Annotated in this window: 54 protein-coding genes and 3 tRNA genes (2 of these 57 only partly in view); 31 read left to right on the forward strand and 26 right to left on the reverse strand. The window is 69.1% G+C overall.

The annotated features are described in order from the left end of the window. Positions 1–713 carry the 5' portion of a LysR family transcriptional regulator gene (locus tag ACLBW1_RS00875; RefSeq protein WP_447809514.1) on the reverse strand. 226 nt of this gene lie to the left of the window's left edge, so 713 of the gene's 939 nt are visible here — the first part of the coding sequence; the start codon lies at positions 711–713; its stop codon lies beyond the left edge, outside the window. 105 nt (positions 714–818) lie between these two features. Between ACLBW1_RS00875 and ACLBW1_RS00880 the strand changes: the two genes are divergently transcribed. The 6 genes from ACLBW1_RS00880 (at position 819) to ACLBW1_RS00905 (ending at position 8,313) form a co-directional block, all read left to right on the forward strand. Further along, positions 819–1,910, forward strand: a complete 1,092-nt coding sequence (locus ACLBW1_RS00880; RefSeq protein ID WP_447809515.1) for an SLAC1 family transporter — start codon at positions 819–821, stop codon at positions 1,908–1,910. An 88-nt stretch (positions 1,911–1,998) separates the two neighbouring features. Beyond that, entirely contained in the window at positions 1,999–3,081 is a 1,083-nt protein-coding gene (locus tag ACLBW1_RS00885; RefSeq protein ID WP_447809517.1) for a hypothetical protein, read from the forward strand. Positions 3,082–3,142: 61 nt separating this feature from the next. Continuing rightward, the gene (locus tag ACLBW1_RS00890; RefSeq protein WP_447809519.1) at positions 3,143–3,850 is read left to right on the forward strand and encodes an NADPH-dependent F420 reductase; all 708 of its coding nucleotides are present in this window, start codon (positions 3,143–3,145) and stop codon (positions 3,848–3,850) included. Between the two features lie 126 nt (positions 3,851–3,976). Continuing rightward, positions 3,977–5,218, forward strand: coding sequence for an ATP-grasp domain-containing protein (locus ACLBW1_RS00895; protein ID WP_447809520.1), 1,242 nt, complete (start codon positions 3,977–3,979; stop codon positions 5,216–5,218). Continuing rightward, positions 5,215–7,305: a hypothetical protein gene (locus tag ACLBW1_RS00900; protein ID WP_447809521.1), complete on the forward strand. Its 2,091-nt coding sequence runs from the start codon at positions 5,215–5,217 to the stop codon at positions 7,303–7,305. Before ACLBW1_RS00895 ends, ACLBW1_RS00900 begins: the two co-directional genes overlap by 4 nt. 75 nt (positions 7,306–7,380) lie before the next feature. After that, positions 7,381–8,313 carry an aldo/keto reductase gene (locus ACLBW1_RS00905; RefSeq protein WP_447809522.1) on the forward strand — a complete coding sequence of 311 codons (933 nt, stop codon included), beginning with the start codon at positions 7,381–7,383 and terminating at the stop codon, positions 8,311–8,313. Between the two features lie 126 nt (positions 8,314–8,439). Here the strand turns inward: ACLBW1_RS00905 and ACLBW1_RS00910 are convergent. Beyond that, positions 8,440–8,512: transfer RNA gene (locus ACLBW1_RS00910), tRNA-Arg, on the reverse strand. Positions 8,513–8,558: 46 nt separating this feature from the next. Then, positions 8,559–8,650 (reverse strand) — tRNA-Ser (locus ACLBW1_RS00915). Positions 8,651–8,751: 101 nt separating this feature from the next. On the opposite strand from ACLBW1_RS00915, the gene hisC reads away from it, so the two are divergent. Both hisC and ACLBW1_RS00925 read left to right on the forward strand, forming a co-directional pair. Next, positions 8,752–9,819 (forward strand): histidinol-phosphate transaminase, encoded by a 1,068-nt coding sequence (gene hisC, locus ACLBW1_RS00920; protein WP_447809524.1) that lies wholly within the window; start codon positions 8,752–8,754, stop codon positions 9,817–9,819. A gap of 43 nt (positions 9,820–9,862) precedes the next feature. Further along, complete coding sequence (locus ACLBW1_RS00925; protein ID WP_447809525.1) at positions 9,863–10,075, forward strand: PLD nuclease N-terminal domain-containing protein; 213 nt, start codon at positions 9,863–9,865, stop codon at positions 10,073–10,075. 41 nt (positions 10,076–10,116) lie between these two features. Here ACLBW1_RS00925 and ACLBW1_RS00930 read toward each other — a convergent pair whose 3' ends face one another. Then, the gene (locus ACLBW1_RS00930; RefSeq protein WP_447809527.1) at positions 10,117–11,133 is read right to left on the reverse strand and encodes an alpha/beta hydrolase; all 1,017 of its coding nucleotides are present in this window, start codon (positions 11,131–11,133) and stop codon (positions 10,117–10,119) included. 160 nt (positions 11,134–11,293) lie between these two features. Here ACLBW1_RS00930 and ACLBW1_RS00935 point away from each other — a divergent pair, with 160 nt between their 5' ends. Continuing rightward, a complete protein-coding gene (locus ACLBW1_RS00935) occupies positions 11,294–11,734 on the forward strand; it encodes an acyl-CoA thioesterase (protein WP_447809529.1) in 441 nt (146 codons plus the stop codon). A gap of 105 nt (positions 11,735–11,839) precedes the next feature. Beyond that, complete coding sequence (locus tag ACLBW1_RS00940; RefSeq protein ID WP_447809530.1) at positions 11,840–13,213, forward strand: alpha/beta hydrolase-fold protein; 1,374 nt, start codon at positions 11,840–11,842, stop codon at positions 13,211–13,213. Positions 13,214–13,231: 18 nt separating this feature from the next. Here the strand turns inward: ACLBW1_RS00940 and ACLBW1_RS00945 are convergent, their stop codons facing one another. The 3 genes from ACLBW1_RS00945 to ACLBW1_RS00955 all read right to left on the reverse strand — a co-directional run bounded on the left by ACLBW1_RS00945 (position 13,232) and on the right by ACLBW1_RS00955 (position 16,955). After that, entirely contained in the window at positions 13,232–14,404 is a 1,173-nt protein-coding gene (locus ACLBW1_RS00945) for a hypothetical protein (RefSeq protein WP_447811093.1), read from the reverse strand. Between the two features lie 68 nt (positions 14,405–14,472). Next, complete coding sequence (locus tag ACLBW1_RS00950; protein WP_447809532.1) at positions 14,473–15,570, reverse strand: acyltransferase family protein; 1,098 nt, start codon at positions 15,568–15,570, stop codon at positions 14,473–14,475. A gap of 53 nt (positions 15,571–15,623) precedes the next feature. Continuing rightward, entirely contained in the window at positions 15,624–16,955 is a 1,332-nt protein-coding gene (locus ACLBW1_RS00955; protein WP_447809534.1) for a UDP-N-acetylmuramoyl-tripeptide--D-alanyl-D-alanine ligase, read from the reverse strand. A gap of 102 nt (positions 16,956–17,057) precedes the next feature. Here ACLBW1_RS00955 and ACLBW1_RS00960 point away from each other — a divergent pair, with 102 nt between their 5' ends. The 5 genes from ACLBW1_RS00960 to ACLBW1_RS00980 all read left to right on the forward strand — a co-directional run bounded on the left by ACLBW1_RS00960 (position 17,058) and on the right by ACLBW1_RS00980 (position 22,184). Continuing rightward, positions 17,058–18,152 carry a D-alanine--D-alanine ligase family protein gene (locus tag ACLBW1_RS00960; RefSeq protein WP_447809535.1) on the forward strand — a complete coding sequence of 365 codons (1,095 nt, stop codon included), beginning with the start codon at positions 17,058–17,060 and terminating at the stop codon, positions 18,150–18,152. 11 nt (positions 18,153–18,163) lie between these two features. Then, positions 18,164–19,213 (forward strand): magnesium transporter CorA family protein, encoded by a 1,050-nt coding sequence (locus ACLBW1_RS00965; protein ID WP_447809537.1) that lies wholly within the window; start codon positions 18,164–18,166, stop codon positions 19,211–19,213. A gap of 95 nt (positions 19,214–19,308) precedes the next feature. Beyond that, a complete protein-coding gene (locus tag ACLBW1_RS00970; RefSeq protein WP_447809539.1) occupies positions 19,309–20,469 on the forward strand; it encodes an NAD(P)H-binding protein in 1,161 nt (386 codons plus the stop codon). A 4-nt stretch (positions 20,470–20,473) separates the two neighbouring features. Then, on the forward strand, positions 20,474–21,187 hold the full coding sequence (locus ACLBW1_RS00975; protein WP_447809540.1) for a CPBP family intramembrane glutamic endopeptidase: 714 nt from the start codon (positions 20,474–20,476) through the stop codon (positions 21,185–21,187). Positions 21,188–21,236: 49 nt separating this feature from the next. Beyond that, a complete protein-coding gene (locus ACLBW1_RS00980) occupies positions 21,237–22,184 on the forward strand; it encodes a glycosyltransferase (RefSeq protein WP_447809541.1) in 948 nt (315 codons plus the stop codon). On the opposite strand, the gene ACLBW1_RS00985 is transcribed toward ACLBW1_RS00980, so the two are convergent. After that, positions 22,141–22,230: transfer RNA gene (locus ACLBW1_RS00985), tRNA-Ser, on the reverse strand. The two genes, ACLBW1_RS00980 and ACLBW1_RS00985, sit on opposite strands and share 44 nt — an antisense overlap. Positions 22,231–22,314: 84 nt before the next feature. Between ACLBW1_RS00985 and ACLBW1_RS00990 the strand changes: the two genes are divergently transcribed. Next, on the forward strand, positions 22,315–23,280 hold the full coding sequence (locus tag ACLBW1_RS00990) for an alpha-1,2-fucosyltransferase (RefSeq protein ID WP_447809542.1): 966 nt from the start codon (positions 22,315–22,317) through the stop codon (positions 23,278–23,280). Positions 23,281–23,307: 27 nt separating this feature from the next. Here the strand turns inward: ACLBW1_RS00990 and ACLBW1_RS00995 are convergent, their stop codons facing one another. Continuing rightward, a complete protein-coding gene (locus ACLBW1_RS00995) occupies positions 23,308–23,877 on the reverse strand; it encodes a MarR family winged helix-turn-helix transcriptional regulator (protein ID WP_447809543.1) in 570 nt (189 codons plus the stop codon). 199 nt (positions 23,878–24,076) lie between these two features. On the opposite strand from ACLBW1_RS00995, the gene ACLBW1_RS01000 reads away from it, so the two are divergent. Continuing rightward, entirely contained in the window at positions 24,077–25,054 is a 978-nt protein-coding gene (locus ACLBW1_RS01000; protein ID WP_447811094.1) for an NAD(P)H-quinone oxidoreductase, read from the forward strand. Between the two features lie 90 nt (positions 25,055–25,144). Here ACLBW1_RS01000 and ACLBW1_RS01005 read toward each other — a convergent pair whose 3' ends face one another. Continuing rightward, the gene (locus ACLBW1_RS01005; protein WP_447809544.1) at positions 25,145–26,341 is read right to left on the reverse strand and encodes a cysteine desulfurase-like protein; all 1,197 of its coding nucleotides are present in this window, start codon (positions 26,339–26,341) and stop codon (positions 25,145–25,147) included. A gap of 103 nt (positions 26,342–26,444) precedes the next feature. Between ACLBW1_RS01005 and ACLBW1_RS01010 the strand changes: the two genes are divergently transcribed. The 4 genes from ACLBW1_RS01010 to glfT1 are packed head-to-tail and all read left to right on the forward strand — an operon-like array spanning position 26,445 to position 29,688. Continuing rightward, on the forward strand, positions 26,445–27,005 hold the full coding sequence (locus ACLBW1_RS01010) for a bacterial proteasome activator family protein (protein WP_447809546.1): 561 nt from the start codon (positions 26,445–26,447) through the stop codon (positions 27,003–27,005). Positions 27,006–27,054: 49 nt separating this feature from the next. Further along, positions 27,055–27,918 (forward strand): galactan export ABC transporter permease subunit Wzm/RfbD, encoded by an 864-nt coding sequence (wzm, locus tag ACLBW1_RS01015; RefSeq protein ID WP_447809547.1) that lies wholly within the window; start codon positions 27,055–27,057, stop codon positions 27,916–27,918. A 13-nt stretch (positions 27,919–27,931) separates the two neighbouring features. Then, positions 27,932–28,789, forward strand: coding sequence for a galactan export ABC transporter ATP-binding subunit Wzt/RfbE (gene wzt, locus ACLBW1_RS01020; protein WP_447809548.1), 858 nt, complete (start codon positions 27,932–27,934; stop codon positions 28,787–28,789). Then, a complete protein-coding gene (gene glfT1 / locus ACLBW1_RS01025; RefSeq protein WP_447809550.1) occupies positions 28,786–29,688 on the forward strand; it encodes a galactofuranosyltransferase GlfT1 in 903 nt (300 codons plus the stop codon). The genes wzt and glfT1 overlap by 4 nt, the downstream gene beginning before the upstream one ends. Before the next feature lie 43 nt (positions 29,689–29,731). Here glfT1 and ACLBW1_RS01030 read toward each other — a convergent pair whose 3' ends face one another. Further along, complete coding sequence (locus tag ACLBW1_RS01030; protein ID WP_447809552.1) at positions 29,732–30,310, reverse strand: hypothetical protein; 579 nt, start codon at positions 30,308–30,310, stop codon at positions 29,732–29,734. A gap of 208 nt (positions 30,311–30,518) precedes the next feature. Here ACLBW1_RS01030 and ACLBW1_RS01035 point away from each other — a divergent pair, with 208 nt between their 5' ends. The 4 genes from ACLBW1_RS01035 (at position 30,519) to ACLBW1_RS01050 (ending at position 37,130) form a co-directional block, all read left to right on the forward strand. Then, positions 30,519–31,151, forward strand: coding sequence for an ester cyclase (locus tag ACLBW1_RS01035; RefSeq protein ID WP_447809554.1), 633 nt, complete (start codon positions 30,519–30,521; stop codon positions 31,149–31,151). A 50-nt stretch (positions 31,152–31,201) separates the two neighbouring features. Beyond that, positions 31,202–32,080 carry an LLM class flavin-dependent oxidoreductase gene (locus ACLBW1_RS01040; RefSeq protein ID WP_447809555.1) on the forward strand — a complete coding sequence of 293 codons (879 nt, stop codon included), beginning with the start codon at positions 31,202–31,204 and terminating at the stop codon, positions 32,078–32,080. 79 nt (positions 32,081–32,159) lie between these two features. Further along, positions 32,160–35,612 carry a BTAD domain-containing putative transcriptional regulator gene (locus ACLBW1_RS01045; protein ID WP_447809556.1) on the forward strand — a complete coding sequence of 1,151 codons (3,453 nt, stop codon included), beginning with the start codon at positions 32,160–32,162 and terminating at the stop codon, positions 35,610–35,612. A gap of 105 nt (positions 35,613–35,717) precedes the next feature. Further along, positions 35,718–37,130, forward strand: a complete 1,413-nt coding sequence (locus ACLBW1_RS01050) for an FAD-binding oxidoreductase (protein WP_447809558.1) — start codon at positions 35,718–35,720, stop codon at positions 37,128–37,130. Between the two features lie 13 nt (positions 37,131–37,143). Here ACLBW1_RS01050 and ACLBW1_RS01055 read toward each other — a convergent pair whose 3' ends face one another. From ACLBW1_RS01055 to ACLBW1_RS01085, 7 genes are all read right to left on the reverse strand, one after another. Continuing rightward, positions 37,144–38,784 (reverse strand): acyl-CoA dehydrogenase family protein, encoded by a 1,641-nt coding sequence (locus ACLBW1_RS01055; protein ID WP_447809559.1) that lies wholly within the window; start codon positions 38,782–38,784, stop codon positions 37,144–37,146. Further along, entirely contained in the window at positions 38,723–39,409 is a 687-nt protein-coding gene (locus ACLBW1_RS01060; protein WP_447809561.1) for a TetR/AcrR family transcriptional regulator, read from the reverse strand. Before ACLBW1_RS01060 ends, ACLBW1_RS01055 begins: the two co-directional genes overlap by 62 nt. Beyond that, positions 39,366–40,010 carry a DUF2231 domain-containing protein gene (locus tag ACLBW1_RS01065; RefSeq protein ID WP_447809562.1) on the reverse strand — a complete coding sequence of 215 codons (645 nt, stop codon included), beginning with the start codon at positions 40,008–40,010 and terminating at the stop codon, positions 39,366–39,368. The genes ACLBW1_RS01060 and ACLBW1_RS01065 overlap by 44 nt, the downstream gene beginning before the upstream one ends. Positions 40,011–40,163: 153 nt before the next feature. Beyond that, entirely contained in the window at positions 40,164–41,363 is a 1,200-nt protein-coding gene (locus tag ACLBW1_RS01070; protein WP_447809563.1) for a cytochrome P450, read from the reverse strand. Further along, the gene (mhpA, locus tag ACLBW1_RS01075) at positions 41,360–42,952 is read right to left on the reverse strand and encodes a bifunctional 3-(3-hydroxy-phenyl)propionate/3-hydroxycinnamic acid hydroxylase MhpA (protein WP_447809565.1); all 1,593 of its coding nucleotides are present in this window, start codon (positions 42,950–42,952) and stop codon (positions 41,360–41,362) included. The genes ACLBW1_RS01070 and mhpA overlap by 4 nt, the downstream gene beginning before the upstream one ends. Then, positions 42,949–43,896 carry a fumarylacetoacetate hydrolase family protein gene (locus ACLBW1_RS01080; RefSeq protein ID WP_447809567.1) on the reverse strand — a complete coding sequence of 316 codons (948 nt, stop codon included), beginning with the start codon at positions 43,894–43,896 and terminating at the stop codon, positions 42,949–42,951. The genes mhpA and ACLBW1_RS01080 overlap by 4 nt, the downstream gene beginning before the upstream one ends. Beyond that, positions 43,893–45,032 (reverse strand): VOC family protein, encoded by a 1,140-nt coding sequence (locus ACLBW1_RS01085; protein WP_447809568.1) that lies wholly within the window; start codon positions 45,030–45,032, stop codon positions 43,893–43,895. The genes ACLBW1_RS01080 and ACLBW1_RS01085 overlap by 4 nt, the downstream gene beginning before the upstream one ends. 102 nt (positions 45,033–45,134) lie before the next feature. On the opposite strand from ACLBW1_RS01085, the gene ACLBW1_RS01090 reads away from it, so the two are divergent. Then, positions 45,135–45,785 carry a TetR/AcrR family transcriptional regulator gene (locus ACLBW1_RS01090; protein WP_447809569.1) on the forward strand — a complete coding sequence of 217 codons (651 nt, stop codon included), beginning with the start codon at positions 45,135–45,137 and terminating at the stop codon, positions 45,783–45,785. A gap of 15 nt (positions 45,786–45,800) precedes the next feature. Here ACLBW1_RS01090 and ACLBW1_RS01095 read toward each other — a convergent pair whose 3' ends face one another. Further along, the gene (locus ACLBW1_RS01095) at positions 45,801–46,622 is read right to left on the reverse strand and encodes an SDR family oxidoreductase (RefSeq protein WP_447809571.1); all 822 of its coding nucleotides are present in this window, start codon (positions 46,620–46,622) and stop codon (positions 45,801–45,803) included. Positions 46,623–46,635: 13 nt separating this feature from the next. Next, positions 46,636–47,067 (reverse strand): GtrA family protein, encoded by a 432-nt coding sequence (locus ACLBW1_RS01100; protein WP_447811095.1) that lies wholly within the window; start codon positions 47,065–47,067, stop codon positions 46,636–46,638. Positions 47,068–47,241: 174 nt separating this feature from the next. Here ACLBW1_RS01100 and ACLBW1_RS01105 point away from each other — a divergent pair, with 174 nt between their 5' ends. Both ACLBW1_RS01105 and ACLBW1_RS01110 read left to right on the forward strand, forming a co-directional pair. Further along, a complete protein-coding gene (locus tag ACLBW1_RS01105; RefSeq protein ID WP_447809572.1) occupies positions 47,242–48,447 on the forward strand; it encodes an alpha/beta hydrolase family protein in 1,206 nt (401 codons plus the stop codon). A gap of 153 nt (positions 48,448–48,600) precedes the next feature. Beyond that, positions 48,601–49,488 (forward strand): crotonase/enoyl-CoA hydratase family protein, encoded by an 888-nt coding sequence (locus tag ACLBW1_RS01110; protein ID WP_447809573.1) that lies wholly within the window; start codon positions 48,601–48,603, stop codon positions 49,486–49,488. Positions 49,489–49,612: 124 nt separating this feature from the next. Here the strand turns inward: ACLBW1_RS01110 and ACLBW1_RS01115 are convergent, their stop codons facing one another. Further along, positions 49,613–50,308, reverse strand: coding sequence for an SDR family oxidoreductase (locus ACLBW1_RS01115; protein ID WP_447809574.1), 696 nt, complete (start codon positions 50,306–50,308; stop codon positions 49,613–49,615). Between the two features lie 46 nt (positions 50,309–50,354). Beyond that, positions 50,355–50,780: a DoxX family protein gene (locus ACLBW1_RS01120; RefSeq protein ID WP_447809575.1), complete on the reverse strand. Its 426-nt coding sequence runs from the start codon at positions 50,778–50,780 to the stop codon at positions 50,355–50,357. 116 nt (positions 50,781–50,896) lie between these two features. Here ACLBW1_RS01120 and ACLBW1_RS01125 point away from each other — a divergent pair, with 116 nt between their 5' ends. Then, the gene (locus ACLBW1_RS01125) at positions 50,897–51,766 is read left to right on the forward strand and encodes an alpha/beta fold hydrolase (protein ID WP_447809576.1); all 870 of its coding nucleotides are present in this window, start codon (positions 50,897–50,899) and stop codon (positions 51,764–51,766) included. Positions 51,767–51,840: 74 nt separating this feature from the next. Further along, complete coding sequence (locus ACLBW1_RS01130; protein WP_447809578.1) at positions 51,841–52,320, forward strand: DUF2231 domain-containing protein; 480 nt, start codon at positions 51,841–51,843, stop codon at positions 52,318–52,320. Positions 52,321–52,427: 107 nt separating this feature from the next. Here the strand turns inward: ACLBW1_RS01130 and ACLBW1_RS01135 are convergent, their stop codons facing one another. Further along, positions 52,428–53,756, reverse strand: a complete 1,329-nt coding sequence (locus tag ACLBW1_RS01135; RefSeq protein WP_447809580.1) for an alpha-hydroxy-acid oxidizing protein — start codon at positions 53,754–53,756, stop codon at positions 52,428–52,430. After that, positions 53,753–54,349, reverse strand: a complete 597-nt coding sequence (locus ACLBW1_RS01140) for a DinB family protein (protein ID WP_447809581.1) — start codon at positions 54,347–54,349, stop codon at positions 53,753–53,755. Before ACLBW1_RS01140 ends, ACLBW1_RS01135 begins: the two co-directional genes overlap by 4 nt. Before the next feature lie 50 nt (positions 54,350–54,399). Between ACLBW1_RS01140 and ACLBW1_RS01145 the strand changes: the two genes are divergently transcribed. Further along, positions 54,400–55,062 (forward strand): YoaK family protein, encoded by a 663-nt coding sequence (locus ACLBW1_RS01145; RefSeq protein WP_447809582.1) that lies wholly within the window; start codon positions 54,400–54,402, stop codon positions 55,060–55,062. A gap of 250 nt (positions 55,063–55,312) precedes the next feature. On the opposite strand, the gene ACLBW1_RS01150 is transcribed toward ACLBW1_RS01145, so the two are convergent. Both ACLBW1_RS01150 and ACLBW1_RS01155 read right to left on the reverse strand, forming a co-directional pair. Beyond that, entirely contained in the window at positions 55,313–55,927 is a 615-nt protein-coding gene (locus tag ACLBW1_RS01150; RefSeq protein ID WP_447809583.1) for a response regulator, read from the reverse strand. Further along, positions 55,924–56,618, reverse strand: partial view of a sensor histidine kinase gene (locus ACLBW1_RS01155; protein WP_447809585.1) — the 3' portion only. Its footprint extends 547 nt past the window's final position; 695 of the gene's 1,242 nt are visible here — the last part of the coding sequence; its start codon lies beyond the right edge, outside the window — the gene reads right to left on this strand; its stop codon occupies positions 55,924–55,926. The genes ACLBW1_RS01150 and ACLBW1_RS01155 overlap by 4 nt, the downstream gene beginning before the upstream one ends.

The following is a 56,618-nucleotide window of genomic DNA, read 5'->3' on the forward strand; positions in this document are numbered from 1 at the left end:
GACACCGAGTTGAGTTCGAGCATCGGATCCTCGGGTACGTGTCCGGCCGCGGTCATCGCATCGGTGAACACGACCCGCGTCCCGGACCCGGATTCGCGCTGCACCAACGCCGTTCGGGCCACGGTCGCCGGGGTGACACGGCCTGCCCGCGCCCACCGATGGTCCGGCGGCACCACGAGGAGCAGCTCGTCGTGGTGCACGACCCGCGCCGTCACGCCGTCGGTGGGTCCGTGGCTCTCGGTCGCGCCGTCCTCCACGAAACCCACCGCACACTCCCCGGCCACCACCCGCGCACGCACCTCGGTGCTGTTCATGGGCCACACGCGAACCTTGACCTCGGGGTGCGAACCGCGCAGCGCCACCACCCATTCGGGCATGAGGTACTCGGCGATCGTCATCGACGACGCGACGGTCAGGGTCGCCGACCGCTGTCCCAACAGACTCCCGACACCGGCCGAGAACCGTTGCGCCTGTTCGAGGATCGCCGCCGCCCACTCGAGCATCACGACGCCCTCGGTGGTGGGTTCCACCCCGGTCGTCGAGCGGCGGAACACCGCCATCCCGATCTCGCGTTCGGCCGCGTGGACGCGGGCACTGACGGCCTGCTGACTCATGCCGAGGTCGCGGGCCGCCGCGTTCATGCTGCCGACACGGGCGACGGTGACGAGGACGTCGAGTGTCGCCAGCTCGGGGACGTGCGCGGGCACCACCATGTCCGCCGACGCTACAACCCACCCGACCTGGGTACAACCTGCGTTTGTATCCCTACAAGATCGCGCCGTCTACCTGCGGCCGGCGTACTCGGCGATCGTGGGGTCATGACCGCATCGCTGATCACGCACCCCGCCTCGTCGACAGCGCCCACATCGACCTCGACGCGGTTCGCACACATCACCCCCAACTGGTTCACGACCGTGATGGGGACCGGCATCGTCGCGGTGGCGGCCGCCGGGTTGCCCGTCGGCGACACCGCCCTCCGCCCCTTCGGCTCCACTGTGTGGCTGCTGTCGGTCGCGGTGTTCGTCGTGGTCTCGGCGGCTTTCGCACTGCACTGGCTCCGCCACCGAGACATCGCGCGCGCCTACGCCCGACACGCCACCATGGCGCACTTCTACGGGGCGCCGGCCATGGCGGCGATGACCGTCGGCGCGGGGACACTGCTGTACGCCCCGCCGGCCATCGGCACCACTGCCGCCGTCCTCACCGACGCCGTGCTGTGGTCGGCGGGGACCGCCGCGGGCGTGGTGACCCTCCTCGTCGTCGGTGTCGGTTCGCTGCGGCGTCCCGACCGCGGGGGACCGGCCGCGCCGACCCGGATGATGTCGGTGGTGGCGCCGATGGTGTCGGCCTCGACCGGCGCCCTGCTCGCCGAACACGTCTCGGACACTGCTCTCGCGCACCTCATCGTCGGGACGGCCTCGATCACGTTCGTCGCGGCCCTCGTCGCCGGTGGGGCCACCGCGGTCGCCGTGTTCGCTCGGATCCACACGGTCGGCGCGCCGGAACACGCCGCGGCACCGACCGTGTGGATCCCGCTCGGGATGTTGGGCCAGTCGATCACCGCCGCCCTCGCCCTCGGCGTGGCGAGCGGCAGCGCCGGCCTGCACACCCTCGGTATGGGTTTCGGATCGGTGGTCGCCGCACTGGCTGCCGTCACCATCGCCGTCGCGATCACGGTGACCACCCGCGCCGCACTGCGCGGACTGCCCTTCTCGATGACCTGGTGGAGCTTCACCTTCCCCATCGGGACGTGTGTCACGGGCGCGAGCGCACTCGGGAAGGCCACCGGGTCCGGCGCCCTCGACACCGTCGCCGTCGCCGGGTTCGTGATCCTCGTGGCGGCGTGGGCGGTGGTCGCGATCCGGACCGTGGCCGCGGTCTCCCGTGGCGAGCTGCCCGCCGCGCCCTGACGCCGCCCTGCACGTCACAGTCGGTCGACCGGGCTCATCTGCGAGGGTTCCCGCGCGCCGGATCCGCACGTGGCCATAGAGTCGCCACGTGCCGATCGCCGCGAGGAGTCCCCGTACCGCGGCGCGAGCGCTCACCCTGCTCGTCATCTGCGCCGCCGTCATCGGCCTGGCCGGCTGCGGCGACGACGACGCCGCACCGGATACCGCCGCGGCGAGCAGTTCGACGACCGCCCCGAGCAACCCCGCCGGTCTGAGCGGTGTCTACGAGGCGCTGCTGACCACGTATCGCATCAACGGTCGGCGTCCCGCGGCCGGCGAGCCCGAGTCTCAACCGACCACCCGCCGATGGATCGTGCAGACCAGATGCGACGGCCCGGGCGACGGCTGCGTCACCGTCGCGGCCGCCACCGCGCCCACGGCCAGCAACCTCAACCGCCGACGGATGGTGTTCGTCCACGAGGGCGACACGTGGACGCGCGTCACCGAGACCGTCACCCGTCCGTGCCGACCCACGGGCACCTCGTCGGCGGTGACCGAACCGTGGGTGGGTATGCAGCAGACCGAGTTCCGGGCGACGAATTCGGCCTCGACGGGCTCGTCACAGCCGCAGCAGATCACCGACCTCGACGGCGTCGTCGACACCTTCCAGGGCGGCAGCTGCGCGCAACTCGTCCGGTCGCGGTTACGCCTGCATCGCGTCGGCGACCTCCCCGCGGGCACCGCGCCGCTCACCCGGACGCCCGTCGTCGCGGCCCGCACCGACATACCCGGCGGCGGCCTGCGCGGCCGGTACGAGGTGGCGCAGACCACGGTCTCGGCGCGCCCGGCGAGCCTCGCCCCTAGATTCCCCGCGACCAGCGGTGAAGCCAGGCTCGCCCCCGTCTGCCTCCGTGACGGAAGCCGCTGCATCATCGCCCTCTACTCGACCGGGGGTCAGTACCTCTCTGCCCTCGCGTACCGCTCGCGGGGTTTCGAGCGCACCACCACCGGCGTACCGGTCACCTGTACCGACGGCGCCACCGGCGTCGCCCGCGCCACCGAACGCGTCGTCCCGCCCGCGAACGCACCCCAACCGTTCGCGTCGGCGAGCGGACCGGGCACCACCACCTACCTCACCGGATGCAGCGGATCGGTGTCCCGGCGCACCACGCTGACCCGCCTGGGCGACTGATCGCGACCCCTTGCCGGTGTCGGGCGCCGGAATATCGGAGGGGACGCGATGGCTGCACCGGGTGGCCCGGCGTGACGCCGAGCCTCGCAGACCGAGGAGAACACACATGAAGATCGGCATCATCGGCGCAGGTTTCATCGGCGGGACCCTGACGCGCCGCCTGCGTGAACTGGGCCATCAGGTCGCGGTGTCGAACTCCCGCGACCCGCACACACTCGCCGAGCTGGCGCAGGAGACCGGCGCTCACGCGGTGTGGGCGCGTGACGCCGCCGACGACGCCGACCTGGTGATCCTGTCGATCCCGCAGAAGAACGTGCCCGATCTCGCCGACGACCTGTTCTCGGCCCGCAAGCCGGGCGCGCCGATCATCGAGACCAACAACTACTACCCGCAGCAACGCGACGGTCTGATCGCCGCGATCGAGGACGGACAGCCTGAGAGCGCCTGGGTGTCCGAGCAGATCGGCGAGCCGGTGGTGAAGGTGTTCAACGGCATCTATTGGAAGCACCTGGGCTCGAAGGGTGTGCCGGCGGGCACCGAGGGCCGCATCGCCCTGCCGATCGCCGGTGACGACGCCGACGCGAAGAACGTCGTCTCGCAGCTGGTGGACGACCTCGGGTTCGATCCCGTCGATGCGGGCAGCATCGCCGATTCGTGGCGTCAGCAGCCCGGTCAGCCGGTCTACGGCAAGGATCTCGGCGCCGGCGACGCGCGCAAGGCACTCGCCGAGGCGAGCCCCGAGCGCACCGCCGAGTGGAAGGCCTCGTAATCGCTTCCTGCGCAGCGTGGTTGGTGACCGGGCCCCGCTCGACGAGGTGGGCCCGGTGGGCGGCTGATCGGCATCTGTACCGTTGACGACGATCATCCGACCGTCAGACGCGAAGGAAGGATCCCCATGACGCAGCCCGCAAAGCTGCCGAAAGACCCCGAGAAGGGGTACGTGGCACTCCTGGGATGGAGTCTCGCCGCAGTCGAAGCCCTCGAAGCATTCGATCGCCGCTACGTCGTCGTCGCCCCGGAGTGGGCGCAGGAGTACTGCACCACCCACGACATCCCGTTCCTGCCCTGGAACTTCGAGCGGCTCAACGACCGCTCGCTCGAGATCGCGGAGACGCTGCGCGACATGGGCGTCGATGTCGCGATCCCGCTCTACGAGGAGACCGTCGAGTGGGCCGGCGCCATCAATTCGGTTCTGCTGGACAACCCTCGCCTGTTCGGTCAGGCAATGCTGTTGCGCGACAAGGCGTTGATGAAGCGCCGCGCGCAGCTCGGCGGCATCCGTGTCGGCATCTTCGAGGAGGCCCACGACCGTGAGGACGTGATCCGCTTCCTCCGCCGCGTGAACCAGACCCTGCTCAAGCTCGACGGCGACCCGAACGACCCGATCCACCTCAAGGCGTTCGACAAGGCCGGATGCCTGGGGCACCGCGTGATCCGCACCCCCGACGAGGTCGACTCCATCCCCGAGGAGGAGTTCCCGGTGCTGATGGAATCCCACCTCGACGGCTGGGAGTTCGCGGTCGAGGCGTGGATCCACAACGGCAAGATCAAGTTCCTCAACATCTCCGAGTACGTCACGCTCGGCTACTCGGTGTTCGTGCCGGCCACGCCGGAGTTGGAGAAGTACCGGCCCGCGATCACCGCGCAGATCGAGAAGCTCATCAAGACCTTCGACATCGAGTTCGGGTTCATCCACCCGGAGTACTTCGTCACCAGCGACGGCGAGATGTACTTCGGCGAGGTCGCGTACCGGCCGCCGGGCTTCAAGGTGTTCGAGTTGCTCGAACGGGCCTACGGCTTCAACGCCTATCAGGGCTTGGCTCTCGCGTTCGACCCGAAGACCACCGAGGAGGAGATCGACGCGTTCTTCCCGAAGGAGGTCGTCGACGCGAGCGGTGTCGCGGGGTGTTTCGGTGTGTACCCGCGCCGTCGCGTGGTCAGCAACCTGCAGATCCCCGAGGTGACCGCCGAGGACGACTACTACGAGACCAACGATCTCGCGCCGCCCCTGGAGGAGACCGTCACCAAACGCACCGCGTTCGGGACGCACTGGGGTCTGCTGTACTTCTTCGGCGAGGACCCGTATCGGATGCGGGACCTGCTCAAACAACAGGAAGAACTGGACTTCTACGTGTGAGGCAGGAACTCGGGAACGACCGCAGCGGACCGACACAGTCTTTGGACCCCCATCCCGACGCCTCCGGTGAGGGATCGGGGTCCGACGGCGGTGCGGCGCAGACGGTCGATCCGGCCCTGACGTCGCGGCTCGCGCAACTCGACCACGCGACCGCCGCCCTGCGCGACGCCCCGGAGTTCAGCAAGAACACCAAGGTCCGTCGCGTGCTCGACGCGGTGCACCGGGTACTCGGACAAAAGGGCGGCTGCGCGGCCGTCCGGGAGCGCGCGGGCGCACTCGACGAGGCCGGGTTGTTCGCCGGCACCGACTGGGCGCACCCCGACATCCTGGTACCGGGGTTCGTCGGCACCAGTCTGCGCAGCGGTCAGGCCGACACCGTCACCCTCGAGGCGGCGAGCGAGCTGCGGCTCGTCGCGATCGCCGCCGGCGAGTACACCCATCCCGCCGCCGACGCCGACGACGCCAGACGGTTCCTGTCGCAGGTTCTGGCGATGAACCTCGAGGTGCTGTTCACGCCGCCGTCGGAGGCCGAGCGGGTCCGTCTGGGCAAGACGGCCTATCTGATCCGCGACCTGTTCGGCTACGTCGCCGAGCAGATCGGCTACGACAGCGTGCTCGACGAACTCGTCGACGAGATCTGGCGGATCCTGCGACAACGACCCATCCAGGTCGACCAGGTGAAGGCGATGGTGACCCGGATCGCCATCTACCGCGACGACCCGACGGTCGATCTCGGGGCGTCGGGGCAGGGACTCGACCGGTTGATCACCGCACTGTTCGGCACCACCGACGCGTGTCGCGAGGACCCCGGCGTCGAGGTGTATCGCTCGCGCCTGGAGGTGATGGACGCAGGCGGATTGCAGTTCGAGGCAGGCGGTTTCGCACGCGCCATGCACGACACCGGGTTGGTGTCGCCGTACCACGCCACCCTCGTACGCCACCTCACCGAGCACAACGCCCACCTCCTCCCGGAAGCGCTGGGGTTGTCGGAGGTGGGTCGCACGTCGCTGCAGCGGTACCCGGAACTGGTGTCGCGGTTGATCATCGAGGCCGTGCACCCGGAGACCGCGCAGTGCCTCTACGGACTGGCGTTGATGCTCGACCGCGGCATCCTGCACCAGCCGCCGATCGTGCCGTCACTGTGGCGTCAGCTGGCACTCACGTTGTCGGACAAGGCCTCTGAACGTCTGCATGCGGCATTCGGATCCAGCCCGACCCCGGAGTCGCGGCTGCTGGGCGGGCTGCTGTCGATGTTGGGGCAACCGCTCGGCGTCGGACAGGGCGACAACCCGACCTGCCAATCAGCGCGCGCGCTGTCGATGTGGGCCTACAACGATCCCGACTACCTGCTGCAGATGGTGGTGTGGGCCGCCCGCGACGACGAGATCGTGATGCACTTCGAGGGCAAGGCCCTGTCGTCGACCGACAGCGTCAGCGGTGTCGCCACCAGCGACCCGATCGACCTCGACCCCGTGTCGTTGCTACTGGTGCCCTACCTCGACCGCATCTACGCCGAGATGGTCCGGCAGTGCGCGGGGCGTCCGGGCGACCCGCACCGCTGGGTGAACCCGGAGTTCCACGGCTGGTGGTCGGCACGCGATTTCCACATCGACGTCGACGTCGAGACCGGCAAGCTCGTCGACCTCGACGGGTTCCTGCGCCAGTTCCACGCCTCCTACCATCCGGCCTACAACGGCGATCAGCCGTTGATCCACCCGCAGCCCGCGGGTGTCGCGGTGACCGACAGCGCCGCACGGTATGTCGGCTGGCACGCGATCACCATCCTGCGTGTCGCCGCCGACCCGGACGGCGTGATGCGGGTGTACTTCTTCAACCCCAACAACGACAGCGGGCAGGACTGGGGTGACGGTGTCGTGGTGGGCACCGCGGGCAACGGCGAGCGCCACGGCGAAGGATCGCTCCCGTTCGACCAGTTCGCCTCGCGGCTCTACATCTTCCACGCCGACCCGCTGGAGAACGGCGAGCCGCAGAACGTCCCCGCCGAGGACATCGACCGCATCATCGGCTTCATCGAGCGCAGCTGGGGCGCCGACCGCATGCCCGCCGATCTGCCGTCGTCCCCCTGACCCGCCAGGTGGGCACGTGACGACCGCGGTTGGGCACCTGCCAGTCGCGCGCGGCCGAGCGGGCATCCTGGGCGCATGAGGTACGTCGACATCGCCACCGTTCCCCAACCCGCGTCGAGCATCGTCCTGGGCCTGATGCGCATCGAATCGCTCGAGGACGAACAGATCCGCACCCTCGTCGCGACGGCACTCGACGAGGGTGTGACGGTCTTCGACCACGCCGACATCTACGGGAGCGAGCGGCACGCCTGCGAGCGTCGTTTCGGTGCAGCGGTGTCGTTCACGGCCGCACAGCGCGAACGGGTGCTGCTGCAGAGCAAGGTCGGCATCCGCGACGGGTTCTACGACTTCTCGACTCGCCACATCCTCGACACCGTCGACGAGTCGCTCGACGCGCTGCGCACCGACCATCTCGATCTGTTGCTCCTGCACCGTCCCGACACCCTCGTGGAGCCCGACGAGGTCGCCGCCGCCTTCGACGCACTGCAATCGGCGGGCAAGGTGCGCGCGTTCGGGGTCTCCAACCACACGCCGGGCCAGATCGAGCTCCTGAAGACGTCGGTGACGCAACCCCTCGTGGTGAACCAGGTGCAGCTGAGCGTCACCCACGCGCCACTGATCGCCTCCGGCGTCGCCGCCAACATCGGCGGGCTCGATCAATCGGTGAGCCGCGACAACGGGCTGCTCGACCACGCGCGCGTCCACGGCATCACGGTGCAGGCGTGGTCGCCGTTCCAGTCCGGTGTCGCCGGTCGCGGGGTGTTCGTCGGCGACCGTCAGAACCACCCGGAACTCAACGACGTCTTCGACGACCTCGCGTCCGAGTACGGCGTGACCCCGACGGGCATCGCGACAGCCTGGATCACCCGGCATCCGGCGAACATCCAGGTGGTGCTCGGCACCACCACACCGTCTCGGGTGCGCGAGGCCGCGGCCGGCGCGGACGTACGTCTCACCCGCGAGCAGTGGTACCGCCTCTTCCGCGCGGCCGGACACACGCTGCCCTGACCGAACGCGCGCCGCCCGGTCACACGCGCGGCCACAACGGCGCGCGTTCGAACGGTGGACGCGCGGGGGCCGTACAACGAACGAACCCGCCGACGCACAGGTGCGTCGGCGGGTTCGTCGAGAGAGTGCGCCCGAAGGGATTCGAACCCCTAACCTCTTGATCCGTAGTCAAGTGCTCTATCCGTTGAGCTACGGGCGCGTGCTTTTCAGTTGTGGCGATCCGACCCCGCGAGGGGCCGATGCCGTGGCGGAGGCGAGAGGATTTGAACCTCCGGTCCCGTTTTAGCGGGACAATTCATTAGCAGTGAATCCCATTCGGCCGCTCTGGCACGCCTCCAGCGAGTCCTTGCGAACTGCCGAACGCAAAGGTTACACACGGGTTGACTTGCGGAGCAAACCGGTTGGTGACGTGGCGATATGCCGCCTAGATTTGAGCACGTGACACCACGCATCCGTCCCGATCTGGCCACCGTGCCCGCCTACGTGCCGGGCAAGACGTTCCCCGGATCGGTGAAGCTCGCCAGCAACGAGGTCACCTTCGGACCGCTGCCCAGCGTCGCCGCGGCGATCGCCGACGCCGCCGCCTCGCTCAACCGCTACCCCGACAACGGGATGGTGGAGCTCACCGAGACCCTCGCCAAGAAGCTCGGTGTGACGCCCGACAACATCCAGACCGGCTGCGGCTCGGTAAGCCTGTGCCAGAACCTGATCACCATCACCACGACACCCGGCGACGAGGTGCTGTTCGGCTGGCGGTCGTTCGAGACCTACCCGCTCGCGACCCGGGTGGCCGGCGCGACACCGGTCCAGATCCCGCTCACCGGTGACCACACCTACGACCTGGCCGCGATGGCCGAGGCGATCACCGACCGCACGCGCCTGATCTTCGTCTGCAACCCCAACAACCCGACCGGCACCGTGGTCACCGCCGACGAACTCGTCGATTTCCTCGACCGTGTGCCGCCGGAGATCGTCGTCGCACTCGACGAGGCCTACATCGAGTACCTACGGCCGTCGGAGGCGCAGCGTTACGACTCGATCGAACTGCACCGCCGCTACCCGAATCTGGTCGTGCTGCGGACGTTCTCGAAGGCCTACGGGCTGGCCGGCCTGCGCGTCGGCTACGCCATCGCCGATCCCACGGTGATCGACGGCCTGCGTCGCGCGCACGTGCCGTTCAGCGTCAACACCCTCGCCCAGGCCGCAGCGGTCGCCTGCCTGGCCGCCGACGACGAGTTGCTCGCCCGGACCGAGGCCGTCGTCGCCGAACGCGACCGTGTGACCGTTCGTCTGCGCGAACTCGGCTATCGCGTCGCCGATTCGCAGGCCAACTTCGTGTGGATCGATCTCGGCGACGAGTCTCTCGACTTCGCCGCGGCGAGCATCTCGAACGGTGTGGTGATCCGGCCGTTCGCCGGCGACGGTGTGCGGGTCACGGTCACCGAACCGGCCGAGACCGATGTGTTCCTCGCGTTCGCCGAGAACTGGGCAACAAGCCATCGCTGACGGCCTGGGTTTCGCCCAATGCGCGCGGACCCGCGGGTGCAACATGTTCCCGCACTACCTCGAGGTGGCGGGCTGGCTGGCCCTGGCGGCTTTGGCGTTCGCCTGGGTGGCGATGGCCGTCTACGTCACGGTCGATCTCGCGAGGCGCGAAGCGGCGCACCGATCACGTTGGCGGTGGATCGCCGCGATCTGGTTCGTGCCGATCGTCGGGGTGTCGGTCTACCTGATGGCCACCCGTCGCGGCACCATCACGTGACAGCGGGCCTGACGACCGTGTGACGCTGAAGAACCGCCGGGTCACAGCCCTCGGGCGATGGTGGGCCACAGTTCGGGCAGGTCACGCGACCAGTACGCCCACGAGTGGGTACCGATGAGGGGGAAGCTCTCCGTGGCCGGCACGTTGTTGGCGCGCAACGTGACCGCGAACTCCAACGAGCACCGGTAAGCGCCGCTCTCGAGGCCCGACGCGGCGAACAACTGCTGCTGACGCGACATCCCCGGATCGAGTGGCGCGGTGAAGTCGAGCGGCCCGATGGCGCCCGACCCGGCCGAGATGTACAGGTTCTTCCCGCGCAGCTTGTCCAGGTGCAGGCTCGGATCGTGTGCCGCCCAGCCGGCGCTCTGGATCGGACCCCACATGTTGGTGGCGTCGCCGCCGTCCCGCGCGACGGTGGCACGGACGTAGGCCTCGTTGAGCAGGCCACTGACCGGCGGGCATCCGCTGAGCGACGCGGCACCGGTGTAGAGGTTCGGGTGGCGGAAGGTGAGCGCTAGCGCGGCCTGCCCGCCCATCGACAGACCCACGATCGCGTTGCGGCCGTTGCCGTTGTAGTACTTGTCGATCAGCGGGGGCAGTTCCTCGGTCAGGAACGTCTCCCACATCGGCTGACCGACGACGGGGTCCTTCTTCTGCCAGTCGGTGTAGAACGAGCCCTTGCCACCCGACGGCAGCACCACGTTGACGTTCTTGTCCTCGAAGAACTTCACCGCGTCGCCCTTGGTGATCCAGTCGCTGGTCGCGCCCGTCGCGCCGGCACCGTCGAGCATGTAGACCGTCGAGCGCGAGACCGAGGTGTCGCGGGGCAGCAGAACCGAGACGCTGACCTTGCCGCGCATGGCCGGTGAGTCGACGGTGAGGTCGAGGTGCCGGGGCGTGACCTTGGTGACGGTGTCGAGGGTCGCCACGGCGGGCGCGGCCGACGCGATCGGTGCGACGAGCCCTCCTGACCCGGCGACGACTCCGGCTGCCACCAGGATCGGGGCCGCGGCACGGAGCAGCCCCCGAGCACGCACACCCACACCTCGTCGTGACATCTCAGAACCCCTCACGGCAGATCAGCTCCCCCAACGCGACCTGGAGCCGCACCTCATGACAGCGAGAGTACCGAGCGATCCGAGGCGCATCGGCGATCTATCGTGGATCGGCACACTTCGGGTCGGTCACGATTGGGCCACCACTACGCAACGGGAGGCAGTGACCGTGCTCGAACCCGAGGCGTTCGCCTTCGAGGCCACCGTGGGGGTCCGGTGGTCCGACGCCGACAGCACCGGATGGATCAATGACGCCCGACTGGTCACCCTGATGGAGGAGGCGCGGGTGGCGTGGCTGCTCAGCGCGGGCGCGCAGTACCGGCCGCTCATCACCAGCGCGATGATCGTGACCGTCGGCGTCGTGTTCCACCGTCGCCTCACCCATCGCGACGGACCGTTGCGCATCGGGATGTGGATAGACCGGTACCGCTCGGTCGACTTCGTGATCGGCTACGAGGTCCGCGCGGGCAGCGATCCCGCGGGCTCGGCGCCGGCGTGCACCTGTTCGACGCAGATGGCCGTCGTCGACATCGAGAACCACACCCTGCGCCGCCTCACCTCCGAGGAGAAGGGGCACCTGTCGGCTTGGTCGAGGCCTGCCTGACGGCGCCCGACACTCGCCGCTTCGCCCGATTTCGACCGGTCCGTCCGCTTTCGTTCGCAGGAAACTCACAGTCCCACAACCATTTACGAGGGCACAATCGGTGTCGTGCCTGTGTCGCCACACCAGGGCGTGTCCCTGCTCGACGGGTGGTTCCCGCTCTCCCTGCAGATCGTCGCCGCCGTCGTCCTCATCCTCGCCATCGGATGGCGGACCCGCCGCTGGCGGCTCTTCTGGTTCCCGATCGCGGTCGTCGTGGCGGTGGCCGGCGCGTGGGCGGTCCACCTCTACTTCGACTCGGAGGGACTCGCGACCGACCCCGCCCCCTGGCAGTTGTGGTTGTGGGTGGGCCTGAGCATCGGCGCGCTCGCTGTTCTCATCCTCGGCTTCACCACGGCGCGGTGGTGGCGACGGGGCGTGACGGTGATGGCGGTGCTGCTCACGGTGCTCACCACGTCGGTCATCCTCAACCAATGGGTGGGCTACTACCCGACGCTGTCCGCGGCGTGGGGTGCCATCACCGCCGGTCCACTGCCCGATCAGGTCTCGGCATCAACACTGCCCTCGATGCGCGACACCACACGCACGAAGGGTGCGGTCGTCCCGATGACGACGCCCGACTCGATCAGCCACTTCGCGCACCGCACCGAGTACGTCTATCTCCCGCCCGCGTGGTTCCGGGGATCGACGCCACCCGCGTTGCCGGTGGTGATGATGATCGCGGGCGAGTTCAACACCCCGTCCGACTGGATCCGCACCGGAAACGCCATCTCGATCGCCGACGCGTACGCCGCAGCACACGGCGGCCAGGCGCCGGTCCTCGCGTTCGTCGACGCCGGTGGCTCGTTCAACAACGACACCGAATGTGTCAACGGTCCGCGCGGCGATGTCGCCACGCACCTCACCGACGAGATCCGTCCCGCCGTGATCTCGCGGTTCCACACCGCATCCACGGCGGCGCAGTGGGGAATCGTCGGGTGGTCGATGGGCGGGACGTGTTCGGTCGACCTGACCGTGATGCACCCCGACCTGTTCTCGAGCTACGTCGACATCGCGGGCGACGCCGCCCCCGTGGCGGGCACCGCGGCCCAGAGCGTGCAGCGACTGTTCGGCGGGAACGCCTCGGCGGCAGCCTCCTTCGACCCGGCGACGGTGATGAAGCGCCACGGACCCTACGTCGGGGTCTCGGCGCGGTACGAAGAGGCTGACCAGAAACGGACGCCACGATGGCGCGGTCACGGGCATGCGTCTCGCGGCGGAGGGCAGGGCAGCAGTGCAGGCGCCGGTCTCGGCGGGCGCGGCGACGGCGGGACGAACGACCAGTCACAGGCCGCGGTCTCGCTGTGCGCCGACAACCGCGCGGTCGACATCAGCTGCACCATCGACTCCCGACCCGGCAGGCATTCGTGGCAGTTCGCCTCGGGCGCGCTGCAGGACACCCTGCCGTGGCTTTCGCACCAGATCGGTGTCGCGGGCTCCTGAACCGTGTCGTCGGGGACGTCAGCGGGGCTTGGGTCCGTCGGTCGACGACAACCGGAGGATGTTGCCCTGCAACACGTCCCGGTAGATACGCAGCTGCTCCTCACCGGAACGCACCTGCTCGGTGAGGCGCTTGGTGTTGTCGGCGGAGATCTCGCGATCACCGGAGCGGGCGACGAGCCGGTCGATACGGTCGTCGATGGTGGCGGTGTGCGCGAACTCGGCGAGCACCCGCAGTTCCACCGCAGCCGATTCGACGACCTCGGCCACCGACGCCAGCGCGGCGACGCGCTCGACGAGTTCGCCCCACACCGGCCGCAGCGCACCCTCGCGTCCGTCGATGTGCGAGGTGAAGTCGGCGTCGAAGCCCGCCGCACGGCGGCTGGAGTCCAGATCGATACGGATGGCGCGCAGCGCGATCACGTCAGCCGCGATGTCGGCGAGCTCCGCATGGAGATCGACCGCGGTGCGCTGGATCTCGAAGTGCTCGGAATGCCAAGCAGGGCAACGCATCACCCTGTCGTAGAACGAGCCCGCCGCGAACAGGATAGTCTCGTACCCGTCGACGAAGCGCGAGTCCTCGGAGGCGGCGAAGCCGTCGGTGTCGCCGACGAGCTCGGCGACCCATCGGTGGCCGCGCTCGAGTCCCGCTCTCGCGGCGGCCGATCCGACCATCCCGGCGACGCGGTCGATCGCCGCGGTCCCCGCGCGACGCACGTAACCGCCGGAGTCCACGTTGGGTGTGGGCGTGTAGGTGAGTCCGACGAACAGGCGCTCGCGGTCGGCGAGTTCGAGGTGCACACCCTCGCGGCGTTCGCGGCGGATCCCGCGGATGCTGGTCGAGAAGATGCCCTTGCCGCTGACGAGCGACTTGCGGGCGTCGTCGAGCCGACGCACGAACGTGTTGCGACGACTCCGCAGCACGGGCGCGACCATGCCCGGGATCATCGGGTTGTCGAGTTGGGCCTCGATGGCGTTGATGGTGCGGTGCATCCGGCGCAGTTCACCGAACCCGCCGCGGTCGCCACCGAGAACGGTGTTCGCCGTCGGGATCGGAAGCCCCGACGACATGCGTCGGATCACGATCGCGCGTGCGGGCTCGGTGAGGTGACCGGACGCGATCACGACGGCGGCGTCGTCGGACAGTTCGGGGTGCGGGCCCGGGATGGTCGACCGCTCGCACCAGAGACGGATCGCCGCAGCGTCGACGGAGTCTGCACCGGTGGCGTCAGGCCGGTCCGGGTTGGCGCGATCGGGGCTGGTCACACCGTCGATGGTACGGATCGGACGCGCTCGCGACCGCTCGGGCGCCGCCAGATGACCGAGGTCACGCGATGCAGCGCCCACGCGATCGGGGCGGTGATGACCGTCGTCACCACGAAGACGCCGACGGTCGACCCGGTGAAGGTGCGGTAGTCGAGGACGTCCATCACGATCTCGAGCACAAGGAGGTGGGTGAGGAAGAACTCGTAGGAGATCTCACCGAGCCAGACGATCATCGGCCGCGACAGCAGGCGGTCGAACCACGATCCCGGTGGGCCGAGGACGAGTGCGCCGACGAGACACATCGCCGCACCCAGATAGAGCATCAGCTTGATGACGGTCGCCGACATCGCCGTCGGGGTGATGGTCGGTTCGCCGGCGAACCCGGCGCAGCTGAGCTGGAAGAGCAGGACGGCGATCAACACCAGCAGCGTCGGGTTCGCCCGCACCGAGAGCTGGACCGCGACGGCCAGGATCATCCCGCCGACGAACCAGCTGAGGAAGGCCGGCGGCCAGAGCCGCGCGGTCGGATCGACACCGTCGCCGGTGTGCGTCACCAGCGCCCAGACCGGCGAGACCGCCAGCAGTGCGACCAGGCTGATCAGCACGAGGTCGGGCCGCCACCGCCGGCGGCAGACCACGGCGGTGATCACCCAGCCGATCGCGGGCAGCGCCAGGTAGAACACGACCTCGACCGCGAGGCTCCACATCTGGGTGAGTGCGGTGTGCAGGTGGCCGAAGCCGTAGATCTGGGTGAGCGTGAGGTTGCGGAGCAGTCCGTCGACGCCGCGGCCGAACTCCGAGTCGTCGGTGCGCAGCCACGCGTAGACGGCGTAGACCACCAGCACCGTCACCCAGTAGGCGGGCAGGATGCGTCGCACCCGGTGGTCGGCGTACCGCCGCAGCGACGGTGATCCCGTGCCGTGGGCGAGACCCGAGACCCACGGGCGGAACAGCAGGAACCCCGACAGCGTGAAGAAGATCGGCACACCGATCTCGAGGCGCGCGAGGATCCGTCCCGGCAGGTCGTCGGTGTAGTGGCCGGTCCAGAAGGCCGCGTGCGAGGCGCACACCAGGAGCGCCGCGACGCCGCGCACACCGGTCAGCGACGCCGAGAGGCGCAGTGGCGGTGGCGCGTTCGTCGACTCGATCAGTGCGCGCCCGTGGTCGTGAGCAGCGCCTGGGCCACCCGCTCGAGTGCGGCGACCCGACTGCCCTTCACCAGCACCGCGTCGCCGTCGGCGAGATCGCCCAGCGCCAACACGGCGGCGTCGATGTCGGCGACGTGGGTGGCCCGGGGTCCGTAATCCGGGGCGTCGACCGCGATCACGTCGATTCCCAGTTCGGCGGCGCGGTCGCTGATCGCGAGATGTTCGGCTCGTGCGGTGCCGCCGAGCTCGGCCATCACGCCCACCACGGCGAGCTTGCGGTTTCCGGTGAGTCCGGCGAGCGCCTCCAGCGCCGCGACCATCGAGGTGGGGTTGGCGTTGTAGGAGTCGTTGAGGATCTGCACGCCGGTGTCGGTGCGCGACAGCTCCATTCGCAGACCGGAGATCGCCGCACCCGACAACCCCTCGGCGATGCGGTCGACACCGAGCCCGATCCCGCCGGCCACCGACGCCGCGGCGAGCGCGTTGTGGACCTGGTGGCGACCCCGTGCCTGCATCGACACCTCGATCGACCCCCACGGCGTGTGCAGCACGAAGGTGGGGCGCAGTTCGGCGTCGATGCGGATGTCGGTGGCGCGGACGTCGGCGGTGGGAGCCGACCCGTAGGCGATGACGCGCGCCGAGGTGCGTGCCGCCATCGACACCACCTCCGCCTGATCGGCGTTGAGCACGGCGAGACCGTCGTCGGGAAGCGATGCGATGAGCTCACCCTTGGCCTGCACGATGGAGGCGATGTCGCCGAACAGTTCGAGGTGCACACCGTCGACGCGGGTCACGACACCGATCGTCGGATGGGCGATCTCGCACAGCGTCGCGATGTGCCCCACCCCGCGCGCACCCATCTCCACCACCACGGCCTCGGTGTCGTCGGGCGCGTTGAACAGGGTGATCGGGAGACCCAGTTCGTTGTTGAACGACCGCTCGTTGGCCGCGGTGCGCAGGCTGGTCGCGAGGACCTGGGCCAGCAGATCCTTCGTCGAGGTCTTGCCGACCGATCCGGTGACGCCGATGACCGGGCCGGTGACGCGGGCCCGGGCCGCCGTGCCGAGGCGCGCGAGTGCCGTGGCGGTGTCGTCGACCTCGACGACGGTCACGCCCGCATCGGGGACCGCTGTCGAGGCGAGCGTCGCCACCGCTCCCGCGGCCACCGCCGTCGGGATGAACTCGTGGCCGTCGCGCGCGGCGACGATCGGCACGAACAGCTGCCCGGTGCTGATGGTGCGCGAGTCGATGCCGACCCCCGACACCGTCGTGTCGGCGCCGATCAACCGGCCACCGGTCGCCGCGGCCACCTCCGTTGCTGTGAATTGCACGCATCGAAACTACTCTGCGACGGCGATGCTCCCCGCCGAACCCGTTCGGCGGTGCCGGGCACGTCTCGCGCGACCGACAGGGCGCAACCGTATGGTGTGGGCATGCTGACCCCCGCCACCTCCGGCGGATCGCCTGATCGTCACCGCCTGGTGGTCCTGTTCGGCGGAGTCTCGGCCGAACACGACGTGTCGTGTGTCACCGCCGCGCACGTCCTCGCCGCCGCCGATCGCGACCGCTACGACATCGTCCCCGTCGGGATCACCCGCGAGGGGGTTTGGACCCGCAACGACGCCGCCATCGCCGCACTGGCGCAGCAGCGCGCGCTACCGGAGAGCCTCGAGCCGGTCGGCACCGCGGTGGCGCCACTGGCGGCCGTCACCGATGGTGATCTCCCCGTCGTGGTGCTCCCCCTGTTGCACGGGCCGCACGGCGAGGACGGGACCGTGCAGGGCATGTTGGAACTCGCCGGCGTCCCGTACGTGGGCAGCGGGGTGCTGTCGTCGGCGGTGTGCATGGACAAGGCGATGGCCAAGGTGGTGACCGCGCAGGCGGGCATCCCGCAGTGCCGCTGGCTGGAATACCGCGACGGCATCGGCGACCGCGCCGAGCTCGAGGCCCGCGCGATCGCCGAACTCGGTGTACCGCTGTTCGTCAAACCCGCCAATCTCGGCTCGTCCGTGGGGATCTCGAAGGCACACGACGCCGACGAGCTGACCGCGGCGATCGACCTCGCCCTGACCTACGACGAGGTGATCGTCCTCGAGGAGGCGGTCACCGGTCGGGAGATCGAGGTCGCGGTGCTCGGCAACGAATCACCCGAGGCGTCGCTCCCCGGCGAGGTGCTGCCCGGCGCGGAGTTCTACGACTACGCCGACAAGTACCTCAACGGCACCGCGGGACTGCAGATCCCGGCGAAGCTGACCGACGACGAGATCGCGACCGTCCGCGGGCTGGCCGTCTCGGCGTTCAGCGCGATGCGCTGTTCGGGGATGGCTCGCGCCGACTTCTTCTACGAGGAGGACGGTCGGGGCTGGCTTCTCAACGAGGTCAACACCATTCCCGGCTTCACGCCGTCGTCGATGTACCCGAAGATGTGGGAGGCCACCGACCTGCCGTACCGCGACCTCATCGACCGACTCGTCGACCTGGCGCTGGCGCGGCACCGCCGTAGGTCCGGCTTCTCGACCTCGCACTGACACGAGACACCGTGGACGACAACAAGGTACGCGGACAGATCTGGCGCGACGGGAAGCCTGTCGACGGTTTCGAGCTCGAGAAGGTGTCGGACTGCATCGACGACCCCTCCACCATGATCTGGGCCGACCTCGTCGACCCCTCCCACGAGACGCTGAGCAGGCTCGCCGGCGAACTCGACCTCAACCGCTGGGCGGTCGAGGATGCGCTGGCGGCATCGGAACGGGTGAAGGCGACCGGCTACGCACACCACACCTTCATCACCGTGTACGCGGTGGCGTTCGACCGGACGGCCGCCACGCCGGACTCCGGCCTCGACGTCGAGTTCGCCGAGAACGCGCTGAAGCTGCAGCGCATCTCGATGTTCCTCGTCGGCAACGCGCTCATCACCGTCCGCCTCACGACAGGGCGCGACGCGTCCGACGACCGGTCGGAGGTGTTCGACATGGACGACGTGGTCGCACGGTGGGGCGAGATCGGCGGGCTCGAACGCGGGGTCGGTTCCCTGCTGCACGGCCTCCTCGACGTCGTCGTCGACGGGCACTTCGAGGCCGTGCAGGAACTCGACGACGCGATCGAGGACCTCGAGAGCATGTTGTTCGACGACTCGACGGGTTCGCGGTCGCTGCAACGCCGGACCTACCTGCTGCGCAAGAACCTGGTGGCACTGCGACGGGTGGTGCTGCCGATGCGCGAGGTGGTGTCGCTGATCCAGCGCCGACGCGACGCCCTCGGCTCGTCCGACCGCCTCGACCCCGAGTTCACCGACCTCTACGACCACGTGCTGCGCGCGACGGAATGGACCGAGTCGTTGCGCGACATGGTGACCACCGTGTTCGAGACGAACCTGTCGCTGCAGGATGCGCGGCTGAACACGGTGATGAAGAAGCTCACCGGGTGGGCGGCGATCATCGCCGTGCCCACGGCCATCACGGGGTTCTACGGCCAGAACGTGCCGTTCCCCGGGTTCGACCACACCGCCGGTTTCGTCACCAGCGTGGTGCTGTTGCTGACCGCGATGGTGGTCCTCTACGTGTTGTTCAAGCGCCGCGACTGGCTCTGAGCAGCGCCACCACCACACCTCACCGCAGACATTCCGCTCGCGGCGGAGCGGTATCTCACACTGAACACCGACGTACCGGTCCGTACCGTAGGGGTATGCGAGTACTGGTCACCGGTGCAACCGGCTACGTGGGGTCACGACTGATCACCGAACTGCTCTCCGCAGGACACGAGGTGGTCGCCGCGTCTCGCAAGCCCGACGGTCTCGCCGCCTTCGGTTGGTACGACGACGTGCTGCCCGTCGCCCTCGACGCGACCGACCGCACCGCCGCGGCCACCGCGTTCGGCGCCATCGGTCACGTCGACGTCGTGTACTACCTCGTCCACGCGATCGGTCAGGCCGGCTTCCGCAGCACCGACAACGCCTCGGCCCGCAACGTCGCCGAGGCGGCTCGCGACGCTGGCGTATTGCGCATCGTCTATCTCGGCGGCTTCGTCCCCGAGGGCGAGAAGCTGTCGGAACACCTGGAGAGTCGGGCCGAGGTCGCCGATCACCTCCGCGTCGACGGCGGCCCCGAACTGGTGTGGCTCCGCGCAGCGGTCGTGGTCGGCGCGGGATCTACCTCCTTCGAGCTCGTCCGCTACCTCGCCGACCGCCTGCCCGTGATCCCGCTACCGGCCTGGGCCGACAACAAGATGGACCCGATCTCGGTCCGCGACATCTGCTACTACCTCGTGGCCGCAGCCGATCCCGACACCCTGCCCGCGGGAGACTACGACGTTGCCGGCGCCAACAAGTCGAGCTACCGCGAACTGCTGTTCTCCTACCTCGCCGCGGCGCACCGCCGCCGTATCCCGTTGCCGCTGCGGGGTTTCGGCACCGGCTTGGCGTCGCTGGTGAGCAGCTCGCTGGTGCCCGTGCCGAGCGGGCTGACCGCCGATCTCGTCGCGTCGCTCGACTACCCGATGTACGCCTCGGAGGACCGCATCCGGTCGATCGTCCCCGATCCGCCGGGCGGTCTGCTCACCGTTGGGGAGGCGGTGTCGCGCTCGCTGGAGAGCGGTCCGGCGCTGCCGGTCAACCAGCTCACCGACATCCATCACCTGGCCGACTCCGACCCCGTATGGGCCGGCGGCGACCTGCTGCGAGTGCGTCGGGTCGCCTCGAGCGTGTTCACCCCGGGCGGGTGGGATCACGTCGAGAAGCTCGGTGCGGGCCTCGTGTTGGCCAACGGGACGGCGGCCGGGGCGGTCCGCACCGGTGTCGACCTCGCCGTGTCGTCCTTCAACAAGATCGCACCGCGCGCGGGTCGGTGACACGATGACGACGATGGTCACTCAGGGTTGGGACGAGTTGCGCGGAGCTGTGCTGCACCGCGAACCCAGTCACCCCGGCGAAGATCCGAAGGTGATCCGTCGGCGACGCATCGTGGTCGTGGTGTTCCTGCTGATCGGGAGCGTGTTCCTGGCGCTGTCGCTCTCGACCGAGCCCGGCGCCTCGATCTTCTACGTCTACACGCTCCTGCTGGCCTCCACCTGGATCATTGGCGCGGCGTTGTCTCGCCCGCTGCACCTCGGACGGATCACCTGGCGCGGACACCGGCGACGTCCGGTGCTCACCGGGATCGGAGTCGGTCTCGGACTCGGCCTGTTCTTCGTGCTGGGTGGACTCGTGGTGCGGTTCATCCCACCGATCCACGACCTCATCGCAGGCGTCTTCGAGCACGCCACGAAGGGGAACCTGGCCGTCGTCGTGGTGATCGCGATGGTCAACGGCCTCGCCGAGGAGATGTTCTTCCGCGGCGCGCTGTACTCGGCCCTCGGCAGGCACTACCCGGTCATCTTCTCGACGCTGATCTACATCGTGGTCACCCTGGCCAGCGGCAACCCGATGCTCGGTTTCGCCGCGATCCTGCTCGGACTCGTCGCCGCCATCGAGCGTCGCGCCACCGACGGCATCCTCGCGCCGATGCTCACCCACGTCGCCTGGACCGCGGTCGTCCTGCTCGCGCTGCCACCCATGTTCGGGGTCTGACCGCCCGCTCGCCGCGAAAATCCGACCAATCGGTCGTATCTTTGTCCATATGCACGCTTCTGCGTCGGTGAACCGCTCCATCTCGGTGGTCATCGCCGCCAAGAACGCCGAGATGCTCATCGGTGCCTGCCTGACGTCGGTGCTGCCCCAGCTGCATGACGGCGACGAACTGGTGGTGGTCGACGATCACTCGACCGACGCCACCACCGACATCTGCGCCGCGATGGGCGTGCGTGTGGTGGCCAACACCCACGCGTCTGGGCCCTACGGCGCACGCAACCTCGGCGCCGAGATCGCCACCGGCGATGCCCTCGTCTTCTTCGACACACGGTGTCGTGCCCGCGACGGCTGGCTGCAGAGCCACCGCACAGCGCTCTTCGACGCCGATCGGCCCGTGATCTCCTACTCCGATGTCACCGTCGCCGAGATCGATGCGCCGGCCGCGCAGGTGGCACGACACCTCAATCCGTTCAGCGCGGGAACCTACGCGAAGGTCGGCTTCTACCCCGCCTGCAACCTCGGGATGCGTCGCGAACTCTTTACAGCGGCAGGAGGTTTCGAGGAGATCCGCGGAGGGGCCGATGTCGGGCTGTGTTCCCGCGCGACCGCACTGGGCGCCGCGTATGTGGTGGACCCGGCCACCCGAGTGGTGTGGCACCCGCGGGAGAGGTTCCGCGAACTGCAGGAACAATATCGGCGATACGGGACATCGAGCTTCCGCCAGCGTGACCGCCGCGCACCCGTGCTGGTGCTCGACACCGCCGCGTTCCTGGGCGTGCGAGCACTCGGCACCTTCATCGGCGCACCCTCGTCACGGTCATCGCTGCGGGCACGCCTCGGCGCGAGTGTCGTCCAGACGACCTTCGAATCAGCGATCCTGCGTGCCGCTCTCGCGGATGCGACCGACGCGGTGCGACGCTCGTCGCCTCTGCGACTCACCCGTCGACCGACTGTGGCGGAAGTGGAGGGATTTGAACCCCCGGTCAGGGTTAACTGACGCTCGCTTTCAAGGCGAGTGCATTCGGCCGCTCTGCCACACTTCCTTCGCCGAGAAGGGTACGTCAGCCCCGCATCTGACTCGTCGAGGGTGATGGGCCGGGCAGCGGCCGGCCGTTAGTGTCGTACGCGTGAACGCGAGCGGTGACCGAGCCCCCACGGTGGTCGGTCCTGCGTCGGCGGCCCCGCACGTCACCGCCCTCGACATCGCCGACGGCATCTGTGTGCACCAGATCGGCGGGGGTCTCGGCAACCAACTCTTCGAGTACGCAGCGGGTTTCGCACAGTCACGGCGACTGGGCTGCCCGCTCTACATCGATGTGTCGGCGTTCTGCAGCTACGCGCAGCGGCCGTTCGAACTCGGCACGCTCGGACTCCCCGGCACCCTGGTCAACCTCGACTACCCGCGCCACGCCGCCGACGGATCGGTGGGCCTGCGACACCGGATCGCGGCGGCGATGCCCCCGCTGACACGACTGCACCTGGCGCGCGCCCCGGTCTTCCGACCCGCCGGCCGCGACGCCGATCCGGCGATCGACTCCGTCGAACCGGGAACAACCCTGTCGGGCTATTTCCAGAGTCCCCGGTACTTCGAGGATGCGGCCGACGAGCTGTCCGAGATCCTCGAGTCGGCACTCGCCCGCGCACGCCGCGACGGTCCACCGCTGCCACACGACTTCCTCACCGTGCACATCCGGCGCGGCGACTACCTGCAGGCGCAGAACATGGGGATCCACGGTCTCGCCGGGCCGGGATATTTCCGCGCCGCGTTCCGACGGTTGGTCGACGCGCCACCGACAGCGGTCGTGTTCACCGACAGCCCCGACCTGCTGACACCCGATTTCGATTTCCTCGCCGACGCCGAGATCTACGACCCCGTTCTCGCGATGGGACCGGTCACCACGCTCGGCGCGATGGCGGCCGGTCGCGGCATGATCCTGAGCAACTCGTCGTACAGCTGGTGGGCGGCGTGGTTGATGAGCCGTCGCGATCCGGACTGCCCGGTGATCGCGCCGCGACCCTGGTACACCAACGGTGATCCCGCAGCCGATCTCCTTCTCGGGCAGTGGCTCACCCTCGATCGGCGACTCCGATGAGACCGATAATCATCGACCTGGTGGTGACTAGTCGGGTTCGAGACCCTCGCGCACGCGGGTGAAGATGCTGCCGAGCTCGTCGAGCTGATCGGAGCTGATGTGGGCGAGCAGGTGTTTGCGCACCCGCCGTGAATGATCGACCTCGGCCGTGCGGAGGTGATCGCGGCCGCGGTCGGTGATGCTGACCAGTCGGTTGCGGGCGTCGCTGGAATCGGGCAGCCGGGCGATGTCGCCGATCCCCACCAGCCGCGACACCTGCCGCGAGATGGTGCTGCGTGACCCGAGACCACTGCTCGACAGGTCCGACATACGCATCGCGTCGGTCTCCGACAGCGCCGTCAGCAGCAGGAACTCGCCCAGCGCGAGGTCGGCGTCGCAGACGAGCGCCTTGTCGAGGGTGACGAGCAGCGCATGCGTTCCGTCGACGAAGGCGCGCCACGCACGCTGCTCCTCCTGCGACATCGACTCGTCGCCGTCCGACTCCTCCGGACGCTCGGGGCTGACCGAGTGCAGGGGCGAGGGCGCAGGAGAGCTCGACCAGGCGTCGGAGTCGACCCCACCCGGGGCCGCGTCCGTCTGCTGACCGATGCTGAACATGTGACCCCCGAGTCGACGGTGTCGTGCGACAAAACAGTTCGCGACGTCATCGAACGATACGACTCACCGACGCGGAACACAGTCGCGCGAACGCGCTACTTTGCACCGCTAACTCTGTGTCGCGATGCCCGTGGACCCGTCGGGTGCAGGGTCATGTGTGCGCGTCGACGGCACGGGGTAGAGATGACGGGTGACCTCCATGCGCACGATCGCCGTCCGCGGCGACGGATCCGACGCCGTCCTCGAACCCACCACCGCACCGAGACCCTCCGCCGGACCCGGTGAGGTCCTCATCGCCGTCTCCGCGGCCGGGGTCAACCGTGCCGACCTCATGCAGCGACAGGGGCTCTACCCGCCGCCACCCGGCGCCAGCGAGATCCTCGGCCTCGAGGTGTCGGGCACGATCGCCGAGCTCGGTGCCGGGGTGAGCGAACTCGCCGTCGGCGACGAGGTGTGCGCGTTGCTCGCCGGCGGTGGTTACGCCGAGTTCGTCGCGGTGCCGGCCGGTCAGGTGCTCCCCAAGCCGGGGTCGCTCGATCTCGTGTCGGCGGCGGCGCTGCCCGAGGTCGCCGCCACGGTGTGGTCCAACCTGTCGATGACCGCAGGCCTCACCGCCGACGAACTCCTGCTGATCCAGGGCGGCGCCAGCGGCATCGGCACCCACGCGATCCAGTTCGCCCGCGCACTCGGTGCCCGTGTCGCGGTGACCGCGGGGTCGCAGCGCAAGCTCGACTTCTGCGCCGATCTCGGTGCCACCACCCTCATCGACTACCATGACGACGACTTCGTGCAGGTCGTGTCGGACCTCGGTGGCGCGAACGTCATCCTCGACATCATCGGCGCGAAGTATCTGCAGCAGAACATCTCCGCCCTGGCCGACAGCGGCCGCCTCGTGATCATCGGTCTCCAGGGCGGCGCGACCGCGGAGGTGAACCTCGGCGCGATGCTCACCAAGCGCGCCACCGTCGCCGCGACGAACCTACGCGGGCGTCCCGCCGACGGCCCGACCGGCAAGATCGCCGTGATGAACGGGGTACGCGAGACCACGTGGCCGAAGGTGGCCGACGGCTCGATCCGGCCGATCATCGACCGCACCTTCGCCCTCGACGACGCCGACGCCGCGCACCGGTACCTCGACGGTGGCGACGCCATCGGCAAGGTGCTGCTCACCCTCTGATCGCCGGCACGCTCGGCGGCGACTTTCGGCACGCTCGGCGGGAACCTTCGGCACGCTCGGCGGCGACTTTCGGCACGCTCGGCGGAGGAGTCAGGCGAGGGAACCGAGGCAGCGGACGAGCTGGTCGACCTCGTAGGGCGTCGAGTACTGGCCGAGGCCCAGGGTCACCGCGCCACCGACGTCACCGGCGCCGATGCCGTCGAGCGCGCGGCTGGGCTGGTCGGCGAGCGCGCAGATGCCGTTGTCGGCGAGGCGCCGCACCACCTTGTCGGCCGACACCCCGCTGAAGGTGAAGCTCACCGTCGGCACCCGCGGATCGCTGGTGCCGACCAGCCGGACGGTGTTGAGCTGTTCGAGCGAGTTCACGAGGTAGGCGAGCAATCGCTGCAGGTACCCCGACAGGCTCGTCATCGAGGTGACGAGCCGCTCGCGGCGGGTGCCGGTCGCGGCCTCGTCGAGATTCGCCAGGTGCTCGATCGACGCGACGAGTCCGGCCAGCATGGCGTGCTGATGGCCGTCGACCTCCAGCCGCTCCGGACCGACCGCGCGCGGCGACAGGCTGGCTGCCCGCAATCGCTCGAGCTGACCGGGGTCGCGGAACACCATGGCCGCCGCCTGCGGACCGCCCCACCGTTCGGCGGAGACCACGAGGACGTCGGCCTGCAGTTCGGTGATGTCGAGCGGCATGTAGGGCGCCGCGCTGGTGGCGTCGACGACGAGCATCGCCCCCACCGACTGCGCCACCGCGGCGACCGAACGGACGTCGGTGACGGTGCCGATGGTCGACGATGCGGCCGTCATCGCGATGACACTGGTCGACTCACCGGCGAGGTCGCGGTACTGCCAGGGAGGCAGCGCCCCGTTCTCGATGTCGACCTCGGCCCATGACACCTTCGCGCCGAACCGATCTGCGGTGCGGATCCAGGGGGCGAGGTTGGCCTCGTCGTCGAGGCGGCTGACGATCACCGTCGACCCCAGCCAGACACTGGGGTTCATCGCCTCGGCGAGGGTGTTGAGCAGGGCGCCGCGACTCGGTCCGAGGACCACTCCGCGCGGCTGCCCACCGACGAGGTCGGCGACCGCGCTGCGGGCCGCGTCGATGATCGCGCGCGACTGCAGGGCGGCGGGGTAGACACCGCCGGGCGCGGAGACCAGCGCCCGGAACGCCTTCGACACCGTGGATGCGACTGAGTCGGGGATCTGCATGCCGACCTGCGGATCGAGGTGGATCCACCCGTCGCCGAGTGACGGGAACAGCCCGCGCACCCGAGCGACGTCGTAGGTCATGGCAGACACGATAGACCGTTCGCTTAGGTGAGCCATACCAGCTCGTCACCGCAGGTGGGGGCGGTGCCCACATGCCGTGACACGCATATCGCACAATGGGTACATGACATCCCCAGTCTTCGGTTCAGGGTCGGGCTCCACGGGGTCCGACGACCGCATCGTGGTGGTCGGTCCAGGTGGCGCGGAGGGCACTGGCGGCGCCGGTCGTTCCGGCGACGACCAGGAGGGTTCGGGTGGCCTCACCGACATGGTGGAGCAGCCGGCCAAGGTGATGCGGATCGGCACGATGATCAAGCAGCTGCTCGAGGAGGTCCGCGCGGCTCCTCTCGACGACGCCAGCCGCACCCGCCTCAAGGAGATCCACCAGTCGTCGATCCGCGAACTCGAGGACGGGTTGGCTCCCGAGCTGCGCGAAGAACTCGAGCGGTTGGCGTTACCGTTCACCGACGAGTCGACACCGTCGGACGCCGAACTGCGTATCGCCCAGGCCCAGCTCGTCGGCTGGCTCGAGGGACTGTTCCACGGGATCCAGACGGCACTGTTCGCGCAGCAGATGGCCGCCCGCGCGCAGCTCGAGCAGATGCGTCAGGGCCAGCTCCCCGGGCCGGGCGGTGGCCCCATCACCGGCGGACACGGCGTGACCGGCACCGGCCAGTACCTCTGACCTGCCGCGAGACCGTCGACGATCGGTTCGGCCGGTAGGCTCGTGCACCGTGTCCACTGTTCTGCACGATGACGACGTCTCACCGGCCGCGCCGGTCACATCGGACTCGAGGACGTTCCGACGCGCCTGGGAGGACCTGCGCACGGGCTTCGCCCAGCGCGAACTGTGGGCCCTGCTCGGGTGGCAGGACATCAAGCAGCGCTACCGCCGATCACTGCTCGGCCCCCTGTGGATCACCGTCGCGACCGGAGTCACCGCCGTCGCGATGGGCCTTCTCTACGGCGAGCTGTTCGGCATCGACATCAAGACGTTCCTGCCGCACGTCACCCTCGGTCTGATCTTCTGGAACTTCATCTCCCAGTCGATCCTTGAGGGGTCGGTGGTGTTCTCCACCAACGAGGGGCTCCTCAAGCAGATCCCGTCGGCGCTCAGCGTGCACGTCTACCGCCTGGTGTGGCGACAGTCGATCATCTTCGCCCACAACATCGTCATCTACGCCGTGGTGATGGCGGTGTTCCCGCAGCCGGTGAACTGGACGATCCTGCTCATCATCCCGGCGCTGTTCCTGTTCGCCCTCAACGCGATCTGGGTGACGATCGTGTTCGGGATCCTCTCGACGCGGTTCCGCGACATCGGCCAGTTGCTCGCCACGGTGGTGCAATTGGTGTTCTTCATGACGCCGATCATCTGGACGACCGACAACCTCGGCCAGAACGCCCAGAACTCCAGCCGACTCAAGCTGGTCGAACTGAACCCGATGTTCCACTACCTCGAGATCTCCCGCGGTCCGCTGGTCGGCGAGCACGTGCAGGCCTACCACTGGTTCATCGTGATCGGCTGCACGGCGCTGGGCTGGGCGGCGGCACTGCTGGTCCTGCGCAACTACCGGGCCCGCGTGGCCTACTGGGTCTGAGAGGGCATCTGCCATGAGCACAGTGCGACTGGACACCTGGGGTGCGTGCGTCGACTTCCCCATCTTCGACGCGAAGACACGGTCGTTCAAGAAGTCGGTCCTCGGCCGCGCCGGCGGTGTGATCGGCTCCAACGAGTCGAACGTCGTGGTGGTCGAGGCGCTCAAGAACATCGACCTGCATCTCTCCCACGGCGACCGGATCGGTCTCGTCGGGCACAACGGTGCCGGCAAGTCGACGCTGCTGCGGCTGCTGTCGGGCATCTACGAGCCGACCCGCGGCGCCTGCAAGATCCAAGGTCGCGTGGCGCCGGTGTTCGATCTCGGCGTCGGTATGGACCCGGAGATCTCCGGCTACGAGAACATCATCATCCGCGGCATGTTCCTGGGCATGAGCCGTCGCGAGATGCTGAAGAAGACCGACGAGATCGCCGAGTTCACCGAACTCGGCGACTACCTGAAGATGCCACTCCGCACCTACTCCACCGGTATGCGTGTCCGCGTCTCGCTGGGCGTCGTCACCAGCATCGACCCCGAGATCCTCATCCTCGACGAGGGCATCGGCGCGGTCGACGCGGACTTCATGCGCAAAGCCCGTGTGCGCCTGCAGGATCTGGTGAAGCGTTCGGGAATCCTGGTGTTCGCCAGCCATTCCAACGAGTTCCTCGCCCAGCTGTGCGACCGTGCCCTGTGGATCGATCACGGCGAGGTCCGCATGGACGGCGGCATCGAAGAGGTGGTCGGCGCCTACGAGGGTCCCGACGCCGCGCGTCACGTGCGTGACGTGATCGCCGATGTCGCACGCGACGACCAGGCACGTGATGACCAGGCCCGCAACGATGCGGCGCGCGCCGGGTCGGCCGATCCGGCGTGACCGAGCGCGTCGTCGCGGTGGTGGTCACCCACCGCCGCGTGGAGTTGCTGCGTCAGTCGCTAGCGGTGCTCGCCGGGCAGAGCCGACCCATCGACCACCTCGTGGTGGTGGACAACGGTGACGAGGCCGCGGTCGCCGACCTCGTGAACGCGCTCGACGTGCCGACCACCTACATCGGGTCGGCCCACAACCTGGGCGGCGCAGGCGGTTTCGCGCTCGGCATGCTGCACGCCCTGGCCCTGGGCGCCGACTGGGTGTGGTGCGCCGACGACGACGGACGCCCCGAGGGGCCCGACGTGCTCGCCACACTGCTGCGGTGTGCCACCGAGGGTGGTTACGACGAGCTGTCGCCGGTCGTGTGCAACATCGATGACCCCGACACCCTCGCCTTCCCCCTCCGACGCGGTGTCGTGTGGCGTCGCAAGCGATCCGAGCTGTTCGCCGGACCCGAGGAGACCGAGGAGGTCCTCGACGGGATCGCCTCGTTGATGAACGGTGCGCTGTTCTCCGCGCGCGCCATCGACGCCGTCGGCGTACCCGACCTTCGGCTGTTCGTCCGCGGCGACGAAGTCGAGATGCATCGCCGACTCGTGCGATCGGGGCTGCGGTTCGGCACCTGCCTCATCACCGCCTATCTGCATCCCGACGGCACCGCGGAATTCCGACCGATCCTGGGCGGACGCATGCACACCCAGTACCCCGACGACGCCACGAAGCGGTTCTTCACCTACCGCAACCGTGGGTATCTGCTGCACCAGCCGGGTCTGCGCAAGCTGATCCCGCAGGAGTACGCACGGTTCGGCTGGTACTTCCTCGTGCAGAAACGCGATGTCGCAGGCTTCCGCGAGTGGGTCCGCCTGCGCGGTGCGGGCCGTCGCGAACACTTCACACGCCCCTGACGCCGACCGAGTCGGCGTCAGAGGCGAGGCGCGCTGCTGCCCGTCAGGCGGCGTAGGCGACCGCCATGCCCGGCTCGACATCATCGCTGTGGCGGGCCCGCACTGCGGCCACGTAGCGCTTCGTGAACACGATCGGGATGACGAACGCGCACACGGTCGTGATCCCCCGCACCATCGGCGACTGCTCGACGAGGACCACGGACAGGATCGCGGAAACGGTGAACGACGCCGCCCACACCGCGGTGATCACCACGTTGAGGCGTCGGAACGCCGGCAGGTCCCACACCTCCCTCGGCGCCTCCTGCTTCGCGATCCCCATCGTGAACGGTGCACCCAGTGCGATACCTGCCCACGCGACCACCGCGAGCCAACCATCCGCCATCGCACCGCTGTAGGCCGACAGCGCGCCGTGCGGGTCGATGAAGGCGATCGGGGTGAGGACGGCGAAGAAGGCCAGCGCCCCGAGGGCGAGGATCTGGCAGTCCCAGGTGGCCCCCGACCGCCGGTCGACCGAGAGCGTCGCACCGGCGAGGACGGCGGCGGCAAGTGCACCCCACTGCCACCCGACCTGCGAGAACACGAGGAAGCCGATCCAGGGGAGGAAGCTCTTGACGTAGGACATCGCGTTCTCCTTCTCGGGGGCTGCAACCGTGCGTTGCCGATGCCTCAACGCTACGAATCGGGGCTCTCGACGTCGTGGTCCCACGGGTCTGGTCCGGGTGGAGATCGTTCTCCACCCGACGGCCCAGATCGTCGACCCCGTGGCGATCTGCGCTGTTCACGACGGGTTTCGTTGTAGATACCGGTATGTTTTCCATACCGTCGCCGGCATGACCACACCGCACCTCACCCGCCGACAGCGTGCCTTCGGGCCACTGCTGACCTTCGCCCTCATCGCACTGCTGACCGTCACCTCGGCGGCGTGCGCCGATCATCGAGAGGACTCGTCGCCGGCGAGACCGGAATCCGCTGTCGACCACACACCCGGTCTCGTCGTGCCCGAGGCCGTCCATCTGGCGTCGGCACCCACCGAACGCGATCGCCGGGTCGTCGCGGTCGCACAGAAGCTCTACACGTTCTGGAACAGCGGCGACACCGCCTTCCTCGACGCCGCATTCGCGCCGGGGTTTCGCGACAACACCTTGCCTGCCGGCCGTCCCCAGGGGCCTGCCGGACCCGCCGCAGCGTCGGCGACATTCCGGAAGGCCATCCCCGATCTCTCCTGTCGCCTGGCCGATCTGTACGTCACCGGCGACACCTTCACCGCGCGACTGGTGTTCGCCGGGCACTTCACCGGCGAGTACGAGGGCGCGCGCGGCGCCGGTCAACCCATCGAGTTCGGCGCCATCGACATCCAGCACACCGGTCCTGCCTCGACGATCGTCGAGGACTGGCACCTCGAGGACAACCTGTCGTTCCTGCAGCAGGCCGGCCTGGTCCGAGTTGGGCCTGGCGCAAACTAGAACATGTTCTAATCGAGGTCGGTGTTGATGTTCGAGTGAGGAGACCGACGATGCGGTTCACGTTCGCCGAGGCGATGACGGATCCACGCTTCTATCCCGACCTCGCGGTCGCCGCCGAGGAGGCGGGCTACGAGGGGTTCACCATCCCCGACTCGCTCGCCTACCCCGAGGTCTCCGACTCCACCTACCCGTACACCGAGGACGGGAGCCGCGAGTTCCTCGACGGCAAAGCGTTCATCGAGACGTTCATCCAGGCGATGGCGATGGGGGCGGTCACGAAGTCCATCCGCTTCAACCCGTTCGTGCTGAAGCTCCCGGTGCGCCCGCCGGTGCTGGTGGCCAAGCAGGCGATGTCGGTGGCGTTCATGACGGACAACCGACTCGCGCTGGGCGTCGGCACCAGCCCGTGGCCCGAGGACTACGACATCATGGGCGTCGACTACGCGCGGCGCGGCAAACGGATGAACGAGTGCATGGACATCATCCGCGGCCTCTCGACCGGCGAGTACTTCGAGTTCCACGGCGAGTTCTACGACTTCGACCGCATCAAGATGAGTCCCGCACCCACCCAGCCGATCCCGCTGCTGGTGGGTGGTCACGCCGATCTCGCACTCAAGCGCGCCGTGGTGCGCGGTGACGGCTGGATGCACGGCGGTGGACAACCCGAGGAGCTCGACGCCCTGCTCGCCAAGCTCCACGACATCCGCAAGGGCGAGGGAAAACTCGACGAACCCTTCGAGATCCACGTGATCTCGCTCGACGCCTACACCCCCGACGGGTGCAGACGGCTCGAGGACAAGGGCATCACCGACGTGATCGTCGGGTTCCGTATCCCCTACATCACCGGCCCGGACACCGAGCCGCTGCAGAACAAGATCGACAACCTGCGGATGTTCGCCGACAACGTGATCGCGAAGGTGAACGGCTGACCGGTCCGGTCAGACCCCCACGAAGGCCCCGGCGATGAGTTAGAACTGTCGCAGTGTCCATCGGGGGCGGGGGAAGATCATGCGGTACCGGCTGCTGGGGCCGCTCGCGGTCACGCGCGACGACGCGATCTGCGAGCTGGGGTCACCGAAACAACGCTCGGTGCTGGCCCTGCTGCTTCTCGAGCGTGGTCGCGTCGTGTCCACCGATCGACTCTGCGCGGCGATCTGGGGGGACGACCAGCCATCCACGGCCATGGCCGGGCTGCACGCCTACATCTCCCATCTCCGCAGAGCGCTGCGCGATCCCGACTCCGGCACCTCACCGATCGTCCGTCAACCGCCCGGATACGTTCTCGACGTCCCCGTCGGCGAGGTCGACCTCGCCGAGTTCCGGTCGCTGGTCGCGCATGCCCGAGCCGATCTCGACGCTCGTCGCCACCATGACGCGCTGGCCGCCACCGCCCGCGCGCTGGCCCTGCACCGGGGGCCGCTGCTCGCCGATCTCGCCGATCGCGACTGGGTCGCCGCCCACGAGGTCGGGGTCACCGAACTCGACGTCGAGTGCCGCGAGACACGGATCATCGCGCTGTTGGCGACCGGACAGATCGCGCCTGCGGTGGAGGAGTCGGTGGAGTTGCGACTCCGCGCACCGCTGCGGGATCGGTCGTGGTGGCTGTCGATGCTCGCCCTCTATCGAGCCGGACGATCCGCGGACGCACTCGAATTGCTGCGGCGCCACACCGCCCGCCTCGACGAGGAACTGGGGCTCGAACCCGGCCCGGAGATCCGGGAACTGCAGGGCGCCATCCTGCGCCATGACCCGTCGCTCGCCTCGTGGCCCGATCGACCCGACGCCCTCGGGTCGAGCCGGCCGCAGGCCCCCACCCCTGTCGTCGCACGCTCCGAACCGGTGGCCTCGGTGTCACCGACCGCACTCGTCGGGCGTGTACGCGAGATCGACATCGTCGACAGCATCGTGAACGGATCGGCGGCGGGCGCGAGCAGATGGCTCGTCCTGCTCGGCCCACCGGGCATCGGGAAGACCCGGCTCGCCCAGTACGCGGGGGCCCGGACCACGCAACGCGGAGGCCGCGTGGTGTGGTCACGCAACCCCGAGGAGACGGCCCCGACGTGGTGGACGCTGCGCCAGATCGCACGCGGACTCGACGCCGATCCCGACGACCTGCTGACGGTCCCCGACGGCGCCGACGCCGACACCGCGCGCTTCACCATCTACGAGCGTGTGCAGTCGGTCATCGACACAGCCTCCCGCGCAGCACCTCTCACCGTGATCGTCGACGACGTCGGGTGGGCCGACCCGGCGTCGGTGGGCTGCCTCACGTTCCTCGCGGGAGCGCTCGTCGACGCCCCGGTCACCGTGGTGCTCACCCTGCGCGACGAGGCGTTGCGGGGTGCGGTGCCGCGACTGTTGGCCGCGATCGCCCGCGACGGGGCCAACCGCCAGGTGGTGGTGCCCGCCCTCGGCCACGACGACGTCGCGATCCTGGCCGACCAGGTCGCCGAGGAGTCTCTGACCGATCGTGAGCGAAGCCATCTCGCCGACCGCACCGGCGGCAACCCCCTGTTCGTCTCGGAGTACGCGCGACTGTCACGGGCCGAGCGGGCGTCGGGCGAGATCCCCGTCGCCGTGCGATCGGTCCTCGACCGACGGCTCGCGGCGTTGAGCGAACCGGCGCGCGAGGTGTTGCGCGTCGCGTCGGTGATCGGCGATGCCCTCGACCTGCGGATCCTCACGCCCGTGTGCGACCTCGACCCGCAGGATGTCGTCCTTCTGCTCGACGAGGCCGCCGATCACCGGATCATCACCACCACATCCGATTCGGGTACATACGTGTTCGCACACGGATTGCTGCGCGACGAGGTTCTCGGTTCGATGCAACCGTCCGTCCGGCGACGGATCCATCTGCGGGTCGCCGACCGGCTCGGCGAGATGCGGCCCGACGTCGATGTCGTCGCGCAGCGCGCCCGGCATGTGGTCGCCGCCGGGCCGCTCGCCGACCCGCTGACCGTGGTGCAGGCGTGCGCGGCGGCGGCCGACGATGCTGCGGCCAGGTGGAGTTCGGACACCGCCGCCCGATGGTGGCGCGAGGCGATCGCCGCACACGACCGTCTCCCCGCAGACCGGCAGGACACGGGGTTGCGCGACGACCTGATCATGTCGCTGCTCCGCGCCGAGGCCCGCGCCGGCCGCGGACAGACCGTCCTCGACACCGCGGCAGATCATCTGACCGAGGCCATCGACGCCGGGCGCGTGGCCGCCATGGGCACCTTGGCGGCCGCGGTCCTGCGTTCGGGTGGCAGCTGGCCGTGGATGATCCCCGCCGAGGATCCCGGACCACTGATGGACATCCTCGAACGCGCTCGGGAACTCACCGTCGCCGACGCGGCCGCCCAGTCGTCGGTGCTGGCGGCGCTGGCGGTGGGGCACTGCTATCACCCCGACCCGACCGTTCCCGCGGGATTCCTGGACCGGGCACGGCACCTGGCCGATGAACTCGGCGATCCCGGTGTGCGTGCCGACGTCGACGCCGCGTTCCTGCTCACCTATTGCGCTGTGCCCGAACGCAGTCGGGAGATTCTCGCCCTGGTCGGGACACCGGTCGATTCCGCCACCCGATCATCTGCCCGGTCACGCGTCGACTCGGTGATCGGTCATTCCATCGCCTCGATCGCCGCCCTGCATCTCGGTGACACAGCACTGGCCGAGCATCATCTGAGGGTCGGCATCGACGGCAGCGAGAAGCTGCGTCTGCCGGTGGTCCGCGCACAACTGCGATGGATGGAATCGACCCTCGCGCTGTGGCGAGGGGACCTGACCCGGGCCCAGCGGCACCACGAGATCGCCCGCGAGGTACACGAGCAGACCGAGCTCTACGCCGCGGGCAGCGGGATGATCGCGCTGATGTCGCACGGATGGGAACGGGGCGAACTCGTCGACCTGGGTGTGGGGTCCGACGACCCGATCCGCTGGCTGCGCGCCGTGGTCGCCGCACGCGAGGACGTCGGCATGGTGGGCGTCGCGGCCGCCGGTGTCGCCGCGACCGCGGGCGACCGTGTCGACCGGGCCACCGCCGAGCGGCTCGTCGACCAGTGGTGGCACAGCCGCGTCCCGCACATGTGGACCACCCTGGGCACCGACGCACTGCTGGCGCATGTGGTGGCCGACCACGGACTCGTCGGTCATGTCGACCGCTTCGTCGCGGCGTTGATGCCCTTCGCCGACGGGGTGGCGGTCATCGGCCACGTCGGGTGCGCCGGTCCGGTGGCGCTGGCTCTGGCTCGACTGCACCTGACCGCGGGCCGGGTCGACGAGGCGCGCGACCGGGCCCGACAGGCCGTCGAGATCGGTGAACGAACCGGTGGCACGCCGTCGGTCCTGCGCGGTCGGTTGCTCCTCGCAGCAACCGACACCGACCCCGGATCGCGCGCCCGCGCAATGGCCGCGATCGCCGCGGCTGCCGCGGACGCCGGAATGCACGGACTCGTCGCCGCAGCTCAGGGTGCCTCCTGACCGCGTTCGACAGCCGGATCCAAGTTCTCTTCAAGTGCCTTCACACACTCTGGGACGCGACACGATCGCAGCCCGGCTCCCCGGGCACCACGAGGTAGGAACCCGATGACCACAGTGCAGTCCCCCGCCCCCAGAACCGATGCCACCGATCCGATCGCCGAGTTGCGTGCCGCCGTCACCGGGGTGGTGGCTGGTCCCGACGACGCCGAGTACCGGCGCGCCACGCCCTGGAACGTGGCGGTGCCCGTGACACCGCGCGCGGTGGTCGTCGCGGAGAGTGCCGACGACGTGGCCGCCACCATCCGGATCGCCGCCGAGCACGGACTCTCCGTGGTGGTCACCTCCACCGGCCACGGTGCGTTCGCCACCGCGGAGTCCTCCATCCTGGTCCACACCGGTGGGCTCACCGAGTGCACGGTCAACGCCGCCGCCCGCACCGCGCGGATCGGCGCCGGCGTCCTGTGGCAGACGGTGATGGACGCCGCGGCCCCACACGGGCTGGCTCCGCTGGTCGGTTCGACACCCGCACTCGGTGTGGTGGGGTTCCTCACCGGCGGCGGCATCGGTCCGATGGTCCGCACGTTCGGGGCCTCGTCGGATCACGTCCGTGCGTTCGACGTCGTCACCGGCAACGGTGAACAGCTGCGTGCCACGCCGACGGAGAACCCGGATCTGTTCTGGGGTCTGCGCGGCGGCAAGGGCACGCTCGGCGTCGTCACCGCGGTCGAGATCGACCTCCTCCCGATCACCCAGTTCTTCGGCGGCGCTGTGTACTTCGCGGCCGACGATGCACCCGCGGTCCTACGGACGTGGCAGCAGTGGAGTGCCGACCTGCCCGAGACCGCCAACACCTCCATCGCCTTCCTGCAGCTGCCGCCGCTGCCCGACGTGCCACCGCCGCTCGCCGGCGCGTTCACCGTCGCGGTGCGGTACACCTCGATCGCCGATCCCGAGCAGGCCGCCGAGGTGCTGGCACCGATGCGTGCGGTCGCCGAACCGATCATCGACATGATCGGGGTCATGCCGTACTCCGCGATCGGTGCGGTGCACTCCGATCCGGTCGATCCGATGCCCGCGTACCAGGATCACGCGTTGCTCGCGTCGTTGCCCATCGAGGCCGTCGAGGCCCTGCTCGCCGTCGCCGGTCCCGACTCCGGGTCACCGCAGACGATCGTCGAACTCCGCCGCCTCGGTGGCGCATTGGCGCGGCCGGCCATCGATCCGAGTGCCTTCTGCCATCGGGGGGCCGAGTACACGGTGATGGTGATCGGGGTCCTGGTGCCCGAGATCGCCGCGGTGATCCCGGTGCACGCGAACGCGGTCGTCGCCGCCATGTCGCCGTGGTCGACCGGCGGTGAGCTGCCCAACTTCGCGCACTCCTGCGAGCCTACGCAACTCGCCCGCCGCTACGACGAGAAGACCCTGCACCGACTGGCCGATCTCGCCGAACGCCACGACCCGGCGAAGGTTCTCGCCGTCGGCCACGCGATCCGCCACATGGAGCCGTTCACCCTCTGAACCGGGTGGCCGACTACTGCGACCCGACCTTCGGGGTCGCGCGGTCGATGATGGCGGCGGTGTCGATGCCGGTGGGCAGTGTGCCGAACACCGAACCCCAGTCGCCACCGAATCGGCTGACGCAGAACGCATCCGACACCGCGGGGTGACCGTGGCGGATCAACAGCGACCCCTGTAGCGCGAGCGCCATGTCGCCGACGACGCGGCGCGCCCTGTGCTGCATCGTGTCGAAGTCGGTGAACTGCGCCTTCAATCGGGCGACGGCCGCGTCGTAGTGGTCGTCGGCGCCGGTCGCGGTGCCGAGTTCGTCGAGGAACACCTCGAGGGTCTCGGGCTGCTTCACCATGGCGCGCAGGGTGTCGAGGGCGGCGACGTTGCCCGAGCCCTCCCACACCGACAGCAGCGGGGCCTCGCGGTACATGCGCGGCATCCGTGACTCCTCGACGTATCCGTTGCCGCCCAGGCATTCCAGGGCCTCGGCGGCGAAGATCGGGCCGCGCTTGCACACGAAGTACTTGCTGACCGCGAGCGAGATGCGCCGCAGGGCGATCGACCGCTCGTCGCCGGCGGTGGCGCGGTCGGTGAGCGCGGCGAGCCACATGGCGACGGTGGTCGACGCCTCGGACTCCACCGCGAGGTCGGCGAGGACGTTACGCATCAACGGCTGGTCGACGAGGGCCGCACCGAAGGCGCTGCGGTGCACGGCGTGATGTGTCGCCTGGTGCAGCGCGGCACGCATCCCGGTCGACGACCCGATGGTGCAGTCGAGTCGCGTCATGTTGACCATCTCGACGATGGTGGGGACGCCGCGGCCCTCGTCGCCGACCAGCCATGCGGTGGCCTCGTCGTACTCGATCTCACTGCTGGCGTTGGAGTGGTTGCCGAGCTTGTCCTTGAGGCGCTGCAGGAACATCCGGTTGTGGGTGCCGTCGGGCAGCACGCGCGGGAGGAAGAAGCACGAGAGTCCGCCCGGCGCCTGGGCGAGCACCAGGAACACGTCCGACATGGGTGCCGAGGTGAACCACTTGTGCCCGGTGAGCAGGTAGCTGCCGTCGGCCTGCGGGACCGCGCGGGTGGTGCCCGACCGGACGTCGGACCCGCCCTGCTTCTCGGTCATCGACATACCGGCGATCAGACCCTGTTTGCTCAGCGGCGGCGCGAGTTTCGGGTCGTAGACGCGTGCGGCGAGCAGCGGCTCGTACTGCGCGGCGAGCTCGGCGTTGTGCCGGAGGGCGGGCACCATCGCGTACGTCATCGAGATGGGGCACTGGTGCCCGGCATCGGTCTGACCCCACACGTTCAGCTTCGCTGCGCGGTTGAGGTGGGCGTGCGGATCGGGGTCGGCCCACGGCGCGCCGTGCAGGCCGAGTTCGACGGCCGTGGTCATCAGGTGGTGGTACGCGGGGTCGTAACGCACCTCGTCGACGCGATGGCCGTAACGGTCGTGGGTGTGCAGCACCGGCGGGTGTTCCTCGGCGAGGTCTCCCCATTCGATGGCCTCGGCGCTGCCGGCCCGCCGACCGACCTCGTGGATGGTCTCCAGCGCCGAGTCGGCACCCTCGCGGCTCAGCGCCTCGAGGATCGGCGGGTACTCAGCCGCGTCGTAATCCACCAGCGGCGGAACCTGATTGGTGACCTCGTGTGTGCTGTGCATCGGTGCTCCCCAGTGCTCGAAGGGTGAAGGTGGTGATGAAAGTGGTGAGGGTCGTCGGATCGGGTGTCTCGTGGACTTCCGCGCTGCGCGCCAGTGGAGTCACCAACGCCTCGCCGATGGCGCCGACGATGCAGGCCGCGGTGAACTCACTGTTCTGGTGCGGGATCTCCCCCGCGTCCGCGGCGGCGTCGATCGCCACGGCCAGGTTGTCGCGGAACGCTTTCCGGAACGCGAGGCGTTCGGTGTCGATGGTCTGATCGACCGGCTCCACGAGCAGGGCGTGGGCCAGGGTCGGCGTGCGCAGCGCGCGATCGGCGAACGCGCACACCGAGGCCACGACGGCGTCGACCGCTCGGCCGTCGGTGGCGCGGGCCATCTCGCCGATGTCGATCATGGCCTGCACCTCACGGCCACAGACGATGCGGAACACCTCGGCGAACAGGTCGCTCTTGCCCTCGAAGTGGCGGTACACCGTCCCGGTGCCAACGCCGGCGGCCGCGGCGACCGACGCCACCGAGCAGCCGGCGTACCCGTGTTCGGCCACCTGCGCGATGGCCGCGTCGATCAGCCGCGCCCGGAGTTCATCCAGACGCCGCTGCACGGCGGGGGTGCGTCGGTAGGCCATACCGAAGGAGTGAACACCGATTCCGTTCTTGAGTCAACGGCTCGCGGGATGCCGACGGGCGCCGCGAAAAAAGCAACGCCCGTCGGGATCCACCCGGCAGCGTGTCGACGCCGGGGACCGCCGGCATGGCCTCGCGCTGCACGCCGGCGGCCTGCACATAGGACAGATGACCACCGAGCGCGCCGGAGATCCCTGTCACCGAGAGACCTGTCAGGGTCAAGGCGACCGCCTGACCTCGCCGTCCCGCGCGTCGCGCCACCATCGACGCGACCAGTGCGGTCATCGCGACGGTGTTGCTGCCCGCGTGCACCAGTGCGACACGGCGCTGCGGGACGTCCATGGTCGTGTACTCCGCGAGCCCGGCCACGGCCGCAGGAACCGCGGCGGCGAGCCCCACGGCGATGAGCGTCTGCGCCGCCTCGGGCTGATCGGTGAGGTCGAGGACCGGCGCCGCGGTCCACGCGCCGATCGGCACGGTGACCAGCACCGGGTGGATCGGGTGGCCCAGCCACGATCCGCGCAACACGTTGCCCAGGCCGCCGCTCAACGCCGGCCCCAGGGTGCGGGCGATCATCGCGGCGACGCCGTCGAGGGCCGACACGTTCTCGACGGCCTCAAGTGCGCGCCGGACGGGTGAGCGGGTATCGCTGGACGCGCTGTGATGGGCCATGGCCCAGACGTACCCGTCCCCACCGGAGTGAAACCTCGCTGATGTCGGCCCTCGCCCGACGTCGCCAGGCGGCGGAACACGCCGTCAGTCGAACGACGCGCGAAAAGAGGCGAAGCCCTGCAGGCAGTTGTTGGTCAACGGCGTCGGATCGGACACCTCGATGGAGGTGACACGCGCGATCATCACCTCGAGGAGGGTCGCCATCTCCAGTTTCGACAACTGCATGCCGACGCAGGTGTGCATGCCGTGTCCCCAGCCGAGGTTGCTCCCCCTGCGATGCAGCGAGAAGGTCTCGGGGCGGTCGAAGTGCCGTTCATCGGAATTCGCCGACGCGTAGAGCAGGACAACGCGTTCGCCTGCGGGCAGCCGCACGCCACCGATCTCGGCGTCGCGCGCCACCGTCCGGGTGAACCCGCGGATCGGCGACGCCATGCGCACGGCCTCCACCACCGCGGTCGGGATCAGCTCCGGTTCGGCGCGCAGGTGCGCGTAGAGCTGCGGGTCACGACCCAGGCTCCACAGCAGCTGCCCGGTCGCGAGGATGGTGGTGTCGAGGCTGGGCGCGACGAAGTCGATCACCATGGTGCGCGCCTCGGACCGGGTGAGCTCCCCGCGATCGGCGGCGTCGAACACCGTCGCCGCCCATCCGTCGGGCGTGACCCTCGAGCGACGTAGACGCATCGAATAGAGGTACAGCCCCAGTGCCGTCGCGGTCGCGTCGAGAGACCGTCGGTTCAGCGGACCGAGGATGTCGAAGGTGCTCGCACCCCACGTGAGGAGCTGATCGTGGCCGACCCGCACACCGACGAGGTCGGCCACGGCGGAGATCGGCAGTCGCGAGGCGAAATCGGCGATGCCGTCGAACGACTCACGCTCGAGCAGCCGGTCCACGGTGGCCTCGGCCTCGTCGCGCAGCACCGGGAGCGACGGCCGGATCGCACGGGACATCAACGACTGCATGAGGATTCGGCGTCGTGTCGAGTGGGTCGCGCCGTCGCTCGAGAGCACGGTCTTACGGCCGAGGAGGTTGGCGACCGGGTTCGCGGCGACACCGCGTCCACTGCGGAACGTGGCGTCGTCGCGCAGCGCGCTGCGCACGTCGTCGAAGCGTCCCATGGCCCACACGCGGTGGCGCGGCAGCCAGACCACCGGGCCGGCATCGCGGATCCGTCGATACACCGGATGCGGGTCGATCAATGCCGACCGACCGTACAGATCGACGTCGACCGACGGTGCGGTGCGTCGCGCGGCACGACGCGACACCGTGGCCACGGCGGCGGTCACGCGAGCGCCCCGATGCGCTGCAGTGACCCAGACCGCATGGCGCACAGGGTGTCGAGGAGGTCGTCGACGCCGCCGGGGTCGGTGGCGGTCGCGGCGACCACGCGGTCCGGGCGCACCAACACCGCGATCGCGTGATGCCGACGCAGCCATCGCGCCGGTGACGCGACACCCGCGGGATGTGTTGCGAGACGATCGGTGTCGACGTGCACCGCACCGACTCCCGCGACGCGATCGGCGAGGGCCTCGGGTACGCTCCCTCGGGTCACCAGGGCCCACCGTGATCCGATCACGTCGTCCAGTCGCTGTGCGCCGGAGGCGAATCCGACACTCGGCTGGGGTAGTGCCGAGCCGTTCAACCGGCGTCGCAACACCCGCCGCAGCAGCGGTGTGCGCGCCACCAGCGGTCCCGGGCGAAGCGGCGGCACCCCCACGGCCGGCATCGCCGCCGCGAGCCCCGGCACCCGACACACCGCGGCCATACCGAGGCGACGCACCCCGGCGAAGCGGTCCTGTCCGCCGGTCAGCGCCATGCCCACCGCCAACGCCATCCGGATCACCGCGATCGAGTGCGGCCGCCGCTCCATCTCGTAGGTGTCGAGCAGGTCGCCCCGTGCGGTTCCGTCGAGCACGTCGGCGAGCTTCCAGGTCAGGTTGGCCACGTCGCGCAGCCCCGAACCGAGACCCTGACCCACGAAGGGCGGGGTCTGGTGCGCGGCGTCGCCGGCGAGGAAGACGCCGCCGGAACGCCACCGGTCGGCAACGCGCGCGCGGAAGGTGTAGAAAGCCTGCCGCAGGATCTCCGATTCATCGATCTGGTTCTCCGACATCCACGGCGACAGCAGCCGTTTCATCCCGTCGACCGAGACGAGGGCGTCGAGGTCGTCGGTGTCGTGGACCCGGAACTCCCAGCGGTACCGGTTCCCGGTGACCGGCATGAACGTCGCGGCCCGTGCCGGATCGCAGATCTGGTGCACGCCGTCCCAGACGTTCAGCGGGCGTGGGGTGTTCACGTCGATCACGAGCCACTTCTCGGCGAATCGCAGGTCGGTCGAGGTGATCCCCAACGCGGTGCGGACCAGACTGTTCGCGCCGTCGCAGGCGATGACGGCCGCACCGGCAACCGTCGTCTCGACCCCGTCGGCGTCGGAGTACCGCACCGCCGGCGACGGCCCCTCGACCACATCGACCACCTCGCACCCGCGACGCATGTCGATGAGCGGTTCCCGGCCCGCCGCATCGTGCAGGATCTGCTCGAGGTCGGGTTGGTCGAACATGCTGTCCGGTGGGAAGCCCTGGGGACCGTCGGCGGTGTCACGGGCGAACTCCGCCATCACACGACCACGACCGTCGACGAGTCGCATCCCGGGCATCGGCCTGCTCACGGTGCGGAACTCCTCGTCGACCCCCGCGGCCTGCAGTATCCGGAACACGTCGTCGTCGAGGTGTACCGCGCGCGGCAGCGCGTACGGCGCGGGATGGCGTTCGAGGACGACGGTCGCCACACCTCTGCGGGCCAGCAGCAACGCCGCGGTCACCCCCACCGGACCGGCACCGACGACGACCACCGTCGGCGTCCGCCGGCCCGTCATGCGTACCGCACCGTGCACCGCTGCCTGCCCAGGTCGATCGACCCGTCGTCGGTGGCGATCCGCACCTCGACCACGTCACCGTCGCGCAGATACTTCGGGTTCGACGCCTGGCGGGAGAAGAACTGCTTCCACTTCACGTGCGGGGGCAGCAGGGCACCGATCATCTCGATGGGCTTGGGCGGTGCCGTGAGCGCCGTGCCCCCGGGGGTCCCGGTGAGCAGCACATCGCCGGGGGCGAGCCGCTGGAAACCGGCGAGCACGTTGAGCGCGCTCACCGGGTCGATGATCATGTCGCCGCCGACGTGGCCGTCCTGCCGGCGCTCGCCGTTGACCCACAGCTGCAACCGCAGCTGGTCGAACCGACGCCACTCCTCGTGGTCGAGCAGCACCAGTCTGGGGCCGATGGGGGTGAACGTCGGATACGACTTCGCCTCGTAGAACTGGGTTTTGGGCAGCTGCACATCGCGGGCGCTCACGTCGTTGGTGATCACGACACCGGCTATGACGTCACCGAGGTCATCGGTGGTCACCGTGCTGCCCACCGTCAGTTCACCGCCGGCGACGAGCCCGATCTCGACCTCGTAGTCGAGCAGACGGACGTGCGCCGGCTTCACGATGTCGTCGTACGGGCCGACCACCGATCCCGACGCCTTGCGGAAGAACGTCGCCTGCACCCGTGTCGGGTCGATGTTCGAATCGCGGGCGTGGCTGGCGTAGTTGACCATCTGCGCGACCACCCGACACGGCGTGGTGACCGGCGAGATCAGATCGAGGTCGGCCACTGCGGTCCCCGAGGCACCCTCGGTCGCGGCGGCCTCGGCGATGGCCGCGGTGTCGCCGAGGAGGTCTGCGGTGGTGACGGCATCGGTGTCGATCGCGACCGCGGTCTCGTCGGCACGCAACAGCCACCAGCGGTCGGCGGTGCGGAGGATCGTCGTCGTCATGAGCGGGCTACTTTCAGGAGGCCGATGAGGCGGTGGATGTCGAACTCGTTGGTGTCGCGCAGTCCGGTGAGGATCCCGCGCACCAGCTCGGGATCGGGGTTGGCGCCGAGGAAGTCGCGTGTGACCGGCGGACCCCACTGCGAGAGTCCGCTCGCGGTCATGGGCGCCCAGCCCGCGGTGACGCTGTTGTCGAAGACGTCGCCGTCGGCGTAGTGCTCCACCATGAACTTGTCGGGATCGCGCCAGTAGTCGAAGATCTGGCTGCCCTGGATGTGGCGACCCATACCCCACGCATGGTGGTATCCGCGGTCGCTCAGGTAGGCACCACCGGCGGCGACGGCGTCGAGGTCGGCGACCTGATACGCACTGTGTACGTAGCGGGCTCGGGGTCCCAACGTCATGGCGAGGGTGTGGTGATCGGCGGCGTCGGCGCCCCGATCGCAGCGCATGAAGGCCATCGTCGGGCCGCGGTCGCGCTGGCCCGGGAAGAACTGGAAATCACTCACGATGAACCCGAGCACCGACTGGTACCAGTGCAGCGCCTCACGGAAACGCGGTGACTCGATGACCACATGACCGAGGCGTTGGACCCGCGCCGGGGCCCGCGGTGGGCGCTGGATCGCGTTGAAGCGCGCCACCTTCCCGCCCGCGTTGATGGTGAGCGGTTCCTGGTCGGGGAGTGACGGCAGGTCGAACAGGTCGGCCACCACACGCAGCGATTGACCGGAGGGATCGACGAGATCGACCACGTTGCCGCCGAGGTCGCCGAGAGGGTGCACGCGTGTGCCGGTCGCCTCGGCGAGGGTTCTGAGGTCGGCGGTGCTCTCGGCGCGATACGCCGGTCCGACGAAGCGCGAGCGACGTGCGCGGCGGATCAGCACGCACGGTGCGCCCGCCCACGTTCCCCGCAGCTCGAGGCGGTCGGCGGTGCGGTTCGCCACCGCGAACCCGAAGTCGCGCGCGAATCGTTCCGCCTCGGCGAGGTTCTGTTTCTCGAACTCCAACCAGGCGATGTCGGCCACCTTGATGACCGGCGACCGGTGGCGGTCGGCGGGGTCACCGGGCCGCGCGCCGAACTCGCTGTGCAGTTCGGCGTGCGCCGATGTCGCAGGGACGGTTCCCACGTGTTGTGTCATGATCATCTCCCATCGAACTGATGAAATCCTCACTTTTGATGGACAGCTCAGTCAAGTGCCTTCACACTTGGAATCACCGTCAGAAGTGAGGTGAGATCACCGGTGACAACCACCCCCGACACCCCGGGCAACCGGCTCGATCGGCGCAAGGCGCGTACGCGCGCGGCATTGATCGACGCGGCCTGCCGGATACTCGAGAGCCCCCGTGGCACCGACGCGAGCATCTCCGAGATCACCGAGCTCGCCGACGTCGGACTCGGGTCGTTCTACAACCACTTCACGGGCAAGGCCGAACTGTTCGACGCCGCCATCGCCACCACCCTCGACACCTATGGCCGGCTGTTCGACAACGCCACCGAGGGGCTGACCGATCCCGCCGAGGTGTTCGCCGCGGGCGTCCGAATGACGCTGCGGCTCAATCGGTCCCATGCACAGGTGGCCAGGACGATGGCGGGCGTCGGCATGAGCTATCTCGACCGGGACGACGGGCTCGCGCCCCGCGCCCTGCGCGATCTCGAGGCCGCGCGCGCATGTGGACGATTCGACATCGACGATCTTCCCGCAGCTCTGGCGTGTACCGCCGGTTCCCTGCTGGGGTGTCTGCATCTCGTCACCCGCGACCCCGACCTCGACACCGACCGTGTCGCCGATGAGCTCGCCGCGAACCTGCTGCGGATGTTCGGTCTGTCGAAGGCCGACGCCCACGAGGTCGCCCACCGACCCCTGCGGACACCTGCGCCCGAGCGGGCCTGACCGCGTCGCGGCGGGTCAGCCCTCGCCGCGCAGTGCGCGTTGATAGCGCTGCATACCCGAGATCCAGCGGTCGTAGTCCTGCCCCTTGCGCTGATACATCGTCAGCACCTCGGGGTGCGGGAGGATGAGGAAGCGTTCGTCGCGCAGGGCGTCGATCACCACCGACGCGACGTCGTCGGGTTCCAGCACGGTGCCGGCGCTCGTGACCGCGCTCGCGGCGATCGATCCGCCCTCACGATCGCCGGAGAAGCCGGCGTTGAGCAGTTCGGTGTTGACCCCCATCGGGCACAGGCAGCTCACGCCCACACCGGAGTCGCCGTAGGTGACACGAAGCCATTCGGCGAAGCCGACCGCGGCGTGCTTGCTCACCGAGTAGGTGACCGAGCCGATCTGGGTCAGCAGGCCCGCCGCCGATGCCGTCGACAGGAAGTAGCCGTGCCCGCGTTCCACCCAGCCGGGCATCAGCGCGCGTGCGGCCCGCACATGCGCGAGGACGTTGACGTCGAGGGCGGTCTGCCAGGCGGCGTCGTCGGAATCGAGTCCGAGGCCGGCCGTGGTGCCGGCGTTCGCCACGTAGAGGTCGACGGGCCCGAACTCGCGCTCGGCGGCGGCGATGAGCTCGGCGATCACGGCGTCGTCGGACACGTCGCCCGCCACCGCCGTCGCGCGCCCGTCGCCGGTGTCGGCGTTGATCCGCTCCGCCACGGCACGCACGCGTTCGGCGTTCAGGTCGGCGACGACGACCGAGCCGCCCGCCGCGACGATGGCACGGGCGATCGCGGCTCCGATGCCCGCGCCTCCGCCGGTGACGACGGCTACCGCTCCGGTGATCTCCATGGTCGGCCTCTCGTCAACGGATCCTGAAGATGACAGCGCGCTGCACGGCGAAGTTGATCACCGTGGCCGTGCCCTGGGCGAGCACGAAGGCGGCCAGACTGTAGAGCACCTCTTCGGGCCAGACGTGCGACAGCGCCGAGTAGATCCCGACCTGCACCGCGAACGTCACCAGATACAGCGCGACCACCGCGATGAAGCGCGCCCGGCTGGGTTCGGCGCGGAAGGTCCATCGACGGTTGATGAGGTAGGCGGTGGTCGTCCCCGCGATGAAGCCGACGGTCTTGGCGAGCCAATACGGTGCGCCGAGCACGTACTGCAGGAGCAGGGTGATGCCGAAGTCGAGGACCCCCGAGCCGGCACCGGTCACCACGAACCGGATGAGCTGCGTCTTCAGGTCGACGTCGGTCGAGGCCTCCTGATCGTCGAGCGGCAGCTCGATCGGCATCGGGGCGTGCGGGCTCCGGAACTCCTCGTGGGAATGGTGCGCGTCCTCGTCGCCCCCGGGGGCGTCGGCGCGTTCGGATCCCTGCTGTTCGGACACGCCGGTCAGACTAACCCCACCGGCGGCAGACACCTCGAAGCGTTCCGACACGACGTTCGCAGCACTAACGTTGCCCGGATGAGCCACCGTCCCCTCGCCGCCCGCGCCGCCGCTGTCACCGTCGCCCTGGTGCTGTCCGTTGCCGTCGCCGCCCCGGCCCTCGCCGACGAGCCCCCGCCCACCGGCGCGCCCAACTGGTCGGGCCTCGACGTCCGCGACTACACCGGACCGATCCCCTCGACCGCCGGGACGCTGATCGAGTCGACGCCGCTCGCGCCGTCACTGACGATCCCCGGCGCCGGATCGGCCTCGCGCATCCTGTACTCGACCATCGACCAGCACGATCGGCCCGCGGTGAGCACCGGCGCGGTGTTCCTGCCGCAGGGCACCGCTCCCCGCGGCGGATGGCCGGTGCTCGCCTGGGCACACGGCACGGTGGGGCTGGGTGACAACTGCACCCCCTCGGCGCAGCCGCGCGCTCAACGTGACAGCGACTACCTGTCCCACTGGTTGCGACGCGGTTATGCCATCGTCGCCACCGACTACGCCGGACTGGGCACCCCGGGGCTGATGAGCTACCTCAACGGGGTAGCCGAGGCGCACTCGATCGTCGACTCGGTGAAAGCGCTTCGTGGACTGAGGAGCCCGACGGCCACACGGTGGGCCATCATCGGCCAGTCACAGGGCGCGGGCGCGGCGATGAACGCAGCGCGGCTGGCGACATCCCTGACACGCGGCACTGATCTCGACTACCGAGGCGTGGTCGCCACCGGCACACCGGCGAACATCGAGACCCTGATCCAGTACGGCGGACCGAGCTTTCCCCCGTTCGCGTTGCCCACCGGCCTCACCACCTATACGACCTACATCCTGGCGGCCATCCGTGAGGCACGGCCCGACCTGAGGATCGATGGGATCCTCACCGCGCGGGGTCGCGCCGCCGCCGACCGGGCCGAGGTCAGTTGCTACGCGGAGTTCCGGAAAGAGTTGACCGGAGCCGACATCCGGACGTTCTTCACCAAGCCGGTCTCATCGATCCCGAACGCCTACGGCGAGCTCCGTCGGTTCATGGGGACCCCGGCGAGTGGTTACGACCGACCGATCTTCCTCGGACAGGGCCTCACCGACGTCGATGTCCCGGCGCCGTCGGCGCTGTCGTTGGCGGCGCAGCTCACCGCGAACCGTCAGCCCGTCGAACTGCACGTCTACCCGACCGATCACTCCGGCACCGTGTACGCCTCGGTGAAGGACTCGACGCCGTTCCTGGCCCGGATCCTGCGATGAGGCGCCTGCCCATCATCGCGACCTCGGTGGCGGCGGTGGCAGCCCTGAGTGCGCAGGGAGGCGGCGCGGCGCCGACTTCCACGGTGCCGACTTCCCCTGCGCCGACTCCCGTAGGTTGGGATTCATCCGAGGCGTGAGGGAGTTGGAGAACCGATGAACCGTGAGACCGTCCGCTACGAGGTCACCGATGGTGTGCTCGTATTGACCCTGAACCGCCCCGAGAACCTCAACGCGTTCACGGTGCAGATGGCCGACGATCTCGAGGCCGCGTTCGACGAGGCCTCGGCGGACCCCGAGGTGGCCGCGATCGTCGTGACCGGCGAGGGCAAAGCCTTCTGCGCCGGGATGGATCTGAGCAGTGAGGGCAACGTCTTCGGGCTCGACGAGGGCCTGGAGCCGACACTCGCCGACCTCTACGACCGCTTCGAGGACCCCACCATCGTCAGCGGCGTGCGCGACACCGGTGGTCGCGTGTCTCTGGCCATCTACCGATGCCCCAAACCGGTCATCGGCGCGATCAACGGTGCGGCGGTCGGTATCGGCGCCACGATGACCCTTCCGATGGACTTCCGGCTGGCGTCGGAGAAGGCCCGTATCGGGTTCGTCTTCGGGCGGCTCGGCATCGTGCTCGAGGCGTGCTCGAGCTGGTTCCTGCCGCGGGTGGTGGGGATGCAGAACGCGCTCGAACTGATCTACACCGCCGACATCGTCGACGCCGAGCGGGCGAAGGAACTCGGGCTGGTGCGGTCGGTCCATCCACCCGAGGAACTCCTCGACGCGGCGATCGCGTTGGCGCACAGGTTCGTCGACGGGCGGTCACCGGTCGCCACCGCGCTGATGCGGCACATGCTCTACCGCAACAGTGCGTTCGCCTCTCCGGTCGACGCACACCGGGTGGATTCCCTGGCGATGTACTACACGTCGATCGCCGACGGCAAGGAAGGCGTTGCGGCGTTCCTCGAGAAGCGCCCGGCGCAGTTCACCTCGACCGTGCCGCAGGATCTCCCCGACTTCCTCGCCGAGACCGACTCGATCCGCTAGTCCCCTGTGGACGTCTGCTGAGAACGTCCCCCTGACGGCTCGCCGAGGGCAATATGCCCTCGGACACCGCTCAGGGGGACGTTGTCAGCAGTTCTCGCGGGTCACCCGACGCCTGAGGCGGGAATCAGCCGGCGGCGTCTGCGGGATCGCCGAAACGGAGGTCGACAGGTCGGTCGTCACCTGACCACCGATGCAGCCGTTCGTAGTACGCCGCGATGTCGTCGGGGTCGCAGGCCGTTCCGGGTGCCACCGGGCCGCACACCGTGACGCTCGCCGATCGCACTCCGCGCGAGGAGAATTCGCGATCGAGGAGCTCGGCGAGGGCCCGGACACCGGCCTTGCCCAGCGACAGGCTGGTCAGCTCGGGTAGCGGGTCGGGCATCCCGGCGGTGAGGAGGAAGCTCCCTCCGCCGGTGTCGGCCATCCGTGGCACGAGTGCCGCAGCGGTGGTGACGGCGCCGCCGACGTTCACCGCGTACGTGTCGAGCAGCGTCTTCGCGTCGAGGTCGGTCACCGTGTCGGCGCGGATCACTCCCGCGTTGTAGACCACCAGCTCGGGAACCTCGAGCCGGTCGGTCAACTCGCCCAGCGCGGTGCGTAAACCGACCTCGTCGGCGACGTCGGCGGTCACCCCTGCCGACCCGTCGGGTAGGTGTGCGAGCACCGCATCCACGGTGTCGCGTGACCGCGCCAGTACCCCGATCGGGTGTCCGGCAGCGGCGAGACGGCGGGCGACCGACTGCCCGATCCCCGGGCCGGCGCCGATGACGAACGCAGCGGCGGGCGGCGGCGACGCATCGACTCCCTGATGTTCGAGCACCCGACCACGTTACGTCGGTCGACCGCCGGGGAGCCGGCGCACGTCGTCAGTTGCGACGCAGTCCCAGCACCGACAGCAGCTGCGGGCGGCGCAGGAGCATCGCGATCCACAGCGCGACGCCGAAGTACACGGCGAACAGCGTCGTGCTCACCAGCGGTGCGTCGTCGTTCCAGTTCGCGGTGACCGCGCCGCCGAGGTACGCGGTGATCCCGATGGCACCGAGTACCGCTGTCCGCGGGATGGCCCACACCACGACGCAGAGGGCGAGCACGATGCCCATCACCGTCGCCTGGGTGGTGGTGAAGCCGAGCTTCTGGGTGCCCTCGACGACGGATTCGGGTTGGAAGAGCTTGCCGAGGATGTCGAACACCAGGAAGGCGCCGAGAATCGCACTGAGCACCACACCGACGGTGTGGGTGCGCGATCGGCTGCTGGTCGTCGTCGGGGCGGTGGTGGTGGCGGTCGTGGTCATGGTGTCCTCCGGGGTGGTGGGTGTGTCGACGGTGTTGACCCGTGCGGGTTCGCGAACTCATCGGTCGCGACCCGAAACCGCTCCCCACCTGCGTCGGGGCTTGTAGCGTCGGTCCTGTGAGAGAGTCCATCGAATTCATCGACTCCCGGCGGCACGCACTTCCCGTGTACCGGTGGGCGCCCGAGGCGCAGCCACGCGCGATCGTGATGATCGTCCACGGCATGGGCGAACACGTCCTCCGTTACGAGCATGTGGCCTCGGCGCTCACCGGCGCAGGCTTCGCCGTCTACGGGTACGACCAACGCGGCCACGGTGCCGGGATCGGCGATGGTGTGCCCGGCGAGATCGGGGAGTCGGGATGGGAGGCTCTCGTCGCCGACATCGCCGAGGTGGCCGAGTGGATCCGTGAGCGCGAACCCGGGTTGCCGGTCGGCGTGTTCGCGCACAGCATGGGGTCGTTCGCGACCCAGCAGGTGCTGCCCGGACACAGCGATGCGTTCGATGCCGTCGCCCTGTCGGGCACCGCGGCGCTCGACATCCTCGAACCCGCCCTCGACCTCGACGCGCCCCTGGACCTCGCAGTGTTCAACGCGCCGTTCGAGCCGCGCACCGGATTCGAATGGCTCAGCCGCGACGAGGCCGCGGTCGACGCCTACGTCGCAGATCCGTTGTGCGGCTTCGGAATCGACGGTGACGCGAGCCGGGCGATGTTCGTCGGCGCCCGTCCGCTCGCCGATCGGTCGGTGCTGTCGCGGATGCGGTCGGATCTACCGCTGTACATCGCCGTCGGCGATCAGGACCCGGTGAACGGTGGGCTCGCGTTGTCCACCCCCCTCGTCGAGCGCCTTGGTGACGCAGGGGTGGAGGACGTGACCACGCACGTGTACCCCGGCGCCCGGCACGAGATCGTGAACGAGACCAACCGGGCGGAGGTCATCGGCGATCTCGTCGAGTGGTTGCGCGACAGGCTGATCCGGACGTCGTAGGTGGGGTCGTCGACGGCGGATGCGCTGATCGGAGATCGACGCCCTGGGCCCTTCGCGGCTCCTATGCTGGAGCGATGGACACCATCAACGGCATCCCGGCCCATCCGCTGTTCGTGCATCTCACCGTGGTGGCGATCCCGCTGGCCGCGATCCTCGGCATCCTCGCGGTGGTGTGGCCGGCGGCGCGGCGCAGGATCGGGGTCATCGCGCCGATCGTCGGGTTGGTCGCGGTGATCATGACACCGCTGACCACCAGTGCCGGTGAGTCACTCGAGAAGAAGGTCGGCCCCAACGAGTACCTCGCCGATCACACCGAACTCGGCGACAAGATGATCATCGTCGTCGCACCGCTGTTCGTGTTCATCGTCGTCCACTGGGCGCTCAACAGCGACTGGGTCATGGGCAAGGTCGCCTCGAGGGTGTCGATACCCGCTCGCGCGGTGACGATCTCGTCGATCGTCTCGGCCGTGATCGTCGTCGGTTTCGCCATCGCCGCGATCGTGATGGTGTATCTCGTGGGCGAGAGTGGCGCCCGTTCAGTCTGGTTGGGATAGCCAGCGCCGCACCTTCGCGGCGGACGGTGCTGAGATCGTCCCCGTGAGGGTCCACCGAGGGCACATTGCCGTCGAGCGTGTCCCTCGGGGACGATCTCGGCAAGCTGTCAGCGACGACCGATGTGGCGCAGAGCGTCCGGGGTCAGCGAGGTGACGTCGGTGTGTCCTGACAGTCCCAGCGTGAGATCGAGTTCGGCGATGATGTTCGCGACGGCGTCGCGGGCACCGTCGCGACCGTTGATCGCGAGACCGTACATGTGCGGGCGCCCGATGCAGACCGCGTCGGCACCGAGAGCAAGTGCCTTGAACACGTCGGATCCGGTGTAGACACCGGAGTCGATGAGAACCTTGGACCGCCCGTCGACGGCCGCCACCACCTCGGGTAGCGCGTGCAGTGAGCTGATCGAGCCATCGACCTGGCGGCCGCCGTGGTTGGAGACGATGATGCCGTCGATCCCCATCTCCACCGCCTTACGCGCATCGTCGGGGTGCAGGATTCCTTTCAGCACCACGGGAAGCGAGGTGCGCTTCTGCAGCCCCGCGATGTCATCCCAGGTGAGCGACGGGCGTGAGTAGATGTCGAGGAAGGTCTGCACCGACTGCTTCGGCACCGGCGAGGTGAGGTTCTTCAGGAAGGGCCCCGGCAGGTGACGAGCCATCGAGAACAGGGTCGACACGGCCGCACGCGTGAGCTCCACCTTCGGCCCCGGATCAGCTGACGGATTCGCGATACGCGCGGCGACGATGTCGCGGAACCGCGGATCCGAGGTGTACTGCGCGATGCCCTCGGCACGCGCGAACGGCAGTGACCCGATGTTCAGATCCTGCGGGCGCCACCCCAACATGGTGGTGTCGAGGGTGACGACGATGGCCTCGGCACCCATCTTCTCGGCGCGTCGCACGAGGGAGTCGACGAGCGCGTCGTCGGTGGACCAGTAGAGCTGGAACCAACGGGGAGCGCCCGGGGTGACGGCCTCCATCGCCGCCGCGGTGTCCTCCATCGGTGAACAGCCCTGGTTGGAGAAGATGTAGGGAACGCCGAGTTCGGCTGCGGCGGTGCCGATGTGGATGTCAGAATCGGGGTGGGCGAGTTCACCGGCCCCGACCGGCGAGAACAGCACCGGTGCGGGCAGGGTGGTGCCGAAGAGGTCGATCGACAGATCGCGCCGGGAGACGTCGCGCAGGACGCGGGGCACGATCGCCCAGTCGTCGAAGGCCGCGCGATTGGCTCGCATCGTCGCGCCCTCCCCCGCTCCGCCTCCGATGTAGGCCCACGCTCGCGGCCCCATCGCGCGCTTCGCGCGGCGTTCCAGTTCGGCGAAATCGGCAGGCACCGAGGGGGTGTGGCCGAACACGCCGGCCGAGTAGATGGCGTTCTGGCGGGCGCGACCCGGCGATGGCGTCGCCGCGGTCGGGCGTTCGATCTGATCGGTCATGATCTCCCTTTCACGGCGTCGGCCACGCTCTGTAGCCGAGCCACGTACTCGTTCCGGGCGCGCTGATCCGGCTGCGTCAGGTTGTCGATCGTCTCGTACATGCCTGCGGCTCCGTCGATCGTCTCGCGGAGGATGTCCATCTGCCCGACGTGCCGCGCCGTCTCGGTGATCATGTGCACCAGCACAAGGCCGAGCGTGACGTCACGCTTCTCCGGTGGCCACCACGGCACCGTCCCGGTGGTGGTGAGCGTCGACCGGTCGAAGGTCTCCTGCGCGTGCGCCCACGACCGTCGATACAGGGCGACGATGCCGTCCACGGATTCGTCGGCCGTCGCCCAGAGGTCGGCGTCGTCGTCGCTTCCACGCCACGGTGTGGCGATGTCCGTGGAGCGGCCGAAGGTGTCGCCGAAGTAGTCGAACTCGACCCCGGCCAGATGTTTGACGAGGCCCAACAGATTCGTGCCCGTCGGCGTCAACGGCCGCCGGACGTCGTGTTCGTCGACGCCCTCGAGCTTCCACAGCGCCGCGTCACGGAGGAGTTGTAGGCGAGCCTGCAACTGCCCAGCGAGCACAGCCAGCGCGTCGTCGCTCATGACTGCGAGCCTAATGCCGCAGCCCGGGCCGGCTGCCTAGGGTCGGGAGGGTGAACACGGTGCCGAGGCTGCCGGCGACGCTGATCGGGTGTCTGCTGAGTGCGGCGGCCGGGGCGCTCGACGTCGTCGTGTTCACCGGTCTCGGCCACGTGTTCGCGAGCGTCATCACCGGGAACGTGGTGGTGATCGGTGTGGGAATCGGTTCGGCCGACGCCACGGCGATGTCGCACGCGGCGGTGGCGGTCGTCGCCTACGCCGCCGGTGTCGCACTCGCCGCGGCCTACACCCGATCGACACGGTCCGCCGCACGCCGACTCGTGTGGCTGTACGGGGTCGAACTCGCGGCGTTGGTGTGCATGGCTGCGCTGTGGATCGCTGCGGACTCTCATCCCGAGGGCGCGAGCGGATACGGGGCGCTGGTGGCGGCCGCCGGCGCGATGGGGGTGCAGACCCGCGCGTTCACGCTCGTCGGTGTGCCGGGGTTGTCGAGCACGTACTTCACCGGCACCCTCACCGGACTGCTCACCGATCTCGTCGTCGACGGGCGGCTCAACCGATCCGCCGCTCTCGGGTTGCTGTCACTGCTCGCCGGCGCCTCGGCGTCGGGTGCGCTGGTGTCGCAACTCGCCGTCGCGGCACCCCTGCTCCCTACGGCACTCGTCGCCGCCGTGCTCATCCTCACCTTTCCGCAATCCCGTCGAGCGGGCAGGTAATCGCGTCGAGCGGGCACTTACCGCCATCGACCGTGCAGTTGTCCGCATCGAGCGGGCAGCTACCCGCGGCGGGTGAGCAGTCGCGCGCCCGTCCCTGGCCTTGTGCCCGATCGACGCAGGTAAGTGCCCGATCGCCGCGGGGAAGTGCCAGATCGCCGCGGGGAAGTGCCCGATCGACGAAGGTAAGTGCCCAATCGACGCAGGGAAGTGCACGGTCGACGCAGGTGAGTGCCCGATCGACGCGGGTGGATCAGAGAAGCCCGCGTTCGTAGGCGACACGGACCGCGGCGGCACGATCGCGGACGCCGAGCTTCGAATAGATGTGCAGCAGATGCGTTTTCACGGTCGCCTCGCTGATCACGAGGCCCTGTGCGACCGTGCGATTGGTCCCTCCGCCGGCGATGCGCGCCAGGACCTCGATCTCGCGATCGGTCAACTCCTCATGGTGGCGACGTGCCATCAGGCTCTGTGCTGCACTGGGCGCCAACACACTTCGTCCCGCCGCGGCATCGACGACGGCGGCGATCAGTTCGTCCCGTCCGAGTGCCTTCAGCAGATAGCCGTCGGCGCCGGCGTCGATCGCACCGGAGATGTCGCGATCGGTGTCGAAGGTGGTCAACACGAGGATCCGTGGCCGGGTGCGGTCCCGGCGCCGCAGTACCTCGATCGCGGGCACGCCGTCTCCGCCGGGCATCCGGAGGTCCATCAGCACCACGTCGGGATCGAGGTCGACGACCTGCGCGACGGCCTCGGGTCCCGACGACGCCGCACCGACGACCTCGATCCGTTCGTCACCGGCGAGCATGCCGGTCACGCCGTCGCGGACGATCGGGTGATCGTCGGCGATCACGAGGCGGATGGTCATGCCGGCACCACCGCGCTGACCAGGCATCCCTCGCCGACCTTGGTCGCGATGTCGACGGTGCCCCCCGACGAGGAGACCCGCTCACGCATCCCCCGCAGCCCGTTTCCTTCGCGTACACGTTGCGGGTCGAAGCCGTCGCCGTCGTCCTTGATGTCGAGCAGCACACCCTCCTCGGCGTAGGACAGGCAGACGTCGACCGCCCGTGCGTGTGCGTGCCGCGACACGTTCGACAGCGCCTCCTGACAGATCCGCAGCAGGTCCTGATCGGCGTCGGTGGGGACGGGGTCGCCGGCGACCTCGACGTGCGCGGCGAGCCGGTGCACGGTGGCCCAGGCGTTGACCAGTTCGGTGACCGCGACTGGAAGGGGTTGCGCGTCGAGCATCGGTGACCGCAGCGCGTACACCGCGCGCCGTGCCTCGCCGAGGCCGGATCGGGCGAGATCCTTGGCGGTGTCGACGCGACTCTCCCAGTCGGAACCGTCGATGGCCTCGAGCTGGCTCACGATGGCGACGAGATCCTGCGCGACGGTGTCGTGGATCTCCCGCGACAGTCGGGCACGCTCCTCGAGCACACCCTGTTCCCGGGCGCGCAACAGGAGTTGTTCCTGCAGTTCGACATTGCGCTGTTGCACCTGTTCGAGTTCGTGCACCGCGGCCTCGCGTCGGGCGACCTCCTCGTCGCGACGTGACC

It is taken from the genome of Williamsia sp. M5A3_1d (assembly GCF_053345315.1).

What these genes read in the sequence shown, in the direction of transcription:
- ACLBW1_RS01085 (WP_447809568.1), bottom strand. Translation starts at nt 45,032, where the DNA reads ATGACACAACACGTGGGAACCGTCCCTGCGACATCGGCGCACGCCGAA.
- ACLBW1_RS01040 (WP_447809555.1), top strand. Translation starts at nt 31,202, where the DNA reads ATGCGGTTCACGTTCGCCGAGGCGATGACGGATCCACGCTTCTATCCC.
- wzt (WP_447809548.1), top strand. Translation starts at nt 27,932, where the DNA reads ATGAGCACAGTGCGACTGGACACCTGGGGTGCGTGCGTCGACTTCCCC.
- ACLBW1_RS01140 (WP_447809581.1), bottom strand. Translation starts at nt 54,349, where the DNA reads ATGAGCGACGACGCGCTGGCTGTGCTCGCTGGGCAGTTGCAGGCTCGC.
- ACLBW1_RS01005 (WP_447809544.1), bottom strand. Translation starts at nt 26,341, where the DNA reads ATGACCTACGACGTCGCTCGGGTGCGCGGGCTGTTCCCGTCACTCGGC.
- ACLBW1_RS00975 (WP_447809540.1), top strand. Translation starts at nt 20,474, where the DNA reads ATGACGACGATGGTCACTCAGGGTTGGGACGAGTTGCGCGGAGCTGTG.
- ACLBW1_RS01050 (WP_447809558.1), top strand. Translation starts at nt 35,718, where the DNA reads ATGACCACAGTGCAGTCCCCCGCCCCCAGAACCGATGCCACCGATCCG.
- ACLBW1_RS01120 (WP_447809575.1), bottom strand. Translation starts at nt 50,780, where the DNA reads ATGACCACGACCGCCACCACCACCGCCCCGACGACGACCAGCAGCCGA.
- ACLBW1_RS01130 (WP_447809578.1), top strand. Translation starts at nt 51,841, where the DNA reads ATGGACACCATCAACGGCATCCCGGCCCATCCGCTGTTCGTGCATCTC.
- ACLBW1_RS01150 (WP_447809583.1), bottom strand. Translation starts at nt 55,927, where the DNA reads ATGACCATCCGCCTCGTGATCGCCGACGATCACCCGATCGTCCGCGAC.
- ACLBW1_RS00995 (WP_447809543.1), bottom strand. Translation starts at nt 23,877, where the DNA reads ATGTTCAGCATCGGTCAGCAGACGGACGCGGCCCCGGGTGGGGTCGAC.
- ACLBW1_RS00930 (WP_447809527.1), bottom strand. Translation starts at nt 11,133, where the DNA reads ATGTCACGACGAGGTGTGGGTGTGCGTGCTCGGGGGCTGCTCCGTGCC.
- ACLBW1_RS00895 (WP_447809520.1), top strand. Translation starts at nt 3,977, where the DNA reads ATGACGCAGCCCGCAAAGCTGCCGAAAGACCCCGAGAAGGGGTACGTG.
- ACLBW1_RS01095 (WP_447809571.1), bottom strand. Translation starts at nt 46,622, where the DNA reads ATGGAGATCACCGGAGCGGTAGCCGTCGTCACCGGCGGAGGCGCGGGC.
- ACLBW1_RS01110 (WP_447809573.1), top strand. Translation starts at nt 48,601, where the DNA reads ATGAACCGTGAGACCGTCCGCTACGAGGTCACCGATGGTGTGCTCGTA.
- ACLBW1_RS00925 (WP_447809525.1), top strand. Translation starts at nt 9,863, where the DNA reads ATGTTCCCGCACTACCTCGAGGTGGCGGGCTGGCTGGCCCTGGCGGCT.
- mhpA (WP_447809565.1), bottom strand. Translation starts at nt 42,952, where the DNA reads ATGACGGGCCGGCGGACGCCGACGGTGGTCGTCGTCGGTGCCGGTCCG.
- ACLBW1_RS00970 (WP_447809539.1), top strand. Translation starts at nt 19,309, where the DNA reads ATGCGAGTACTGGTCACCGGTGCAACCGGCTACGTGGGGTCACGACTG.
- ACLBW1_RS01000 (WP_447811094.1), top strand. Translation starts at nt 24,077, where the DNA reads ATGCGCACGATCGCCGTCCGCGGCGACGGATCCGACGCCGTCCTCGAA.
- ACLBW1_RS00980 (WP_447809541.1), top strand. Translation starts at nt 21,237, where the DNA reads ATGCACGCTTCTGCGTCGGTGAACCGCTCCATCTCGGTGGTCATCGCC.
- ACLBW1_RS00960 (WP_447809535.1), top strand. Translation starts at nt 17,058, where the DNA reads ATGCTGACCCCCGCCACCTCCGGCGGATCGCCTGATCGTCACCGCCTG.
- ACLBW1_RS01010 (WP_447809546.1), top strand. Translation starts at nt 26,445, where the DNA reads ATGACATCCCCAGTCTTCGGTTCAGGGTCGGGCTCCACGGGGTCCGAC.
- ACLBW1_RS01105 (WP_447809572.1), top strand. Translation starts at nt 47,242, where the DNA reads ATGAGCCACCGTCCCCTCGCCGCCCGCGCCGCCGCTGTCACCGTCGCC.
- ACLBW1_RS01100 (WP_447811095.1), bottom strand. Translation starts at nt 47,067, where the DNA reads ATGCCGATCGAGCTGCCGCTCGACGATCAGGAGGCCTCGACCGACGTC.
- ACLBW1_RS01035 (WP_447809554.1), top strand. Translation starts at nt 30,519, where the DNA reads ATGACCACACCGCACCTCACCCGCCGACAGCGTGCCTTCGGGCCACTG.
- ACLBW1_RS01045 (WP_447809556.1), top strand. Translation starts at nt 32,160, where the DNA reads ATGCGGTACCGGCTGCTGGGGCCGCTCGCGGTCACGCGCGACGACGCG.
- ACLBW1_RS01080 (WP_447809567.1), bottom strand. Translation starts at nt 43,896, where the DNA reads ATGACGACGACGATCCTCCGCACCGCCGACCGCTGGTGGCTGTTGCGT.
- ACLBW1_RS01055 (WP_447809559.1), bottom strand. Translation starts at nt 38,784, where the DNA reads ATGCACAGCACACACGAGGTCACCAATCAGGTTCCGCCGCTGGTGGAT.
- ACLBW1_RS01030 (WP_447809552.1), bottom strand. Translation starts at nt 30,310, where the DNA reads ATGTCCTACGTCAAGAGCTTCCTCCCCTGGATCGGCTTCCTCGTGTTC.
- ACLBW1_RS00880 (WP_447809515.1), top strand. Translation starts at nt 819, where the DNA reads ATGACCGCATCGCTGATCACGCACCCCGCCTCGTCGACAGCGCCCACA.
- ACLBW1_RS01060 (WP_447809561.1), bottom strand. Translation starts at nt 39,409, where the DNA reads ATGGCCTACCGACGCACCCCCGCCGTGCAGCGGCGTCTGGATGAACTC.
- ACLBW1_RS01135 (WP_447809580.1), bottom strand. Translation starts at nt 53,756, where the DNA reads ATGACCGATCAGATCGAACGCCCGACCGCGGCGACGCCATCGCCGGGT.
- ACLBW1_RS00905 (WP_447809522.1), top strand. Translation starts at nt 7,381, where the DNA reads ATGAGGTACGTCGACATCGCCACCGTTCCCCAACCCGCGTCGAGCATC.